Source organism: Streptomyces sp. LUP30, assembly GCF_001746365.1.
Taxonomy (GTDB): Bacteria; Actinomycetota; Actinomycetes; order Streptomycetales; family Streptomycetaceae; genus Streptomyces.
Genome location: NZ_MJAJ01000049.1, coordinates 1 through 56,167, shown reverse-complemented (window position 1 = coordinate 56,167; position 56,167 = coordinate 1). Strand labels below are relative to the sequence as shown.

52 protein-coding genes and 4 pseudogenes (1 of these 56 cut by a window edge) are annotated in these 56,167 nt (G+C 72.4%); 37 read left to right on the top strand and 19 right to left on the bottom strand.

The annotated features are described in order from the left end of the window. The 3 genes from ddaH to BG482_RS31295 form a co-directional block, all read right to left on the bottom strand. A protein-coding gene (gene ddaH / locus BG482_RS31305; protein ID WP_069772580.1) for a dimethylargininase crosses the window boundary here: on the bottom strand, window positions 1-564 show its 5' portion. The gene continues 213 nt to the left of window position 1, outside the view; 564 of the gene's 777 nt are visible here — the first part of the coding sequence; the start codon lies at window positions 562-564; its stop codon lies beyond the left edge, outside the window. A 161-nt stretch (window positions 565-725) separates the two neighbouring features. Continuing rightward, a complete protein-coding gene (locus BG482_RS31300; protein ID WP_069772559.1) occupies window positions 726-2,348 on the bottom strand; it encodes an ABC-F family ATP-binding cassette domain-containing protein in 1,623 nt (540 codons plus the stop codon). Window positions 2,349-2,623: 275 nt separating this feature from the next. After that, window positions 2,624-3,040: an SsgA family sporulation/cell division regulator gene (locus tag BG482_RS31295; RefSeq protein WP_069772558.1), complete on the bottom strand. Its 417-nt coding sequence runs from the start codon at window positions 3,038-3,040 to the stop codon at window positions 2,624-2,626. A gap of 222 nt (window positions 3,041-3,262) precedes the next feature. On the opposite strand from BG482_RS31295, the gene BG482_RS31290 reads away from it, so the two are divergent. The 3 genes from BG482_RS31290 to BG482_RS31280 are packed head-to-tail and all read left to right on the top strand — an operon-like array spanning window position 3,263 to window position 5,521. Then, the gene (locus tag BG482_RS31290) at window positions 3,263-4,372 is read left to right on the top strand and encodes an oxidoreductase (RefSeq protein ID WP_256096537.1); all 1,110 of its coding nucleotides are present in this window, start codon (window positions 3,263-3,265) and stop codon (window positions 4,370-4,372) included. Window positions 4,373-4,422: 50 nt separating this feature from the next. Then, window positions 4,423-4,752: a plasmid stabilization protein gene (locus tag BG482_RS31285; protein ID WP_069772557.1), complete on the top strand. Its 330-nt coding sequence runs from the start codon at window positions 4,423-4,425 to the stop codon at window positions 4,750-4,752. Window positions 4,753-4,810: 58 nt separating this feature from the next. Further along, window positions 4,811-5,521 (top strand): endonuclease V, encoded by a 711-nt coding sequence (locus BG482_RS31280; RefSeq protein WP_069772556.1) that lies wholly within the window; start codon window positions 4,811-4,813, stop codon window positions 5,519-5,521. Here BG482_RS31280 and BG482_RS31275 read toward each other — a convergent pair. Further along, window positions 5,482-5,670, bottom strand: a complete 189-nt coding sequence (locus BG482_RS31275; protein ID WP_069772555.1) for a hypothetical protein — start codon at window positions 5,668-5,670, stop codon at window positions 5,482-5,484. The two genes, BG482_RS31280 and BG482_RS31275, sit on opposite strands and share 40 nt — an antisense overlap. A 273-nt stretch (window positions 5,671-5,943) precedes the next feature. On the opposite strand from BG482_RS31275, the gene mmpA reads away from it, so the two are divergent. Then, window positions 5,944-6,090 (top strand): morphogenic membrane protein MmpA, encoded by a 147-nt coding sequence (gene mmpA / locus BG482_RS31270; RefSeq protein ID WP_176741516.1) that lies wholly within the window; start codon window positions 5,944-5,946, stop codon window positions 6,088-6,090. 40 nt (window positions 6,091-6,130) lie between these two features. Here mmpA and BG482_RS31265 read toward each other — a convergent pair whose 3' ends face one another. Next, entirely contained in the window at window positions 6,131-7,303 is a 1,173-nt protein-coding gene (locus tag BG482_RS31265; protein WP_069772553.1) for a trans-acting enoyl reductase family protein, read from the bottom strand. Between the two features lie 183 nt (window positions 7,304-7,486). On the opposite strand from BG482_RS31265, the gene BG482_RS31260 reads away from it, so the two are divergent. The 3 genes from BG482_RS31260 to BG482_RS31250 are packed head-to-tail and all read left to right on the top strand — an operon-like array spanning window position 7,487 to window position 12,129. Then, the gene (locus BG482_RS31260; protein WP_176741515.1) at window positions 7,487-8,656 is read left to right on the top strand and encodes a CaiB/BaiF CoA-transferase family protein; all 1,170 of its coding nucleotides are present in this window, start codon (window positions 7,487-7,489) and stop codon (window positions 8,654-8,656) included. A gap of 40 nt (window positions 8,657-8,696) precedes the next feature. Further along, on the top strand, window positions 8,697-9,911 hold the full coding sequence (locus BG482_RS31255) for an acetyl-CoA C-acetyltransferase (RefSeq protein ID WP_069772551.1): 1,215 nt from the start codon (window positions 8,697-8,699) through the stop codon (window positions 9,909-9,911). Window positions 9,912-9,951: 40 nt separating this feature from the next. Continuing rightward, window positions 9,952-12,129: a 3-hydroxyacyl-CoA dehydrogenase NAD-binding domain-containing protein gene (locus tag BG482_RS31250; protein WP_069772550.1), complete on the top strand. Its 2,178-nt coding sequence runs from the start codon at window positions 9,952-9,954 to the stop codon at window positions 12,127-12,129. A 13-nt stretch (window positions 12,130-12,142) separates the two neighbouring features. Here the strand turns inward: BG482_RS31250 and BG482_RS31245 are convergent, their stop codons facing one another. Further along, complete coding sequence (locus BG482_RS31245) at window positions 12,143-12,856, bottom strand: MerR family transcriptional regulator (RefSeq protein ID WP_069772578.1); 714 nt, start codon at window positions 12,854-12,856, stop codon at window positions 12,143-12,145. A gap of 232 nt (window positions 12,857-13,088) precedes the next feature. Here BG482_RS31245 and BG482_RS31240 point away from each other — a divergent pair, with 232 nt between their 5' ends. The 3 genes from BG482_RS31240 to BG482_RS31230 are packed head-to-tail and all read left to right on the top strand — an operon-like array spanning window position 13,089 to window position 16,078. Further along, the gene (locus tag BG482_RS31240) at window positions 13,089-14,552 is read left to right on the top strand and encodes an amino acid permease (protein WP_069772549.1); all 1,464 of its coding nucleotides are present in this window, start codon (window positions 13,089-13,091) and stop codon (window positions 14,550-14,552) included. 42 nt (window positions 14,553-14,594) lie between these two features. Next, entirely contained in the window at window positions 14,595-15,077 is a 483-nt protein-coding gene (locus BG482_RS31235) for a macro domain-containing protein (protein ID WP_069772548.1), read from the top strand. Further along, window positions 15,074-16,078 carry an adenosine kinase gene (locus BG482_RS31230; RefSeq protein WP_256096536.1) on the top strand — a complete coding sequence of 335 codons (1,005 nt, stop codon included), beginning with the start codon at window positions 15,074-15,076 and terminating at the stop codon, window positions 16,076-16,078. The genes BG482_RS31235 and BG482_RS31230 overlap by 4 nt, the downstream gene beginning before the upstream one ends. A gap of 107 nt (window positions 16,079-16,185) precedes the next feature. On the opposite strand, the gene BG482_RS31225 is transcribed toward BG482_RS31230, so the two are convergent. Next, the gene (locus BG482_RS31225; protein WP_069772547.1) at window positions 16,186-16,365 is read right to left on the bottom strand and encodes a hypothetical protein; all 180 of its coding nucleotides are present in this window, start codon (window positions 16,363-16,365) and stop codon (window positions 16,186-16,188) included. 114 nt (window positions 16,366-16,479) lie between these two features. Beyond that, the gene (locus BG482_RS31220; protein WP_069772546.1) at window positions 16,480-17,973 is read right to left on the bottom strand and encodes a M1 family metallopeptidase; all 1,494 of its coding nucleotides are present in this window, start codon (window positions 17,971-17,973) and stop codon (window positions 16,480-16,482) included. Window positions 17,974-18,190: 217 nt separating this feature from the next. Here BG482_RS31220 and BG482_RS31215 point away from each other — a divergent pair, with 217 nt between their 5' ends. Continuing rightward, window positions 18,191-20,122 carry a Xaa-Pro dipeptidyl-peptidase gene (locus BG482_RS31215; protein WP_069772545.1) on the top strand — a complete coding sequence of 644 codons (1,932 nt, stop codon included), beginning with the start codon at window positions 18,191-18,193 and terminating at the stop codon, window positions 20,120-20,122. Between the two features lie 63 nt (window positions 20,123-20,185). Here the strand turns inward: BG482_RS31215 and BG482_RS31210 are convergent, their stop codons facing one another. Next, window positions 20,186-21,142, bottom strand: coding sequence for an FAD-binding oxidoreductase (locus BG482_RS31210; RefSeq protein ID WP_069772544.1), 957 nt, complete (start codon window positions 21,140-21,142; stop codon window positions 20,186-20,188). An 86-nt stretch (window positions 21,143-21,228) separates the two neighbouring features. On the opposite strand from BG482_RS31210, the gene BG482_RS31205 reads away from it, so the two are divergent. After that, window positions 21,229-22,869 (top strand): ABC-F family ATP-binding cassette domain-containing protein, encoded by a 1,641-nt coding sequence (locus BG482_RS31205; RefSeq protein ID WP_069772543.1) that lies wholly within the window; start codon window positions 21,229-21,231, stop codon window positions 22,867-22,869. Here BG482_RS31205 and BG482_RS31200 read toward each other — a convergent pair. From BG482_RS31200 to BG482_RS31190, 3 genes are all read right to left on the bottom strand, one after another. After that, a complete protein-coding gene (locus BG482_RS31200; protein WP_069772542.1) occupies window positions 22,866-23,435 on the bottom strand; it encodes a putative glycolipid-binding domain-containing protein in 570 nt (189 codons plus the stop codon). The two genes, BG482_RS31205 and BG482_RS31200, sit on opposite strands and share 4 nt — an antisense overlap. Before the next feature lie 71 nt (window positions 23,436-23,506). Then, window positions 23,507-25,918: a Tex family protein gene (locus BG482_RS31195; RefSeq protein ID WP_069772541.1), complete on the bottom strand. Its 2,412-nt coding sequence runs from the start codon at window positions 25,916-25,918 to the stop codon at window positions 23,507-23,509. A gap of 129 nt (window positions 25,919-26,047) precedes the next feature. Beyond that, window positions 26,048-26,797 (bottom strand): enoyl-CoA hydratase/isomerase family protein, encoded by a 750-nt coding sequence (locus BG482_RS31190; RefSeq protein WP_069772540.1) that lies wholly within the window; start codon window positions 26,795-26,797, stop codon window positions 26,048-26,050. 308 nt (window positions 26,798-27,105) lie between these two features. Between BG482_RS31190 and BG482_RS31185 the strand changes: the two genes are divergently transcribed. Beyond that, window positions 27,106-27,624 (top strand): ATP-binding protein, encoded by a 519-nt coding sequence (locus BG482_RS31185; protein ID WP_069772577.1) that lies wholly within the window; start codon window positions 27,106-27,108, stop codon window positions 27,622-27,624. Between the two features lie 3 nt (window positions 27,625-27,627). On the opposite strand, the gene idi is transcribed toward BG482_RS31185, so the two are convergent. The 3 genes from idi to galE all read right to left on the bottom strand — a co-directional run bounded on the left by idi (window position 27,628) and on the right by galE (window position 30,474). Further along, window positions 27,628-28,221, bottom strand: coding sequence for an isopentenyl-diphosphate Delta-isomerase (gene idi / locus BG482_RS31180; protein ID WP_069772539.1), 594 nt, complete (start codon window positions 28,219-28,221; stop codon window positions 27,628-27,630). 189 nt (window positions 28,222-28,410) lie between these two features. After that, window positions 28,411-29,352, bottom strand: a complete 942-nt coding sequence (locus BG482_RS31175) for a cation diffusion facilitator family transporter (RefSeq protein ID WP_069772538.1) — start codon at window positions 29,350-29,352, stop codon at window positions 28,411-28,413. Between the two features lie 153 nt (window positions 29,353-29,505). Further along, window positions 29,506-30,474 carry a UDP-glucose 4-epimerase GalE gene (gene galE, locus BG482_RS31170; RefSeq protein ID WP_069772537.1) on the bottom strand — a complete coding sequence of 323 codons (969 nt, stop codon included), beginning with the start codon at window positions 30,472-30,474 and terminating at the stop codon, window positions 29,506-29,508. Window positions 30,475-30,853: 379 nt separating this feature from the next. Here galE and BG482_RS31165 point away from each other — a divergent pair, with 379 nt between their 5' ends. The 20 genes and pseudogenes from BG482_RS31165 (at window position 30,854) to BG482_RS31075 (ending at window position 51,242) form a co-directional block, all read left to right on the top strand. Further along, window positions 30,854-32,689, top strand: a complete 1,836-nt coding sequence (locus BG482_RS31165) for a DUF5941 domain-containing protein (RefSeq protein WP_069772536.1) — start codon at window positions 30,854-30,856, stop codon at window positions 32,687-32,689. After that, the gene (locus tag BG482_RS31160; protein ID WP_069772535.1) at window positions 32,686-33,438 is read left to right on the top strand and encodes a sugar phosphate nucleotidyltransferase; all 753 of its coding nucleotides are present in this window, start codon (window positions 32,686-32,688) and stop codon (window positions 33,436-33,438) included. Before BG482_RS31165 ends, BG482_RS31160 begins: the two co-directional genes overlap by 4 nt. Beyond that, window positions 33,426-34,487, top strand: a complete 1,062-nt coding sequence (locus BG482_RS31155) for an iron-containing alcohol dehydrogenase family protein (protein WP_069772534.1) — start codon at window positions 33,426-33,428, stop codon at window positions 34,485-34,487. Before BG482_RS31160 ends, BG482_RS31155 begins: the two co-directional genes overlap by 13 nt. Continuing rightward, window positions 34,465-35,244 (top strand): CDP-alcohol phosphatidyltransferase family protein, encoded by a 780-nt coding sequence (locus tag BG482_RS31150; RefSeq protein ID WP_079142382.1) that lies wholly within the window; start codon window positions 34,465-34,467, stop codon window positions 35,242-35,244. Before BG482_RS31155 ends, BG482_RS31150 begins: the two co-directional genes overlap by 23 nt. Before the next feature lie 35 nt (window positions 35,245-35,279). After that, window positions 35,280-36,125 (top strand): glycosyltransferase family 2 protein, encoded by an 846-nt coding sequence (locus BG482_RS31145; RefSeq protein ID WP_176741519.1) that lies wholly within the window; start codon window positions 35,280-35,282, stop codon window positions 36,123-36,125. 129 nt (window positions 36,126-36,254) lie between these two features. Continuing rightward, window positions 36,255-37,151, top strand: a complete 897-nt coding sequence (locus BG482_RS31140) for an ABC transporter permease (protein ID WP_069772531.1) — start codon at window positions 36,255-36,257, stop codon at window positions 37,149-37,151. Window positions 37,152-37,658: 507 nt separating this feature from the next. Continuing rightward, window positions 37,659-38,570 carry a squalene synthase HpnC gene (hpnC, locus tag BG482_RS31135; RefSeq protein ID WP_069772530.1) on the top strand — a complete coding sequence of 304 codons (912 nt, stop codon included), beginning with the start codon at window positions 37,659-37,661 and terminating at the stop codon, window positions 38,568-38,570. Then, window positions 38,567-39,517: a presqualene diphosphate synthase HpnD gene (gene hpnD, locus BG482_RS31130; RefSeq protein WP_069772529.1), complete on the top strand. Its 951-nt coding sequence runs from the start codon at window positions 38,567-38,569 to the stop codon at window positions 39,515-39,517. The genes hpnC and hpnD overlap by 4 nt, the downstream gene beginning before the upstream one ends. Next, window positions 39,517-39,669: a DUF6380 family protein gene (locus BG482_RS46260; RefSeq protein ID WP_370745928.1), complete on the top strand. Its 153-nt coding sequence runs from the start codon at window positions 39,517-39,519 to the stop codon at window positions 39,667-39,669. The genes hpnD and BG482_RS46260 overlap by 1 nt, the downstream gene beginning before the upstream one ends. Then, entirely contained in the window at window positions 39,666-41,171 is a 1,506-nt protein-coding gene (gene hpnE, locus BG482_RS31125; protein ID WP_069772528.1) for a hydroxysqualene dehydroxylase HpnE, read from the top strand. Before BG482_RS46260 ends, hpnE begins: the two co-directional genes overlap by 4 nt. Further along, window positions 41,168-42,310, top strand: a complete 1,143-nt coding sequence (locus BG482_RS31120; RefSeq protein WP_079142380.1) for a polyprenyl synthetase family protein — start codon at window positions 41,168-41,170, stop codon at window positions 42,308-42,310. Before hpnE ends, BG482_RS31120 begins: the two co-directional genes overlap by 4 nt. Before the next feature lie 117 nt (window positions 42,311-42,427). Next, entirely contained in the window at window positions 42,428-44,449 is a 2,022-nt protein-coding gene (shc, locus tag BG482_RS31115; RefSeq protein ID WP_069772526.1) for a squalene--hopene cyclase, read from the top strand. Beyond that, complete coding sequence (locus BG482_RS31110) at window positions 44,449-45,090, top strand: 1-hydroxy-2-methyl-2-butenyl 4-diphosphate reductase (protein ID WP_069772525.1); 642 nt, start codon at window positions 44,449-44,451, stop codon at window positions 45,088-45,090. Before shc ends, BG482_RS31110 begins: the two co-directional genes overlap by 1 nt. 5 nt (window positions 45,091-45,095) lie before the next feature. Then, the gene (gene hpnH, locus BG482_RS31105; RefSeq protein WP_069772524.1) at window positions 45,096-46,118 is read left to right on the top strand and encodes an adenosyl-hopene transferase HpnH; all 1,023 of its coding nucleotides are present in this window, start codon (window positions 45,096-45,098) and stop codon (window positions 46,116-46,118) included. 4 nt (window positions 46,119-46,122) lie between these two features. Continuing rightward, window positions 46,123-46,683, top strand: a pseudogene (locus BG482_RS41690) (flavodoxin-dependent (E)-4-hydroxy-3-methylbut-2-enyl-diphosphate synthase); the annotation flags it as partial. Window position 46,684: 1 nt separating this feature from the next. Then, window positions 46,685-47,475 (top strand): annotated as a pseudogene (ispG, locus tag BG482_RS31095) (flavodoxin-dependent (E)-4-hydroxy-3-methylbut-2-enyl-diphosphate synthase); the annotation flags it as partial. A 1-nt stretch (window position 47,476) separates the two neighbouring features. Then, on the top strand, window positions 47,477-47,783 hold a 307-nt coding region (locus BG482_RS31090), incomplete at its 5' end, for a flavodoxin-dependent (E)-4-hydroxy-3-methylbut-2-enyl-diphosphate synthase (protein WP_176741517.1). Window positions 47,784-48,024: 241 nt separating this feature from the next. Beyond that, window positions 48,025-48,873 carry a GNAT family N-acetyltransferase gene (locus BG482_RS31085; protein WP_069772521.1) on the top strand — a complete coding sequence of 283 codons (849 nt, stop codon included), beginning with the start codon at window positions 48,025-48,027 and terminating at the stop codon, window positions 48,871-48,873. A gap of 21 nt (window positions 48,874-48,894) precedes the next feature. Continuing rightward, entirely contained in the window at window positions 48,895-49,431 is a 537-nt protein-coding gene (locus tag BG482_RS31080) for a GNAT family N-acetyltransferase (RefSeq protein ID WP_069772520.1), read from the top strand. A 107-nt stretch (window positions 49,432-49,538) separates the two neighbouring features. After that, the gene (locus tag BG482_RS31075; RefSeq protein ID WP_069772519.1) at window positions 49,539-51,242 is read left to right on the top strand and encodes a proline--tRNA ligase; all 1,704 of its coding nucleotides are present in this window, start codon (window positions 49,539-49,541) and stop codon (window positions 51,240-51,242) included. Between the two features lie 252 nt (window positions 51,243-51,494). On the opposite strand, the gene BG482_RS31070 is transcribed toward BG482_RS31075, so the two are convergent. From BG482_RS31070 to BG482_RS31060, 3 genes are read right to left on the bottom strand one after another with little or no spacing between them, the layout of a single operon-like run. Further along, window positions 51,495-52,397: an aminoglycoside phosphotransferase family protein gene (locus tag BG482_RS31070; protein WP_069772518.1), complete on the bottom strand. Its 903-nt coding sequence runs from the start codon at window positions 52,395-52,397 to the stop codon at window positions 51,495-51,497. Between the two features lie 41 nt (window positions 52,398-52,438). Then, window positions 52,439-52,960: a ferritin-like domain-containing protein gene (locus BG482_RS31065; protein WP_069772517.1), complete on the bottom strand. Its 522-nt coding sequence runs from the start codon at window positions 52,958-52,960 to the stop codon at window positions 52,439-52,441. Further along, on the bottom strand, window positions 52,957-53,544 hold the full coding sequence (locus tag BG482_RS31060; protein WP_069772516.1) for a hypothetical protein: 588 nt from the start codon (window positions 53,542-53,544) through the stop codon (window positions 52,957-52,959). The genes BG482_RS31065 and BG482_RS31060 overlap by 4 nt, the downstream gene beginning before the upstream one ends. Before the next feature lie 224 nt (window positions 53,545-53,768). Here BG482_RS31060 and rimP point away from each other — a divergent pair, with 224 nt between their 5' ends. The 4 genes and pseudogenes from rimP to BG482_RS31040 form a co-directional block, all read left to right on the top strand. Next, window positions 53,769-54,272: a ribosome maturation factor RimP gene (gene rimP / locus BG482_RS31055; protein ID WP_069772515.1), complete on the top strand. Its 504-nt coding sequence runs from the start codon at window positions 53,769-53,771 to the stop codon at window positions 54,270-54,272. A 2-nt stretch (window positions 54,273-54,274) separates the two neighbouring features. After that, complete coding sequence (nusA, locus tag BG482_RS31050) at window positions 54,275-55,261, top strand: transcription termination factor NusA (protein ID WP_069772514.1); 987 nt, start codon at window positions 54,275-54,277, stop codon at window positions 55,259-55,261. Window positions 55,262-55,363: 102 nt separating this feature from the next. Then, window positions 55,364-55,660: a YlxR family protein gene (locus BG482_RS31045; protein WP_069772513.1), complete on the top strand. Its 297-nt coding sequence runs from the start codon at window positions 55,364-55,366 to the stop codon at window positions 55,658-55,660. A gap of 147 nt (window positions 55,661-55,807) precedes the next feature. Continuing rightward, a pseudogene (locus BG482_RS31040) lies at window positions 55,808-56,101 on the top strand (translation initiation factor IF-2 N-terminal domain-containing protein); the annotation flags it as partial. Here the strand turns inward: BG482_RS31040 and BG482_RS46255 are convergent. Beyond that, window positions 56,074-56,148, bottom strand: a pseudogene (locus BG482_RS46255) (DUF5941 domain-containing protein); the annotation flags it as partial. The pseudogenes BG482_RS31040 and BG482_RS46255 overlap by 28 nt on opposite strands. Window positions 56,149-56,167: the final 19 nt, after the last annotated feature.

The following is a 56,167-nucleotide window of genomic DNA, read 5'->3' as shown; positions in this document are numbered from 1 at the left end:
CAGCGACGGGCGGTCCACCTGGGGGATATGGCCGATCACCGTGCCGTCCGGCAGCGCCGTGACCGCCGACTTCAGATGGAGAACCTTGCTCACCGGCACCGCCACGACCTGCGCCCCCAGCGGTTCGAAGGCGGCCCGCACCTGCTGGACGCCGGCCGCGTTGGTCCGCCCGCCGCGGCCGACGTAGATCGTGTCGCCCACCTTGAGGACGTCGCCGCCGTCCAGCGTGCCCGGATCCCAGATCCAGTTCACCGAGCAGCCCAGGCGTGCCACGGCCTCCTCGACCCCGAGGGTCTCGTCGCGCCGGGACTCGGCCCCGGACCGCGCGATCAGGGCGACGTTCTTGTACATCACCACCGTGTCCTCGACGAACACAGAGTCGGGGCAGTCGTCCGCGGGGTCGACCTCGACGGTCTCCCAGCCGTGCGTGCGCAGCGCCTCGGCATAGGCCTCCCACTGCTCCCGGGCGAGCTCCACGTCGACCTTCTCCCGCTCGACGTGCGTGACCAGGCCTTCGGCGAGGCGCGGGCTGGGGCGGCGGATCAGGGCCTTCTTGCTGGGCACGTCCAGGTCTCCGAATCGGGTGGCACGACCGGCGCCTCGGGCGCGGCGCCGGTCAGCCATCATGCAGCGCGGGGCCACCAGGACAAAACCCCGCGGTAACAATGTGCCCCTCCTGAGACCCGCGCGGTGCGCGCGGTGCGCGGAGACCTGCACGCGCCCGTCTACACCGGGCCCGCCACCTCCTCGGCCGTCGTCTCCCGCAGCTCCCCGTCCAGCAGCAGCCACCGGGTGATGCCGACGGACTCCAGGAACGGCAGGTCGTGGCTGGCCACGATCAACGCCCCCTCATAGGACTCCAGGGCCGTGGTGAGCTGACGCACGCTGGCCATGTCGAGGTTGTTGGTCGGCTCGTCCAGCATCAGCAGCTGCGGCGCGGGCTCGGCCAGCATCAGCGCCGCCAGGGTCGCCCGGAAGCGCTCCCCGCCGGACAGCGTCGCCGCCTTCTGGTCGGCGCGGGCGCCCCGGAACAGGAAGCGGGCCAGCCGGGCCCGGACCCGGTTGTTGGTGGCTCCCGGCGCGAACCGGGCCACGTTCTCGGCGACGGTGAGGTCGCCGTCCAGGACGTCGAGACGCTGGGGCAGGAAACGCAACGGCACGCGCGCGTGCGCCTCGCCCGCCTCCGGCACCAGCTCTCCGGCGATCGTGCGCAGCAGTGTCGTCTTGCCGGCGCCGTTGCGCCCGACCAGCGCGACCCGCTCGGGGCCGCGCAGGTCGAAACCGCCCTCCACGCGCGCGCCGTACGCGAGCCGCAGGTCCATCAGCGTGAGGACCTCGCGCCCCGGCGGCACGGCCGTGTGGGGCAGGTCGACGCGGATCTCGTCGTCGTCGCGTACGGCCTCGGCCGCGTCGTCGAGCCGCTCCTTGGCCTCGGCGAGCTTCTCCTCGTGCATGATGCGGTGCTTGCCCGCGGATTCCTGGGCCGCGCGCTTGCGCGCCCCCATGACGATCTTCGGCTCGCGTTTCTGCTCGTACATCTTCTGCCCGTACCGCCTGCGGCGGGCCAGCTTGACCTGGGCGTCGGCCAGTTCGCGCTTCTGCTTGCGCAGGTCGGCCTCCGCGACGCGCACCATGCGCTCGGCGGCGTCCTGCTCGGTGGCCAGGGCCTCCTCGTACGCCGAGAAGTTGCCGCCGTACCAGGTGACCTCCCCCGAGCGCAGGTCGGCGATCTGGTCGACGAGGTCGAGCAGCTCCCGGTCGTGGCTGACCACGACCAGGACGCCCGGCCAGGCCGCGACGGCCGCGTACAGCCGCCTCCTCGCGTACAGGTCGAGGTTGTTGGTCGGCTCGTCCAGCAGGAGGACGTCCGGGCGACGCAGCAGCAGGGCGGCCAGCCGCAGCAGGACGGACTCGCCGCCGGACACCTCGCCGATGGTGCGGTCCAGGTCGACGTGGCCGAGTCCGAGCTCGCCGAGGGTGGCCAGAGCGCGCTCCTCGACGTCCCAGTCGTCGCCGACGGTCTCGAAGTGCGCCTCGGACACGTCACCGGATTCGATGGCGTGCAGCGCGGCGCGCTGCGCCGCGATGCCGAGCGCGGCGTCCACCCTCAGGGCGGTGTCCAGGGTGACGTTCTGCGGGAGATGCCCGATGTCGCCCGCGACCCGCACCGTGCCGTCGGCGGGGGTGAGCTCTCCGGCGATCAGCTTCAGCAGGGTCGACTTGCCGGAGCCGTTGACGCCGACCAGTCCGGTGCGGCCGGGGCCGAAGGCGACGTCGAGCCCTTCGAGGACGGGGGTGCCGTCGGGCCAGGAGAAGGCGAGGGAGGTACAGGTGATGGAATGATTCAAAGCGGGCCTCGCGGTTGCGTGTGCGGTCAGGGCAACACGTGTCGAGACACCGGAAAGCGGCGACCACCGCCGGGGCGGGGGAGCGCGGAGACAGCGGAAAGGTCCCGCTCCGCAGGGACGGCTCGCAGGCCGAGGTCGCACGCGGCGCACACACTCCAGAGGTGTGGCGCGGTGTCTCAGGACCTCAGACGAGCAACGTCCTTCTCCAATCGGCGGCAACAGAACCGTTTACACCGTAGGAGGGCTCGGGAGAGCTGTCAAAGGATTAAAAGCGGTCAGCAGGCGTCCCGCATCAGCTCCGCCAGGTCGTGGTCGAGGTCGAGCTGCCGGTGCTCGGTGCCGGCGGGCACCAGTTCGCCCGCGGCGTGGAGGAAGCGGCGGATGTCGGCCGAGTGGACGTGCACGACGGCGGTGCCCTCCGGGGCGTGGAACTCCAGCACCGTGCGGTCGTACCCATAGGGGCGCACCCGGACGTCGCCGTGGCCCTCGGCGTCGTGCAGACCCGCCGAGAGGAGTTCACGGGCGAAGGTCCAGCAGACCTCGACGCCCTCCAGGGTGGCCGGAGCGGGGAACGTCATCCGGACGGCGAAGGGATCCTGGCGGTCGTAGTGCAGGGTGGCGGGGATGCTCTGCATGCGTGGCGCGGCGGCGACCAGGCGGGCCTCGACGGGCTGCTCGATGACGGTGGACAACGCCTTGCTCCCTCGTGACGGCGGGACGAACTTCCGGGCGGTGCGTCCGGACACTGGAAGAGACGCCTGAACCGGCCGATCCGTGCACACGCATTCCTAGTGACCTCGGTCACCGCCTTCATGCACGGGAGTGACTCACCACTCCTCCCGTGCCCTGAGAGGCGGTTGAGGCGATCACGGCATCTGGACGCCGGTGAAAGCCGTGGGCTAGCTTCGCGCGCCATGAGGCGCTTGGGGAAGACGCGACGCACGATTCGAACGGTACGGACGAGCGGCCGGGTGCTGGCCGCGGCCGGCGGGGCGGTGCTCGCCGTCCTGACCGCGCTGCCGGCGCAGGCGCACACGAGGGCCCCCGCGCCGCCGCACTGGGCGCTCAAGGACACCGGTTCGCCCGCCGTGCGCTTTCGCGGACTCGCGGCGGTCGACCGCGACACCGCGTGGGTGGCCGGCACTCGGGGCACGGTGCTGCGGACCGTCGACGGCGGCGGGAGCTGGCGCGACGTCTCGCCCCCCGGCGCGGCCGACCTGCAGTTCCGCGACGTCGAGGCGTTCGACGCGCGCCATGCGGTGGTGCTGGCCATCGGCGAGGGCGAGGCGTCGCGCGTCTACCGCACCGAGGACGGCGGGACCACCTGGACGGAGTCCTTCCGTAACACCGACGCCCGCGCGTTCTACGACTGCATGACCTTCTTCGACCGCCGCCACGGTCTCGCCGTGAGCGACCCGGTGGACGGGAGGTTCCGCATCCTGTCGACGAGCGACGGCGGTCGTTCCTGGAAAGTGCTGCCCGACCACGGCATGCCGGCCGCCCAGGACGGTGAGGCCGGCTTCGCCGCGAGCGGTCAGTGCCTGGTCGCCTCCGGGCCGAAGGACGTCTGGCTGGCGACCGGCGGCGCCGCCCGCGCGCGGGTGCTGCGTTCCTCCGACCGCGGACTGACCTGGAAGGCCGCCGACGCGCCGATCCCGGCGGGCGACCCCGCGCGCGGAGTCTTCGCCGTCGCCTTCCGCGACCGTGTCCACGGCCTCGCCGTCGGCGGCGACTACCGTCCCGATCAGCAGTCCCCGCAGGCCGCCGCCACGACCGGGAACGGCGGCCGCGGCTGGCGGCCCGCCGTCTCGCCCCCGCCGGCCTACCGCTCCGGCGTCGCCTGGATCCCGCGCAGCCGCTCCGTGGCGCTCGCGGTCGGCCCGACCGGCACCGACCTGACCACCGACGCGGGCCGCACCTGGCGCACCGTCGACACCGGCTCGTACGACACCGTGGACTGCGTGTCCGACGGCGGCTGCTGGGCCGCGGGCGAACAGGGCCGCGTGGCGCGCCTGGAGAGGTGAGCCGTTTTCCGGGTACCCGGAGCGCACGAACGTGAGAGGAGTGAGCGTCCATGCCACGCGGTTCCAGCCCCAAGCGGGAGCGTCAGTACGAGCACATCAAGGAGAGCGCGCAGGACCGGGGCGAGAGCGCCGGCCGCGCCGAGGAGATCGCCGCCCGGACGGTCAACAAGGAGCGGGCCCGCTCCGGCGAGTCGAAGACGGCGAGCCGCACCTCCACGCAGGACATGTCGTCCGGCAAGCGCGGTGGTCAGCGCTCCGGCAAGGGCTCCCAGGGGCCCACGTACGACCAGCTGTACGAGGAGGCCAGGCGGCGAGGGGTCAAGGGCCGCTCGGACATGAACAAGGGTCAGTTGCAGCGCGCGCTCGACGGCAAGGGCTGACCACCACGGGAAACGTGATCGCGAGCCGGTCCGCGGGAGCCGTACGCTCGTCACCACCATGACGACCGTAAGCATTCCCGCGGGCTGGCCCGCGACCGAGGAGGAGGCCCGCGCCGTCCAGGACGAGCTGCGGGCCGAAGTGGTGCTCGACCAGCCGGGGCCGCCGCCCGGGACGGGATACGTGACGGGGGTCGACGTCGCCTACGACGACGAGCGGGACGTCGTCGCGGCGGCCGCGGTCGTGCTGGACGCGGCCGGCCTCGACGTCGTCGCCGAGGCGACCGCCGTAGGGCGGATCTCCTTCCCGTACGTCCCCGGACTGCTCGCGTTCCGCGAGATCCCCACCGTGCTCGCCGCGCTGGACGCCCTGCCCTGCCCGCCCGGACTGGTCGTCTGCGACGGCTACGGTCTCGCCCACCCGCGCCGTTTCGGACTCGCGAGCCACCTCGGGGTCCTCACCGGCCTGCCCACCGTGGGCGTGGCCAAGAACCCCTTCGTCTTCACCTACGACGACCCGGAGGCGGCGCGCGGATCGTCGTCCCCGCTGCTGGCCGGCGACGAGGAGGTGGGGCGGGCGTTGCGCACGCGGGCGGGCGTGAAACCGGTCTTCGTGTCCGTGGGCCATCGGATCGGCCTGGACGGCGCCTGCGCCCACACCCTCGCCCTCACCCCGCGGTTCCGTCTTCCGGAGACCACCCGCAGGGCGGACAGACTGTGCCGGGAGGCGCTTCAGGAGGCGACGATCCGCCAGCGGCCCACCTCGGCGTAGGCGGAGTCGTACACCGCCGAGCCGTCCCCGGCCTCCAGGGCGTAGTGCTTCAGGTTGCCGCCCCAGTACCGCAGGATGCGCCCCAGCTCGCCCACCGGGTCCTGGGCCAACGCACCCTCGTCGACGGTGACTTCGAGAACGAACTTCATACTGCTCTCCTTCTCGTGCGCTCGCTGCGATCAGTGGCTTCAATCGTTTCATTGAAGTGCTTGTTGGCAGTTGGCGGCGCAGTCGCCGGGCAGGAGGCGGGAGAAGTCTCAAACGGGAGACAAGGCGGCGCGGGAGCGGCCCGGGGTGTCCGTCCGGGCCGCGCGCCGTACGCGGGCACCGTCCGAACACGGCGTCCCGGTACGGCGTCTGAGTACGGCGTCTGAGTACGCGTACGGATGTGCGCACGCCCGTACGATCGGCAGGGTGGGCGCATGACCACCCACCGTGCTCCGAAGCCCCTCGCCGACCCGGACCGCCCCGTCGAGCGCGCCGTGAACGCCGCGCTGATCCTCGCCGTCCTGGCCGGCCTCGGCTGGATCGTCGGCATGGTCTACACGCTCGTGCAGTGGCCGCTCTGAGGCGGGAGCGCATCGGGCGACGAGGGGAGCGCGGTGCGGATCAGCGGCGCGCCGCGACGCGGAATCGGATGCCCGCCCGGGTGAGCCGCTCCGTCAGCGCGTCCCCCATGGCCACCGCGGTGGTGACCTGCCCGGCCGTCGGCGGCAGGGCGTCGCAGACGAGGGCCAGCGCCGCCTCGGCGAACATCTTCGCCGTCTCGTCGTAGCCGGGGTCGCCGCCCGAGACCTCGGTGTACACCCGGCGGCCGCCGCCCTCGCCGACGAACCGGACCGAGAACCAGCTGCGCGCCCGCTTCTGAGCGCTCGGCCCCTCGCCCGGCTTGAGCCGGTCCGACAGCCAGCGCCGGGCCGGCGGCAGCTGGGCCGCGGCGGCCAGTGCGCCGACCGCCGCGACGCCGCCCACGGCGACCGGCAGCCGCCGTACCGCCGCGTAGTGCCGGTAGCGGAAGTCCGGTCCGTAACGCTGCAGCGCCCGTGCCGACCGGAGCACGACCTGCGCGTCGACGGTCGGCAGCGGCAGGGCCCAGGCGCCGACCTCCGGGGCGAACCGGGGCGCGCCCACCGGTGCGGCGGCGCGCCGGCCCACCAGCCGCGGTTCGTGCCGTCCCCGCTCCCGCGCGGCGGCCACCATCTGCCGGCCGCGCGCGAACTGGCCGAGCGCGGAGGCGAAGGTGCCGCCCGAGAACGAGGCGTCGGCGGTCACGAACCCGTCCACGGTCAGCGGCACGCCCTCGGGGAGCTGCCGGACGGTGAAGTACGCGCCCAGGTCGTGCGGGACCGAGTCGAAGCCGCACGCGTGGAGCAGCCGGGCCCCGGTCTCCCGCGCGCGTGCGTCGTGCCGCACGTAGGTCAGGTCCACGAACTCCGGCTCGCCGGTGAGGTCCAGGTAGTCGGCGCCGGTGTCCGCGCAGGCGGCCACGAGCTCCTCGCCGTACCGCACGTAGGGACCCACCGTCGTGGCCACCACGCGCGCGTTTTCCGCGAGGGCGCGCAGCGACTCCGGGTCCGAGACGTCGGCCCGCAGCACCCCGACGTCCACGCCGAGCCGTTCGCGCAGCCGCCGCAGTCTCGTCTCGTCGCGTCCGGCGATCGCCCAGCGGACCTCGCCGGGCGCGTGCGCGGCGAGGTACTCCGCGGTGAGCGTCCCGACGAAGCCCGTGGCCCCGAAGAGCACGATGTCGTACGGACGGTCCGACCTTTTCAGCCTGCTCATGACACCCCTTTGCCGTGCAGCCCGCGCCGCTGTCGGTGGCTGAGGCTAGCGTGAAGGGTGCGGAGCCCGACGGCAGGTGTCCCTAAAGTGTCTAAGCGCTTGCTCGTCCAGCTCTTGTGTCCGCTCCACCGCGTTCATAGCATCACTGGTGTTACATCGGTTGTGTCACAGCAAGGGGGCTGGATGACGACGGGACGGACGGCCGGGCAGGGCCCGCTGACAGGCGTACGGGTGGTGGAGCTCGCCGGGATCGGCCCCGGACCCTTCGCCGGCATGCTCCTGGCCGACCTCGGCGCCGACGTCGTCCGGGTGGACCGCCCCGGCGGATCCTCCCTCGCCATCGACCCCTCCTGCGACGTCACCAACCGCAACAAACGCTCGGTGATCGTCGACCTGAAGGCGCCGGACGGCCCCGCGCGCGTCCTGGATCTCGCCTCCCGCGCCGACGTCCTCATCGAGGGCAACCGGCCGGGCGTGGCCGAGCGTCTCGGCGTCGGCCCCGCGGACTGCCACGCCCGCAACCCCCGGCTGGTCTACGGCCGGATGACCGGATGGGGCCAGCAGGGCCCTCTCGCCCAGCGCGCGGGCCATGACGTCGCCTACATCGCCCTCACCGGCGCCCTCGGCATGATCGGCGCCCCCGACCGGCCGCCGCCGGCCCCCGCCAATCTGCTCGGCGACTACGCGGGCGGCTCCCTGTACCTGGTGGTCGGTGTCCTCGCGGCGCTGCACCACGCGCGCGAGAGCGGCGTCGGCCAGGTCGTCGACGCGGCCATCGTCGACGGCGTCGCCCACCTCTCCGCGATGATCCACGGCATGCTCGCGGCCGGCGGCTGGCAGGACCGGCGCGGCGCCAACCTCCTCGACGGCGGCTGCCCGTACTACGGGACGTACGAGACCGCCGACGGCGGTCACATGGCGGTCGGTGCGCTGGAGCCGCAGTTCTACGACGAGTTCGTGGACCTGCTGGGTCTCGGGGAGTTCCGCGACGCCCGCCGGGACTGGACGCGCTGGGGAGAGCTGCGGGAGGCCGTCGCCGCCCGCTTCAAGGCCCGCACCCGGGCCGAGTGGGCGGCCGTCTTCGACGGCACCGACGCCTGCGTGGCGCCCGTGCTGTCGCTGCGCGAGGCCCCGCACCACCCGCACCTCGCGGCCCGGGGCACCTTCACCGATCACGGCGGCATCACCCAGCCGGCCCCCGCGCCCCGGTTCTCCGCGACGCCCACGGCCGTCCGCGCAGGGCCGGCCCTGCCCGGCGCCCACAGCCGCGAGGTGGCCCGTGACTGGGGCGTCCCCGAGCTCGTGGCGGATCCCGAGCAGCCCTCCCCGCACACCCCGTCCCGGGGCGACTGACCCCGCCCGGCCCGGCCCACCCTCCCGAAAGGCTTGACCAGTGAGCACCGAAGCGTATGTGTACGACGCGATCCGCACCCCGCGCGGACGCGGCAAGGCGGACGGCGCCCTGCACGGCACGAAGCCGATCGACCTCGTCGTCGGCCTCATCCACGAGCTCCGCGACCGCTTCCCCGGCCTCGACCCGGCCGCCGTCGACGACATCGTGCTCGGCGTGGTCGGCCCCGTGGGCGACCAGGGCTCCGACATCGCGCGCATCGCCGCCCTCGCGGCCGGGCTGCCCGACACCGTGGCGGGCGTGCAGGAGAACCGCTTCTGCGCCTCGGGTCTGGAAGCGGTCAACCTGGCCGCCATGAAGGTCCGTTCGGGCTGGGAGGACCTGGTCCTCGCGGGCGGCGTCGAGTCGATGTCCCGGGTGCCGATGGCCTCGGACGGCGGCGCCTGGTTCAACGACCCGATGACCAACCTGGCCGTGAACTTCGTGCCGCAGGGCATCGGCGCCGACCTCATCGCGACCATCGAGGGCTTCTCCCGGCGGGACGTCGACGAGTACGCCGCCCTGTCGCAGGAGCGGGCGGCGACGGCCTGGAAGGAAGGCCGCTTCGACCGCTCGGTCGTGCCGGTGAAGGACCGCGCCGGCCTGGTCGTCCTCGACCACGACGAGCACCCGCGCCCCGGCACCACCGCCGACTCCCTGGGCAGGCTGAAGCCCTCCTTCGCCGACATCGGCGAGCTGGGCGGCTTCGACGCGGTCGCCCTGCAGAAGTACCACTGGGTGGAGAAGATCGACCACGTCCACCACGCGGGCAACTCCTCCGGCATCGTCGACGGCGCCTCCCTGGTGGCGATCGGCACCAAGGAGGTCGGCGAGCGCCACGGACTCACCCCCCGCGCGCGGATCGTCTCCGCGGCCGTCTCCGGCTCCGAGCCGACGATCATGCTCACCGGTCCCGCGCCCGCCACCCGCAAGGCCCTCGCGAAGGCCGGCCTGACCATCGACGACATCGACCTGGTCGAGATCAACGAGGCGTTCGCGGCGGTCGTCCTGCGCTTCGTCAGGGACATGGGCCTGTCCCTGGACAAGGTGAACGTCAACGGCGGCGCGATCGCGCTGGGCCACCCCCTCGGCGCCACCGGCGCGATGATCCTCGGCACGCTCGTCGACGAGCTGGAACGCCAGGACAAGCGCTACGGCCTGGCCACGCTGTGCGTCGGCGGCGGCATGGGCATCGCCACGATCGTCGAGCGCGTCTGACCACCCCAGCGGAACCCAAGACTTCTACGGAGATCCCGTCATGACACAGAGCACCGCCATCCGCTGGGAACAGGACCGCACCGGCCTCGTCACCCTCGTCCTCGACGACCCCGAGCAGTCCGCGAACACCATGAACGCGGCCTTCCGCGCCTCGCTCGCCGCGGTCACCGACCGCCTGGAGGCCGAGAAGGACTCCATCCGGGGCATCGTCTTCACCTCCGCCAAGAAGACCTTCTTCGCCGGCGGCGACCTGCGCGACCTGATCCGGGTCACCCCCGACACCGCCCGCGAGCTCTTCGAGGGCGGACTGGAGATCAAGCGCAACCTCCGCCGCATCGAGACCCTCGGCAAGCCCGTCGTGGCCGCCCTGAACGGCGCGGCCCTCGGCGGCGGCTTCGAGCTCGCCCTCGCCTGTCACCACCGTGTCGCCCTCGACGCGCCCGGCTCCAAGATCGGCTGCCCCGAGGTCACCCTCGGCCTGCTCCCCGGAGGCGGCGGCGTCGTGCGCACCGTGCGCCTGCTCGGCATCACCGACGCCCTGCTCAAGGTCCTCCTCAAGGGCAACCAGTACGGCCCCCGCCAGGCCCTGGAGAACGGCCTCGTCCACGAGGTCGCCGCCACGCCGGACGAACTCCTCGCCAAGGCCCGCGCCTTCGTCGACGCGCACCCCGAGTCGCGCCAGCCCTGGGACGAGCCGGGCCACCGCATCCCCGGCGGCACCCCGTCGAACCCGCGGTTCGCCGCCAACCTGCCCGCCTTCCCGGCCAGCCTGCGCAAGGAGACCAACGGCGCCCCCTACCCGGCGCCGCGCGCGATCCTCGCCGCGGCCGTCGAGGGCGCCCAGGTCGACTTCGAGACCGCGCAGGTCATCGAGGCCCGCTACTTCGTCGAGCTGGCCGCCGGACAGACGTCGAAGAACATGATCCAGGCGTTCTTCTTCGACCTCCAGGCCGTCAACTCCGGCGTCAGCCGCCCCAAGGGCGTCGAGCCCCGCACGGTGCGCAGGGCCGCCGTCCTGGGTGCCGGGATGATGGGCGCGGGCATCGCCTACGCGTGCGCCCGCGCGGGCATCGACGTCGTCCTGAAGGACGTCTCCCTGGAGGCCGCCGTCAAGGGCAAGGGCTACTCCGAGAAGCTCTGCGCCAAGGCCGTCGCCCGGGGCCGCACCACCCAGGAGAAGGCGGACGCGCTGCTCGCCCGCATCACGCCCACCGCGGACCCCGCCGACCTGGCCGGCTGCGACGCCGTCATCGAGGCCGTCTTCGAGGACACCGCCCTCAAGCACAAGGTCTTCCAGGAGATCGAGCACATCGTGGCCCCCGACGCCCTGCTGTGCTCCAACACCTCCACCCTGCCCATCACCGCACTGGCCGAAGGCGTAGAGCGCCAGGGCGACTTCGTCGGCCTGCACTTCTTCTCGCCCGTCGACAAGATGCCCCTCGTCGAGATCATCAAGGGCGGGCGCACCGGCGACGAGGCGCTTGCGCGCGCCTTCGACCTGGTCCGGCAGATCAGGAAGACCCCGATCGTCGTCAACGACTCGCGCGGCTTCTTCACGTCCCGGGTGATCGGCCACTTCATCAACGAGGGCGTCGCCATGGTCGGCGAGGGCATCGAACCCGCCTCGGTGGAGCAGGCGGCCGCGCAGGCGGGCTACCCGGCCAAGGTGCTCTCGCTGATGGACGAGCTGACGCTCACCCTGCCGCAGAAGATCCGCCGTGAGTCGAGGCAAGCCGTCGAGGAGGCCGGCGGAACCTGGACCGCGCACCCCGCCGAAGCCGTCATCGACCGCATGGTCGACGAGTTCGGGCGCACCGGGCGCAGCGGGGGAGCGGGCTTCTACGACTACACCGAGGACGGCAAGCGGGCGGGGCTGTGGCCGGGGCTGCGCGAGCACTTCACGCGCGCCGAGGCCGGGATCCCGTTCGAGGACATGCAGGAACGCATGCTGTTCTCCGAGGCCCTCGACACCGTCAGGCTCCTCGAAGAGGGCGTCCTGACCTCGGTCGCCGACGCCAACATCGGCTCCCTCTTCGGCATCGGGTTCCCCGGCTGGACCGGCGGCGTGCTGCAGTACGTCAACGGCTACGAGGGCGGCCTCCCCGGCTTCGTGGCACGCGCGCGTGAACTCGCCGAGCGCTACGGCGACCGCTTCACCCCGCCCGCGCTGCTGGTGGCGAAGGCCGAGAACGGGGAGACCTTCACGGACGCGCGCTGAGTCACCGGGCGTCTCAGGGGGAGCCGTCGGACGGCGGCTCCCCGAGCCACTCCCGCAGCTCATCGGTGAGCGAGCGCTGGAAGGCCGTCAGCAGGGCCTGCACGACCAGGGGCTGCATGTGCGCCGACAGCGAGCGCACCGCCTGCGCGTCGCGCTCCGGAACCTCCTCGCGCAGCAGCCGGGACAGCTCGTGGGCCGCGGCGCGCGCGTGGTCGAGAAGGACGGCGCGCGCGGCGCGGATCGACTCCTGCGACAGAGGCACGTCCAGGAGCCGCACACCGAGGCGCAGCAGTCCGGGGTCGACCCCGTACCCGTCCCGCTCGCGCCGGACGACGTTCATCGCGACGAGCCGGTCCACGTCCTCCTCGCCGAGCGGCCGCCCGGCCCTGCGCTGCAACTCCTCCAGGGTCACCGTCTCCACCGCGTCCGGGGCCCAGGACGCCACCACGGCCCGGTGCACGGCGAGGTCATGGGCGTCGAGCCCGGGCGGCAGCCGGTCCAGGTACCGCTCGATCGCGGCCAGCGTCAGCCCCTGCTCGCGCAGCTCCTCGATCAGCGCGAGACGGGCGAGATGCCCGGGGCCGTAGTGGCCCACCCGGCGCGGACCGATGGCCGGCGGCGGCAGCAGCCCCTTGGTGGAGTAGAAGCGCACGGTGCGTACCGTGACCCCCGCCCGGGCCGCCAGCTCGTCGACCGTGAGGGCCGGCTCCTCGGTCTCGATCGTCATGTGCAGCAGTATCGCTGTGACACCGGTGCTGTGAAACCCGGAGCGGCAGAGTGCGGAGCCGCGGTGAGGGTCCTGTGCGAAGCGACGCCGTGTGACGTCGGCCACCGCATGGCCATCCCGAGCCCGGGAAGGTGCTGCCTTGGTCTGTGCCCCCTACCCGGGAGCCGCGGGCCACGACCGTACGGACACCCGGGCGCATCAGGCCCGGGCGCACCAGAGAGTGGAACCACCCGTGAGCAAGGACAGCGTGCGCACGGCCGAAGTCGCCGCCCCCCAGGCGGCCGCGTCACCCGCGGACGCGGGCGACGCCGGCTACAGCAAGGACCTCAAGCATCGCCACGTCAACATGATCGCCATCGGCGGCGCCATCGGCACCGGCCTCTTCCTGGGCGCGGGGGGACGCCTGCACAGCGCGGGCCCGGCTCTGGCGCTCGCCTACCTGGTCTGCGGCGTCTTCGCCTTCTTCGTGGTCCGCGCCCTCGGCGAGCTGGTCCTGTACCGGCCCTCCTCCGGCTCCTTCGTGTCGTACGCGCGCGAGTTCCTCGGCGAGAAGGGCGCCTATGTCGCCGGCTGGATGTACTTCCTGAACTGGTCCACGACCGGCATCGCCGACATCACCGCGATCGCGCTGTACACGCACTACTGGAGCCTGTTCACGAGCATCCCCCAGTGGGTGCTCGCGCTGGTCGCGCTCACGGTGGTGCTGGCGGTGAACCTGATCTCGGTGAAGATCTTCGGCGAGATGGAGTTCTGGTTCGCGATCGTCAAGGTCGCCACCCTCGTCGCCTTCATGTGCGTCGGCATCTTCCTGCTCGCCACCCGGCACCAGGTGGGCGGGCAGACGCCCGGCCCGGGCGTGATCACGGAGCACGGCGGACTCCTCCCGCACGGCGCCATGCCCGTGGTCCTCGTCATGCAGGGCGTGATCTTCGCCTACGCGGCGCTGGAGCTGGTCGGCGTCGCCGCGGGCGAGACGGCGGAGCCGGAGAAGATCGTCCCGCGCGCGGTGAACTCCATCATGTGGCGCGTCGGCCTGTTCTACGTCGGCTCGGTCGTCCTGCTCGCCGTGCTGCTGCCCGGCTCGCTGTACTCGGCCGACGAGAGCCCGTTCGTCACGGTCCTGTCGAAGATCGGCGTCTCGGGCGCCGGCGACGTGATGAACCTGGTGGTCCTGACGGCCGCCATGTCCTCCCTGAACTCCGGCCTGTACTCCACCGGCCGCATCCTGCGCTCCATGGCCATGGCGGGCTCGGCGCCGAGGTTCACCGCCCGCATGAACCGCAGCCAGGTCCCCTACGGCGGCATCCTGCTGACCTGCGCGGTGTGCGTCCTCGGCGTCGGCCTGAACTACCTCATGCCCGGCCAGGCCTTCGAGATCGTGCTGAACATCGCCTCCCTCGGCGTCATCAGCACCTGGGTGATCATCATGATCTGCCATCTGGTCTTCGTCCGCCGCGCGCGGGCGGGGCTCGTGCGGCGGCCCTCCTTCCGCCTCCCGGGCAGCCCGGCCACGGAGATCGTCACGATCGTCTTCCTGATCGCGGTCCTCGGCCTGATGTGGGACGACCCCGAGGTCGGCCGCAGGACGCTCCTGCTGATCCCGGTGGTGGCGGCCGCCCTCGTGGCAGGCTGGTTCGCGGTCCGCGACCGGGTGTCCGAGGCGACGGACCCGGAGCTCTCCCAGCTCACCGAATAGCACTCCGGAGCCGCTGTCAGCGGCACCGCCTACGGTGGCGTCATGTCGGAGATCGCATACGTCCGGGGTGACGCCACCGTTCCGTCGGTGAAGGGCGTCAAGGTGATCGCCCATGTCTGCAACGACGTCGGGGGCTGGGGGAAGGGGTTCGTCCTGGCGCTGTCGCGGCGTTGGCCCGAACCCGAGGCGGCCTACCGCGCCTGGCACAGGGAGCGCGCATCCAACGACTTCGCCCTGGGCGCGCTCCAGACGGTCCGGGTGGAGAGGGATGTGTGGGTGGCCGACATGATCGGCCAGCGCGGCGTGCGGACGGGCAGCAAGGGCGTCCCCGTGCGCTACGACGCCATCGACGCGGCGCCGGCCCGCCTCGCCGACCGTGCCCTGGAACTCGGCGCGTCGGTGCACATGCCCCGGATAGGCTGCGGGCTGGCCGGGGGCAAGTGGTCCCGTGTCGAGCCGCTCGTCGGTGAGCGGCTGGTGGCGCAGGGCGTCGCGGTGACGGTGTACGACCACGGGGAGGGGTGACGCGTGTGCGCGCGGAGAACGACGGGAACGCCGAAAGGGACGTCGACGTCCTGGTCCTGGGCGGGGCAGGCGTGGACACGATCGTGTACGTGCCCGAACTCCCGCTCCCGTACGCCGACAGCTACATGATCGACGGCGGCATCCGCGCCCGCGCCGGGCAGACCGGCGACTTCGTCGCCCTGGGCCTCGCCGCCCTCGGCCTGCGCACCCACCACCTGGACTTCCTCGGCGACGACCCCGAGGGCGACCTCGTGCGTGCCCTGCACCGGGACCGGGGCATCGCCCTGACCGAGATCCCGCAGCCCGCCGGCACCAAGCGCGCGGTCAACATGGTGAGCCCGGACGGGCGACGGCTCTCCCTGTACGACAACAGCCGCAGCCGCCCGGACGACCGCTTCCCCGAGGACACGCTGCGCGCCCTGGCCGCGGTGAGCCGCCACGCGCACGTGTCCATCACCCACCCCTGTGCCGAGGCCCTCCCCGTGCTCCGCGAGGCGGGCGTGGGCATCTCCACCGACCTGCACAACTGGGACGGCGAGAATCCCTACCACGAGGCCTTCGCCTACGAGGCGGACGTCGTGTTCGTCTCCGTCACCGCGCTGCGGGACCCGCAGGCGACCATGCGCCGGATCGCCGGGCGGGGCCGCGCCGAGGCGGTCGTCGCCACGGCCGGCGCCGAGGGGGCGTATCTGCTGGCGGACGGCGAGCTGACCCATGTGCCCGCCGTCGCACCGCCCGCGCCGGCGGTCGACTCCAACGGCGCGGGCGACGCCTTCGCGTCCGCCTTCCTCTTCGGCCGCCTCAGCGGCGAACCGCCCCGCCGGTGCGCCGAGTACGGTGCGCTGGCGGGGGCGTACGCCTGCACGGTCCCGGCCACCGAGAGCGCCGCCCTGTCGCGATCCGGACTGCTGGCCGCGGCGGCCGCCCCCGCCGCGGTTCCCACGGCCGGCACTCCCGAGAGCGGCGCCCGACCCGCGTCGGCGGGCCCGTCGGGCCGGTGACGGCGGGTCCGTGACGGCGGTAGTGCCGACGTCTGCCGCGAGCGGGCCGACACCCGCTCGCGGAGCCCGCCGACCTCGCAACGCCCCGACGCCCCGACGGCTGGACGTCAGTTCTGCTTGCGTCTCGCCACGGTGAGGCCGACCACCCCGACCAGAGCCACGACCGCGCCCAGCAGCGTCAGCAGCGGCATCCCGCCGATCAGGCCGATGGCCAGGACCACCGCCCCGACGAGCGGCAGCACCCGCCACACACCCAGACCCTCGTTGCCGTTCCGTGCAGTCGCCATGGGCTCTCCCCGTTCTCTCCGGTGTCCGTCTGCACGGCTTGTTACCCAGAACCACCGTGAATCAGACAGGAGTTCGCAGAGTTCCGGCCGTGCCATGGGCGGAGGGGGCAGGGCTCAGTGCTCATGGACGTCGTTCGTCGCGGCGATCTTCTTCCACGACCTCGGCGCCACGGGCGCGGCCGCCGGCTTCGCGATCGACGCGGTGCGCGCCGCGGGCGCCCCGGGCTTGGCCGGCTCGAAGAGCCATGTGTCGAACAACGCGTCCAGCCGCTTGCCGGAGACCTGCTCGGCGTACTGCCGGAAGTCGGCGATCGCCGCGTTGCCGTACGCGTGCTGCCGGGGCCAGCCCTTGAGGACGGTGAAGAACGCGTCGTCGCCGATCTCGTTGCGCAGCGCCTGCACGGCCAGCGCGCCCCGGTCGTAGACGGCGATGTCGAACTGGTTCTCCGGGCCAGGGTCGCCCGGCTTCACCGTCCAGAACGCGTCGTCGGCCGGATGCGCGGCGTACACGTAGTCCGCGAGCTCCTGCGCCGTGCCCTCGTCCTCGTGCTCGGACCACAGCCACTGCGCGTACCGGGCGAAGCCCTCGTTCAGCCAGATGTCCTTCCAGCCGGCCACGGACACGAAGTCGCCGTACCACTGGTGGGCCAGTTCATGCACCACCACGGAGGTGTTCGAGCCGCTCGCGAACTGCCGCGGGCTGTAGAACGGCCGGGTCTGCGTCTCCAGCGCGTACCCCGTGGTCGTGTTCGGCACGTACCCGCCGAGCGCGTCGAAGGGGTACGGCCCGAAGTAGCCGCTCAGCCAGTCGGCGATCTCCCCGGTCCGCTCGATGCTCGCCCGCGCCGCACCGGCGTTGTCGCCCAGGTCCTGGCTGTAGGCGTTGACGACCGGGATGCCGCTCTCGGTCGTGCCGGTCGTGATGTCGAACCTGCCGACCGCGAGGGTGGCGAGATAGGTGGCCTGCGGTTTGCCGGACCGCCAGTTGTAGCGGGTCCAGCCGGCCCGGGAACTCGTGGACTGCAGCGTGCCGTTGGAGAGGGCCTGGGTGCCGTCCGGCACCTGGACCGACACGTCGTAGGTGGCCTTGTCGAGCGGGTGGTCGTTGCTGGGGAACCACCACCAGGCCGACTCGGGCTCGTTCGCGCCGACCCCGCCGTCCGGGGTGCGGTGCCAACTGGTGAAGCCGTACGCCTGCTTCGACGACGGGACTCCGCTGTAGCGCACCACGACGGTGATCGCCGCGCCCTTGGGCAGGGCCTTCTTCGGCGTGATCTGGAGCTCGTGCTCGCCGGAGGCGGCGAACGCCGCCTTCACGCCGTCGACCCGCACCTCGCTGACGTCGAGCAGGAAGTCCAGGTCGAAGCGCGACAGATCCTGCGTGGTCGTCGCGAGGATGGTCGCCGTCCCCTCCAACTCGTCCGTGGCGGGCTGGTACTTCAGCCGCAGGTCGTAATGGGAGACGTCGTATCCGCCGTTGCCGTAGGCCGGGTAGTAGGGGTCGCCGATGCCCGGGGCGCCGGGGGAGAAGCTCGCGGCCGATGCCGGGATCGCCAGCAGGACGGACGCGGCGGCCAGTGCGCCCGGCGCGAGGATTCTGCGCTGCACGAAAGCTCCAAGTCGTAGAGGCAAGGGGTCTGTTGGGAGCCTATTGACTCCCTGTGCCCCAGGACCTGCCCAGCACCACCCCTGTCACACGATCGCCATTCGGCCGACACGTGCGAACCACCCACACGGTCGTGTTCCGGCCACCGGCCTTCCCGCGCCCCCCGGAGCATCATGTGCCCTCTTCTGCACGGGAGTTGACCGGAGTACCGTCCCGCGCATGCCGACACGCACGCGCTTCACGACCTGGAGACCGCTCGCGACCGCCGTCATCACCCTCCTGGTGGCCGCCTTCCTCACCCCGGCAGCGGCCCACGGCGCCCCACGCGAGAGCCGACCCGTGTACTCCTACACAGACGCCGTCCGCGAAGCCGTCTGGGTCGACACCGGGCTCGACGCCGACGGCGACGGCCGGACGGACCGGGTCGCCGCCGACGTCGTCCGCCCCCGCGAACCCGCCGCACAGGGCCGCAAGGTGCCCGTCATCATGGACGCGAGCCCCTACTACTCCTGCTGCGGACGCGGCAACGAGGGGCAGCTCAAGACGTACGACCCGGCCGGGAACGTCGTCCAGATGCCGCTGTTCTACGACAACTACTTCGTCCCGCGCGGCTATGCCTTCGTCGGCGTCGACCTGGCCGGCACCGGACGCTCCGACGGCTGCGAGGACGTGGGCGGCCGCTTCGAGGTGCAGTCCGCCAAGGCCGTCGTCGACTGGCTCAACGGCCGCGCCAAGGCCTACACCACCCGCACCGGCAGCACGACCACCAGGGCGAGCTGGACCAACGGCGCGACCGGCATGATCGGCAAGAGCTGGGACGGCACCATCGCCAACGCCGTCGCCGCCACCGGCGTCCGGGGCCTGAGGACGGTCGTGCCGATCAGCGCCATCTCCTCCTGGTACGACTACTACTTCGCCCAGGGCGCCCCGCTCTACGACTCGGGCCCCGACGCCCTCGCCGACTACGTCACCTCCCCCGACGCGCGCACCCGGTGCGCCGCCGTCCAGCGCCGACTCGTCGACGACGCCCCGCGCACCGGAGACCGGACGCCGCTGTGGACCGAGCGCGACTACGTCAAGGACGCGCGCAAGGTGAAGGCCAGCGTCTTCCTCGTCCACGGCCTGCAGGACCTCAACGTTCGCACCAAGCACCTCGGGCAGTGGTGGGACGCCCTCGCGAAGAACGGCGTCGAGCGCAAGATCTGGCTCTCCCAGACCGGCCACGTCGATCCCTTCGACTTCCGCCGCGCCGACTGGGTCGACACCCTGCACCGCTGGTTCGACCACGAACTCCTCGGTTACGACAACGGCATCGACCGCGAGCCGATGGCCGACATCGAACGCCACCCCGACCAGTGGGTCACTTCGAAGGTCTGGCCGCCGCACGGCACCCGGACCGCGATCCTGCGCCCGACCGCCGGCGCCCTCGGTCTGCGCAGGGGCACGGGCAGCGCGACCTTCACCGACGACCCGCGGCTCGACGAGACCGACTGGGCCGCGCGGATCGACACGCCGACGCCCGACAAGGCAGGCTTCGTCACCGGCGCCCTCACCCGTGACCTGCGCCTGTCCGGCTCCTCCCAGGTCACCGTCACCGCCACGCCCACCACGGCCACGGCTCACCTGAGCGCCGTCCTCGTCGACCTCGGCCCGGACACCGTCCGGGACTACGCGGCCGGCGGCGAGGGCATCACCACCCTCGACGAGCGCACCTGCTGGGGCGAGAGCACCGCGGGCGACAGCGCCTGCTTCAAGGAGACGAAGGCAAAGACCGTCGACGTGGGCGCCACCGTCGTCAGCCGGGGCTGGGCCGACCTCGGCACCTACGCCGACCCCGGCAAGGGCGTGCCGCTCACTCCGGGCAGGGCGTACACGATCACCCTCGGCCTCGCCGCCACCGACCACGTCGTCCCGGCCGGTCATCGCCTCGCGCTGATCGTGGCGGGCACCGACAGGGACCTCATCGACCCGCCCGCCGACACCCCGACGCTCGCCGTGGACCTGTCCCGCACGTCGGCCCGGGTCCCCTTCGTGGGCGGAGCCAAGGCGTTCGCCGCCGCGACGGCCGGGTCCCGCCCGGCCGCCGCCGCCTCCCACGCCGCCCCGCCGGCCGGCACGGGCGCGCCGCGGCGCGAGCTCCGGCTTCCCTGACGGGCCGGCCGGGGTCGGCCGGCCCCGGCCGGGGCCTGGAACGCGCGCCGGTTCCGTGACCGGTCAGGAGGAGACGGCCAGCGCGGCCGCCTCCTCCGCGCATCCCCAGGCCACGGTCACCCCGGCTCCGCCATGCCCGTAGTGGTGGACGACCGTGCGTCCGTCGGGCAGCTCCTGCCGCTCCAGCCGCACGGCCGGGCGGGCCGGCCGCAGCCCCACCCGGTGTTCCAGCACCCGCGCCCCGGCCACCTCCGGCCGCAGGGCGGCGCACCGGCGCACGATCGCCTCCGCCCGGGCGGGGTCCGGTTCCAGGGACCCGACGCCGTCCTCGGACGTGCCGCCCAGCAGCAACCGTCCCGGCTGCGGGAAGAAGTAGGTCAGCTCCCCGGCCGCGGTGGTGGAGACGAGCCAGGTGTCCACCCCGGGGTTCTCCACCACGACCAGCTGCCCGCGCACCGGCCGCACCGAGTCGTCGCCCATCAGGTCGCGGGCGCCCAGGCCGGTGCAGTTGACCACGACCGGCGCGTCCACCGCCGCCAGGTCGGACACGGTGCGCTCCTCGACCGTGCCGCCCGCCCGCAGCAGCCGCGCCCGCAACCACGGCAGATGCACCGACATGTCGATCAGCGGCAGCCGCGCCCAGACGGCGCTGCGCGCCGGGTGCTCCCGGGCGGTGGCCCGGCGCAGCCCGGGCAGCCGGCCCGCCGCCCAGCCCTCGACGTCCGCCGGGTCCATCTCGCCCATGGCCCCCTCGACCAGCCGCACCCCGGTCTCCTCGGGCCGCTCGGCCAGCCCCCGGTACACCTCCAGCGAACGCAGCGCCCACACGCGGGCCGACGCCTTCGGTTCGATGTGGTACGGCCACCACAGCGCGCCCGCGACGGCGGACGTGGTCCGCTCGGCGGCGTCCCGCGTCCACACCCGTACCCGCCGGCCGCGCTCGGCGAGGACGACGGCCGTGGTCAGCCCGACGACCCCGCTGCCGACCACGACGATCCCGCCGTCTCCCTGAATGTCCACGCAGGGACGGTAACGGACCCCGGCCGCCGTCGGAGCGAAACCCTGGCGACGAGGGGCGGCGCCCGCCCACTAGGATCTACCGTCTGATGACTGCCACCCTCGTCGCCAAGAACCTCGCCGCCGGGCACGGCGACCGCTCCCTCTTCTCCGGGCTCGACCTCGTCGTCGGCCCCGGGGACGTGATCGGGCTGGTCGGAGCCAACGGCGCGGGCAAGTCCACCCTGCTCACGCTGCTCGCCGGGCTCACCGCTCCCGAGCAGGGCGAGCTGCGGCTCTCCCCGCCGACCGCGACCGTCGGCCATCTGCCCCAGGAGCCGGAGCGCCGGCCCGGCGAGAGCGTGCGGGAGTTCCTGGCCCGTCGCACCGGCGTCGCCGAGGCGCAGCGCACGATGGACGAGGCCACCCAGGCTCTGGTCGACGGGGCGCCCGGCGCGGACGACGCGTACGCGACGAGCCTGGAGCGCTGGCTCGACCTCGGCGGCGCCGACCTCGACGAGCGCGCCGAGGAGGTCGCCGACTCGCTCGGGCTCGGCGTCGACCTCGACCAGCCGATGACCTCGCTGTCGGGCGGCCAGGCCGCGCGCGCGGGCCTCGCCTCCCTCCTGCTGTCCCGCTACGACGTCTTCCTGCTGGACGAGCCGACCAACGACCTCGATCTCGACGGCCTGGAGCGCCTCGAACGCTTCGTGACCGGCCTGCGCGCCGGCACGGTCGTCGTCAGCCACGACCGCGAGTTCCTCACCCGCACGGTCACCAAGGTCCTCGAACTCGACCTCGCCCAGCAGCAGATCAACCTCTACGGCGGCGGCTACGACGCCTACCTGGAGGAGCGGGACGTGGCCCGCCGGCACGCCCGCGAGGACTACGAGGAGTACGCCGACAAGAAGTCCGCCCTGCAGGACCGCGCGCAGACCCAGCGCTCCTGGATGGACAAGGGCGTCAAGAACGCGCGCCGCAAGGCGGCCAACGACAACGACAAGATCGGCCGCAAGTTCCGCAGCGAGGCCAGCGAGAAGCAGGCAGCGAAGGCCCGGCAGACGCAGCGCATGATCGAGCGTCTGGAGGTCGTCGACGAGCCGCGCAAGGAGTGGGAGCTGCGCATGGAGATCGCGGCCGCCCCGCGCTCGGGCGCGGTCGTGGCCACCCTGCGCGACGCCGAGGTGCGGCGCGGCGACTTCCGCCTCGGTCCGGTGACGCTGCAGATCGACTGGGCCGACCGGGTCGCGGTCACCGGTGCGAACGGCGCGGGCAAGTCCACCCTGCTCGGCGCGCTCCTCGGCCGGATCCCGCTGGACGCCGGACACGCGGCCGTGGGCTCGGGCGTCCTGGTCGGCGAGGTCGACCAGGCGCGGCAGCTGTTCCACGGGGCGGAGTCGCTGCTCGACGCGTTCCGGGCGGCCGTCCCCGACACCGAACCCGCCGAGGTGCGCACCCTGCTGGCCAAGTTCGGCCTGAAGTCGGAGCACGTCATGCGTCCGGCGGTCACGCTGTCACCCGGTGAGCGCACCCGCGCCGCCCTCGCCCTGTTGCAGGGCCGGGGCGTCAATCTCCTCGTCCTCGACGAGCCGACGAACCACCTCGACCTGCCGGCCATCGAACAGCTGGAGTCCGCCCTCGACGCCTACGAGGGCACGCTGCTGCTGGTCACCCACGACCGGCGGATGCTGGACGCCGTCCACGTCACGCGCCGGCTGGAGGTCGTGGACGGCAAGCTGACGGAGCGCTAGGGGACCAGCCGGGTGGCCAGTCCGGGATAGTCGAGGACGTAACCGTCCGGGTCGAAGGCGACGTCGCTGCGGAAGCCCCCCGAGGTGTAGCGGACCACCGCCCCGCCCTGCGGGTGCGCGCCGAGATGCGTGTACGTCTGCCAGGACGGTCGCACGGTCAGCGCCGGCACCGACACCCACGCCATCAGGAACCGGCGCTCGCCCGGCCGCCGGTGCAGTGCGTGCCGCAGCACCGGCATGGTGTTGGTGAGCGGGCACAGGCCGAGGTCGCAGTCGAGGGCCTCGTCGAAGCCGGGAAGGCGCTCCCCGTCGGCCGTCCAGCCGCCCCGTCCGTCGTGCCGCAGGTCCAGGGAGCGGGTGCGCTCGGCCGACTCGACGGTGACCCGCAGCCGGCGGGTCACGAATCCGTCGGCCGTGTCGAGTTCGTAGGACACCCAGTACGGCTGCGGCGTCGTGCCGACCGCCCGCCCCCGGGCGCGGAGCACGCCGTCTCCCGCCTCGGTCCACGCGGTCTCGTAACCGCCGCTCGCCGACACGCTCCAGCTGAGGACCCGCGAAGCACCCATACGGTCACTGTACGAGCGGCCCGGGCCACGGCGCGTGCGCCGCGGGCCCGGACGGTCTCGTCACCGGGTGCTCAGCCCCGGCCCTTCTTCGGGTCGAGCAGGCCCGCCTTGCGCAGCGCGTCGGCCATCGCGCTGTTCGCAGGCGGCGCCGCCGCCTGCCGCGAGCCGCCGCCGCGCTGTCCGCCGGCCTGCTGCTGTCGCTGGCGCTGCTGGGGCGGACGGCCCCCGCCGCCGTCCCGCTGCTGCCGTCCGCCGCCGGAGGGCCTGCCCTGCTCGCCCGGGGCGGCCGCCTCGTCGTCCAGCCGCAGCGTCAGGGAGATCCGCTTGCGCGGGATGTCCACGTCGAGGACCTTCACCTTGACGATGTCACCCGGTTTGACGACCTCCCGCGGGTCCTTGACGAACGTCTTCGACAGGGCGGAGACGTGCGCCAGACCGTCCTGATGGACGCCGACGTCGATGAACGCCCCGAAGGCCGCCACATTGGTCACGACGCCTTCCAGGACCATCCCGGCGGCCAGGTCGGAGATCTTCTCCACGCCGTCCTTGAAGACGGCCGTCTTGAACGCGGGCCGCGGGTCGCGCCCGGGCTTCTCCAGCTCCTTGAGGATGTCGGTGACGGTCGGCAGACCGAACGTCTCGTCCACGAAGTCCGTCGGCCGCAGCGAGCGCAGTACCGCCGTGTTGCCGACCAGCGACGCCACCTCCTGCCCCGAGGTCTTCACCATGCGCCGCACCACCGGGTAGGCCTCCGGGTGCACGCTGGAGGCGTCCAGCGGGTCGGATCCGCCGCGGATCCGCAGGAAGCCCGCGCACTGCTCGTAGGCCTTGGGGCCGAGCCGCGGCACCTTCTTCAGCTCCGTGCGGGAGGTGAACGGCCCGTTGGCGTCCCGGTGCGCCACGATGTTCTCCGCCAGGCCGGAGGTGATGCCGGAGACCCGGGCGAGCAGTGGCGCGGAGGCCGTGTTGACGTCGACGCCCACGCCGTTCACACAGTCCTCCACCACCGCGTCCAGCGAACGCGACAGCTTCACCTCGGACAGGTCGTGCTGGTACTGGCCGACGCCGATCGACTTCGGGTCGATCTTCACCAGCTCGGCGAGCGGGTCCTGCAGCCGGCGGGCGATCGAGACGGCGCCGCGGAGCGAGACGTCCATGTCCGGCAGTTCCTGCGAGGCGAAGGCGGAGGCCGAGTACACGGAGGCGCCGGCCTCGGACACCATCACCTTGGTGAGCTGCAGCTCCGGGTGTTTGGCGATCAGCTCAGCGGCCAGCCGGTCGGTCTCGCGGGACGCGGTGCCGTTGCCGATGGCGATCAGGTCGACCGCGTGCTCCGCGGACAGCCGCGCCAGCTTGGCGATGGCCTCGTCCCACCGGTTCGCCGGGACGTGCGGGTGGATCACGTCCGTGGCGACGACCTTGCCGGTCGCGTCGACGACGGCGACCTTCACGCCCGTGCGGAAGCCGGGATCGAGGCCCAGCGTCGCGCGCGTGCCGGCCGGGGCGGCGAGCAGCAGGTCGCGCAGGTTGGCGGCGAAGACGTTCACGGCCTCGTCCTCGGCGGCCGTCCGCAGACGCAGCCGCAGGTCGATGCCGAGGTGCACGAGGATGCGGGTGCGCCAGGCCCAGCGGACCGTGTCGGTCAGCCACTTGTCGGCCGGGCGGCCGCGGTCGGCGATGCCGAACCGGCTTGCGACGATGCCCTCGTACGAGGAGGGGCCGGGCTGCTCGGAGGGCTCTTCCGGCTCCAGGACGAGGTCGAGGACGTCCTCCTTCTCGCCGCGCAGCATGGCCAGGATGCGGTGCGAGGGCAGCGCGGTGAACGGCTCGGCGAAGTCGAAGTAGTCGGCGAACTTCGCGCCCGCCTCCTCCTTGCCGTCACGCACCTTCGCGACCAGCCGGCCACGCCCCCACATGCGCTCGCGCAGCTCGCCGATCAGGTCGGCGTCCTCCGAGAACCGCTCGGTCAGGATCGCCCGCGCGCCGTCCAGCGCCGCCTGTGCGTCGGCGACGCCCTTGCCGGCGTCGACGAAGGCTGCGGCCGCCGCGATCGGATCGACCGAGGGGTCGCCGAGCAGCCCCTGCGCGAGAGGTTCGAGGCCCGCCTCGCGCGCGATCTGCGCCTTGGTGCGCCGCTTGGGCTTGTACGGTAGGTAGACGTCCTCCAGGCGCGCCTTGGTCTCGGCGCCCCGGATCTGCGCCTCCAGCGCGTCGGTGAGCTTGCCCTGCTCGCGCACCGACTCCAGGATCGCGGCCCGCCGCTCCTCCAGCTCCCGCAGATAGCGCAGCCGCTCCTCGAGCGTGCGCAGCTGCGCGTCGTCGAGCATCTCGGTCGCTTCCTTGCGGTAACGAGCGATGAAGGGCACCGTCGAGCCGCCGTCGAGCAGCTCTACGGCCGCCTTGACCTGCCGTTCCCGTACGCCGAGTTCTTCGGCGATCCTGCCTTCGATGGATCCTGCTTCGATGGACCCGGGTGTCGTCACGATCCCGTACCGCCTTCTCCACTGAGGTTGCGCGGCAATTGTGGCAGGTGGCGCCGACACTCGGGGATCAGGACGCGGTCGTCGTGCCGGGGCCCCGCCGCGCGGCGGCCGTCCGCCGTCGTCGGCGCTTCACCCGGACGCGGTCCAGGCGAAGCGCGGCTCGCGGCGCTCCAGGAACGCGGCGACGCCCTCCGCCGTGTCGCCGTTGCCCCGGGCCTGCGCGCTCCAGTGGGCGTCCCGGTCCGTGCGTCCGTCGGCGAACTCCTTGGCCGCGGCCTGTGTCAGCTGGGAGCGGGACACCAGCAGGCGGGTGAACTCCCCGACGCGGTCGTCGAGTTCGTCGGCGGGCAGTACCTCGTCGATCAGTCCGGTGCGCAGCGCCCGGTCGGCGCCGATCAACTCGCCGGAGAACAAAAGGTACTTGGCGGTGGCCGGCCCCACCAGGGACACCAGCCGCCTGGTGGCGGAGGACGGGTAGACGATCCCGAGCTTCGCCGGCGTCACCCCGAACAGCGCGCCCTCCTCGGCGAACCGCAGGTCGCACGCGGCGGCGAGCTGGGCGCCGCCGCCCACGCAGTGCCCCCGGACCGCCGCCAGCGTCGGCTTGGGGAACGCGGCCAGGGCGTCCTCGGCGCGCACCGCCAGCGTCTGGGCCTCCTGCGGCGACCCCTGGAGCGTGGAGATGTCCGCCCCGGCGCAGAAGGTGCCGCCCGCGCCCGTCAGCACCAGCGCCCGTACGCCGGGGTCGGCGGCCAGGGTGTCCAGCAGCGGGGGCAGTGCCGCCCACATCGCGGCGGTCATGGCGTTGCGCTTCGCGGGATGGTGCAGGACGACGGTGGCGACCTGGTCGGTGACGCCGTGCAGCAGTTCGGGCTCCATGCCCGGATGCTAACCATCCGGCTTGCGGCGGCAGTGAGGCGGTCGGTGCGGGCGGGCGGCGCGAACCGGGCGGCGCGGGCGGCAAAGGGGTCAAATGGGAGGAGCCGCACCGTGGAACCCGTACAACCCGAAGAGTGCGCGAAGGCGGCGCAGACGCGACAGAAACGGTCCTGCGCTCGACGGTGTCCTTCTGATGGGGTCGGAAACGCTCATTAACCGCTGACTTCTGTTCAGTCATCCGGAGGGGAGCGTCTCGTTCCCACACTCGACGTGTGGTGACAATCGAGCGCGAGGGTGGCGACCGGACGATGGACGATCACGGGCGGGGGCCCGACCCGCGCCCAGCGGGCGGGCCGGCCGCACCTTCCGAACCCCTTGCGGAGGCCGAACCGCGACCGCTGCCCTACGAGGGCGTGTGGCGGTTCACCGCGGCCGCCGTGGACGCCTCGGTCCCGCAGGCGCGGCACGCCGTGCGGGACCTGCTGTACCGCCAGGGGGTGCCGATCCCGGACGACCTGGCGCAGGGGCTCCTGCTGATCGTCTCCGAGCTGGTGACCAACGCCGTCCGGCACGCGGCCGTGCTCTCGCCCACCCTCGCGGTGGAGATCGCCGTCGGCGCCGAGTGGGTGCGGGTCTCCGTCGAGGACAGCCACCCCTACCGGCCGACCGCCCTGGAGACCGACCACGGCCGCACGGGCGGCCGCGGACTGCTCCTGGTGCGGGAGATCACCAGGGAGGCGGGCGGGGTGTGCGACGTCGAGCACACGGGGAACGGCGGCAAGGTGATCTGGGCCGCCCTGCCGCTCAAGCCGGTCAGGCTGCCCTGAACGTCACCAGCCGGCCGAGGGGCCCGTCAGCTCCCTGACCGCCGGCCGAGCGGCGTCCAGCACCGTCATGAACCAGGAGGAGAACGGGGCCTCGGCATGCCGCTTCGCCAGCTCGGCCGACGTCACGTAGGCCGTGTCGCCGACCTCCTGCGCGTCCGGCCGCAGCGGCGCCTGCACCAGACCGACGAACAGGTGGTTGTACTCCTGCTCCACCAGCCCGGAGTCCGGGTCGGGGTGGTTGTAGCGGACCGTGCCGGCCTCGGCGAGCAGCGACGGGGAGACGCCCAGCTCCTCGAACGTGCGGCGCGCCGCCGCCGCGAACGGCGCCTCGCCCGGATAGGGGTGACCGCAGCAGGTGTTCGACCACACGCCGGGGGAGTGGTACTTGCCGAGCGCCCGCTGCTGCAGGAGCAGCCTGCCCCGCTCGTCGAAGAGGAACACGGAGAACGCGCGGTGCAGTTGCCCCGGCGGCTGATGGGCGGCGAGCTTCTCCGCGGTGCCGATCGTGACGCCGTTCTCGTCGACCAGCTCCAGCAAGATCGCGTCAGCGGTGCCGTTCGACGAGTTGTGTGTCGCGGTGGCAGGTGTGATCGGCATACCCATCCTTAAGCATCGGTCCTCGCGTCCCCAGTCTGCCGTACGCGTCCGGCACTCCCGGCACTTCGCGCGAATGCCCGCATGTCCCGCGCGCGGCAGGAGACCCGGTAGCTGATCTTGCCCGGCGCCGCGGGCGGGGAACCGCCCGGAACGTCTGTGCGGTTACGCCGTCGGGGACCGCGCGCACGCTCAGTGACAGAGCCGCGCCTCGTGTTCCGCGTGTCCGACGGGCTCCAGCTGGAAGGTGCAGTGCTCCACGTCGAAGTGGTCGCCCAGGCAGCCCTGGAGCTCGTGCAGCATCTTCTCGTGGCCGATGGCGTTGAGCGCGTCCGAGGCCACCACGACGTGCGCCGACAGCACCGGCATCCCCGAGGTGATCGTCCAGGCGTGCAGGTCGTGGACGTCCTGCACCCCGTCCAGGGCCAGGATGTGGGACCGCACCTCCGCCATGTCGACGTCCTTGGGAGCCGACTCCAGCAGCACGTCGAGCGTCTCGCGCAGCAGCTTCACGGTCCGCGGCACGATCATCAGGCCGATGGCGAGCGAGGCGACGGGGTCCGCGGTCTGCCAGCCGGTGGTCAGGATCACCACCGCCGAGACGATCACCGCCACCGAGCCCAGCGCGTCGGCGGCCACTTCCAGGAACGCCCCGCGCACGTTCAGGCTCTCCGCCTGGCCGCGCATCAGCAGGGTGAGCGAGATCATGTTCGCGACCAGACCGATCGCGCCGAACCAGATCATCAGCCCGGCCTCGGTCGGGGCCGGCGTGAGGAACCGCTGGACCGCCTCGTACAGCACGTAGCCGCCCACTCCGAGCAGCAGCAGACAGTTGGCGAGGGCGGCGAGGATCTCCGCGCGGGCCAGCCCGAAGGTGCGGTTCGCGCTCGGCGGCCGGTTGGCGAAGTGGATGGCGAGCAGCGCCATGCCCAGGCCCAGGGCGTCCGTCGCCATGTGCGCGGCGTCCGCGATCAGCGCGAGGGAGTCGGCGAGCAGCCCGCCGACGATCTCGACCACCATGACGCCGAGCGTGATCGACAGCGCGACCCGCAGCCTGCCGCGGTACGCCGCGGCGGCCGTGCCGGTGGTCGGCGCGTGTGCGTGGGTGTGGCCGTGGTCGTGCCCAGCCCCCATGGAAGCCGCCCCTTCGTGATCGGTCGTGTCCCGCCCGGGATCACAGTCAACTACGGGTGGGGGGTATCCGGCAACGCGGTACTGAACACCGTTGTCATATGCCCTGACCTGCGGAAACGAAGCGCAGGTCAGGACGCCGCCGCGCTCTCGGCGTCACGCGTGGTGCAGTTGCCAGCCCCGCCAGGCCGAGTCCACCATCTCGCGCACGCCCCGTCGAGCCGTCCACCCCAGTTCCCGGGCCGCCAGCTCCGCCGAGGCCACCGCGCGCGGCGCGTCCCCGGGCCGGCGGCCCTCGATCACCGCCGGCCGGGTGTCGCCGGTGACCTCCCCGATGAGCGAGACCAGTTCGCGCACGGACACGCCCTCGCCCCGCCCGATGTTCACCGTGAGATCCCCCACCGCGTCCGGCGCGGACAGCCGCCGGGCCGCCGCCAGGTGCGCCTCCGCCAGATCGGCGACGTGGATGTAGTCCCGGACGCAGGTGCCGTCCGGGGTCTCGTAGTCCGCGCCGAAGATCCGTGGGGCCTCGTCCCGGGTGAGCCGGTCGAAGACCATCGGGACGATGTTGAAGACGCCGGTGTCGGCGAGCTCGGGCGCCGTGGCCCCCGCCACGTTGAAGTAACGCAGGCACGTCGTCGCGATGCCGTGCGCCTGCCCGGCCGCCCGTACCAGCCACTCGCCGGCGAGCTTGGTCTCGCCGTACGGGTTCACCGGAGCGCACGGGGTGTCCTCCGTGATGAGGTCCACGTCCGGGGTGCCGTAGACGGCCGCGGAGGAGGAGAACAGGAAGCGCCGGACGCCGGCCCCGGCGACCGCGTCGAGCAGGGCTGCCAGACCGCCCACGTTGTCCCGGTAGTAGCGGGTGGGCCGCGCCACCGACTCGCCGACCTGCTTGTGCGCGGCCAGGTGCACCACGCCCGTCACGGAGTGCTCGGCGAGGACCCGCTCGACCAGCCCGGCGTCGAGGGCCGAGCCCTGCACGAGCGAGACGTCCGGCCCGAGCCGTGCGGCCGAGCCCGTGGAGAGATCGTCCAGTACGACGACGCGCTCTCCGGCTCCGGTCATGGCCCGTGCCACATGCGCCCCTATGTATCCGGCTCCGCCGGTGATCAGCCACGTCATGCCCGAGACCCTATGCCGACGTGCGGGGAAGCCGGCGCGGTGGGCGATGTCCGCGATAGCTGCGATGTCTGCCGGTGTCCGCGGAGTCCGCTATATCTGCGATGTCGGCTCTGTGTGGCACGGTTTGTCGGCCGGGTCGCCGATCACCGATGATGATCTCGGCAAAGGCCGGTTCAAGCCGGGTTCGGGCCGGGCGGCCCGGATCGCGTCGAGCGGGCCCGAACGGGTGGTGAACACGGCCTTGTCGGCATCCGATAGCCTCTGCCGACATGCCGCCCGCCTGGCGCGGTCACCGGTGAGACCTCCGGTGCGGCCAAGGGGCGCCCCCCCATTGTGTACATGACCGGCGCGCACGCGCCGGACCAGGGAGTGAGTTCGGTTGTCGACCGCCATCCTCACCGGCTCGCCGGTCCCCGGATCGTCGATCGAGGGCGATCTGCGGTCCCTCGGCTTCGACGTCCGGACCGCAGCGGACGCCGGTGACGCCGAGACCCTCCTCGCCGGCGTCCCCGGCGACGAGCGCGTCGCCGTCGTGGACGCCCGTTTCGTGGGCCACGAGCACGCGCTGCGCCTCGGCCTCACCGACCCCCGATTCGCGCTCTCCGCGATCCCGGGCGCGGTGACCGCGCAGCCGGCCGGCCGCCAGGCCCTGACCCGCGCCATGGCCCGGGAGAACTCCGCGTCCGGCGGCGGCGCCCCCGCCGGCGCCGCCACGCGAGCCGCGTCGAGCGTCGAGGACGTCGGCAGCCTCGCCGACCGCATCGTCGAATCCCTCGACGCCGACGGCGTCGACGTGCACCGCCCCGAGCTGGGCAGCCTGGTCGCCGAGGTCCCCGCCGACCCGCAGGCCCGCAACGAGGCACGCCAGGCCGTCGCCGCCGTGGACGACGAGGCCGTCCGCCTGAAGTCGGCCGTCAAGGCCCGCGACGGCTTCTTCACCACCCACTTCATCAGCCCGTACTCGCGCTACCTCGCCCGCTGGTGCGCCCGCCGCGGCCTCACCCCGAACCAGGTCACCACCGCCTCGCTGATCACCGCGCTGATCGCGGCGGCCTGCGCCGCCACCGGCACCCGGCCCGGGTTCGTCGCCGCCGGCGTCCTGCTCATCGCGTCCTTCGTGCTGGACTGCACCGACGGCCAGCTCGCCCGCTACTCCCTGCAGTACTCCACGCTCGGCGCCTGGCTCGACGCCACCTTCGACCGGGCCAAGGAGTACGCCTACTACGCGGGTCTCGCGCTCGGCGCGTCCCGCGGCGGCGGCAGCGACGACGTATGGGCGCTCGCGCTGGGCGCGATGATCCTGCAGACCTGCCGGCACGTCGTGGACTTCTCCTTCAACGAGGCCAACCACGACGCCACCGCCAACACCAGCCCCACCGCCGCCCTCTCCGACAAGCTCGACAGCGTCGGCTGGACGGTCTGGGTGCGGCGGATGATAGTGCTGCCCATCGGTGAACGATGGGCCATGATCGCCGTGCTCACCGCCGCGACGACTCCGCGCATCACCTTCTACGCGCTGCTGATCGGCTGCGCCTTCGCGGCGACGTACACCACGGCCGGGCGGGTGTTGCGCTCACTGACCCGCAAGGCCCGGCGTACCGACCGTGCGGCGCAGGCGCTGGCCGACCTCGCGGACACCGGACCGCTGGCCGGACCGCTGATCCGCCTCGCGCCGGGCAGGCCCCGTCGGACCGCTCCCCTCTCCGCCGCCGTCGGCGCAGTCCTGCTCACGGGCGGCGCCTGGGTGTGGGGAGCGAGCTGGTGGCTCGTCCTGGCGGCGCTGGTCTACGTCGCCCTGTCCGCCGAGGCCCTCTCCCACCCCCTCAAGGGCGCCCTCGACTGGCTGATCCCGCCGTTCTTCCGGGCCGCCGAATACTGCACGGTCCTCATCCTCGCGGCGAGGACCGGGGGCGGTGCGGCGCTTCCCGCGGCTTTCGGCCTGGTGGCCGCCGTCGCCTACCATCACTACGACACGGTGTACCGCATCCGCGGAGACGCCGGAGCGCCGCCGGCCTGGCTGGTGCGCGCCGTCGGGGGGCAGGAAGGGCGGACGCTGCTCGTGGCCGTGCTGGCCGCGCTGCTCACCGCTTCGCAGTTCGAGGTCGCGCTCACGGTGCTCGCCGTGGCCGTCGCCCTGGTGGTGCTCGTCGAGAGCATCCGCTTCTGGGTGTCCGCAGGGGCCCCCGCCGTACACGATGAAGGAGAACCCGCATGATCGGCCTCGTGCTGGCGGCCGGCGCCGGACGGCGTCTGCGCCCCTACACCGACAGCCTGCCCAAGGCGCTGGTGCCGGTCGGGCCTGCGGGCATAGAGGGCGAGCCCACGGTGCTGGACCTGACGCTCGGCAACTTCGCCGAGATCGGTCTGACCGAGGTCGCGGTGATCGTCGGCTACCGCAAGGAGGCCGTGTACGAGCGCAAGGCGGCGCTGGAGGCCAAGTACGGCCTCAAGCTCACCCTCATCGACAACGACAAGGCCGAGGAGTGGAACAACGCCTACTCCCTGTGGTGCGGCCGTGACGCACTCAAGGACGGCGTGATCCTCGCCAACGGCGACACCGTGCACCCCGTCTCCGTGGAGAAGACGCTGCTCGCCGCGCGCGGTGAGGGCAGGAGGATCATCCTCGCGCTGGACACCGTCAAGTCCCTCGCCGACGAGGAGATGAAGGTCGTCGTCGACCCCGGGAAGGGCATGACGAAGATCACCAAGCTGATGGACCCGGCCGAGGCCACCGGCGAATACATCGGCGTCACCCTCATCGAGGGCGACGCGGCCCCCGAACTGGCCGACGCGCTCAAGGCCGTCTGGGAGACCGACCCGCAGCAGTTCTACGAGCACGGGTACCAGGAGCTGGTGAACCGCGGCTTCCGTATCGACGTCGCGCCGATCGGCGACGTCAAGTGGGTCGAGATCGACAACCACGACGACCTCGCGCGCGGACGGGAGATCGCGTGCCAGTACTGACCCGGCTGATCCCCTCGCCCGTCGTCGTCGACATCCGCCCCGGCGCCCTCGACGACCTGGTGGGGGTCCTCGCCGACGAGCGCATCTCGCACTCGGGCAAGCTCGCGATCGCCGTCAGCGGCGGCTCGGGCGCCCGGCTGCGCGAGCGCCTCACCCCGGCCCTGCCCGGCGCCTGCTGGTACGAGGTCAGCGGCGGCACCCTCGACGACGCCGTCCGGCTGGCCGGCGACATAAAGGCCGGCCGCTACGACGCCGTGGTGGGTCTGGGCGGCGGCAAGATCATCGACTGCGCGAAGTTCGCCGCGGCACGGGTGGGCCTCCCGTTGGTCGCCGTGCCGACCAACCTCGCGCACGACGGCCTGTGCTCGCCGGTCGCGACCCTCGACAACGACGCGGGGCGCGGCTCCTACGGTGTGCCGAACCCGATCGCCGTCGTGATCGACCTGGACGTGATCCGCGAGGCCCCGGTGCGGTTCGTGCGCGCCGGCATCGGCGACGCGGTGTCGAACATCTCGGCCATCGCGGACTGGGAGCTGGCCAACCGGATCAAGGGCGAGAAGATCGACGGCCTGGCCGCCGCGATCGCCCGCCAGGCCGGCGAGGCGGTGCTCAGGCACCCGGGCGGCATCCAGGACACCGACTTCCTCCAGGTCCTGGCCGAGGCGCTGGTGCTCAGCGGCATCGCCATGTCGGTGTCGGGCGACTCCCGCCCGTCCTCCGGCGCCTGCCACGAGATCAACCACGCCTTCGACCTGCTCTTCCCCAAGCGGGCTGCCGCCCACGGCGAGCAGTGCGGCCTCGGAGCGGCCTTCGCGATGTACCTGCGCGGAGCCCACGAGGAGTCGGCCTACATGGCGCAGGTGCTGCGCCGCCACGGGCTGCCGGTCCTGCCCGAGGACATCGGCTTCACGGTGGACGAGTTCGTCCGGGCCGTGGAGTTCGCCCCCGAGACCCGGCCCGGCCGCTACACGATCCTCGAACACCTCGACCTCAAGACCGAACAGATCAAGGACGTCTACGCCGACTATGTCAAGGCCATCGGTAGCTGAACTCAGACCGGTCGTCCACCCTCCGGGGGTGAAGGACCGGCGCAGCGGTGAGCACTGGATGGGACGCCTCTACATGCGAGAGGTGTCCCTGCGGGTGGACCGCTATCTGGTCGACACCAGGGTCACGCCCAACCAGCTCACGTACCTGATGACCGTCTTCGGCGTGCTGGCGGCCCCGGCCCTGCTGGTGCCGGGGATCACGGGCGCCGTGCTCGGCGTGGTGTGCGTCCAGATGTACCTGCTGCTGGACTGCGTCGACGGCGAGATCGCGCGCTGGAAGAAGCAGTACTCCCTGGCGGGGGTCTACCTGGACCGGGTCGGCGCGTATCTCACCGACGCCGCCGTGCTCGTCGGATTCGGCCTGCGCGCCGCCGACCTGTGGGGCAGCGGGCGGATCGACTGGCTGTGGGCCTTCCTCGGCACGCTGGCCGCGCTGGGCGCGATCCTGATCAAGGCCGAGACCGACCTCGTCGGCGTCGCCCGCCACCAGGGCGGCATGCCCCCGGTCAAGGAGGCGGCGTCCGAGCCGCGCTCCTCCGGCATGGCGCTGGCCCGCCGGGCCGCCTCGGCGCTCAAGTTCCACCGCCTGATCCTCGGCATCGAGGCGTCCCTGCTCATCCTGGTGCTGGCCGTCCTCGACCAGCTGCACGGCGACCTGTTCTACTCCCGGCTCGGCGTCGCCGTGCTCGCCGGCATCGCGCTCGTGCAGACGCTGCTGCACCTGGTGTCCATCCTCGTGTCGAGCAGGCTGAAGTGAGCTCCCACCTCACGGTCGGCGCGGTCGTCATCACCATGGGCGACCGCCCCGACGAGCTGCGTGCCCTGCTCGACTCGGTGGCCGAGCAGGACGGCGACCGCGTCGAGGTGGTGGTCGTCGGCAACGGCTCGCCCGTCCCGGCCGTCCCCGAGGGCGTCCGCACCGTCGAACTCCCCGAGAACCTCGGCATCCCCGGCGGCCGCAACGTGGGCATCGAGGCCTTCGGCCCCAGCGGCCGCGACGTCGACGTCCTGCTGTTCCTCGACGACGACGGCCTCCTCGCCCACCACGACACGGCCGAGCTGTGCCGCCGGGCCTTCGCCGCCGATCCCCGGCTGGGCATCGTCAGCTTCCGCATCGCCGACCCGGACACCGGCGTCACGCAGCGCCGCCACGTGCCCCGGCTGCGCGCCTCCGACCCGATGCGCTCCTCCCGGGTCACCACCTTCCTCGGCGGCGCCAACGCCGTCCGCACGAAGGTCTTCGCGGAGGTCGGCGGGCTCCCGGACGAGTTCTTCTACGCCCACGAGGAAACGGACCTGGCCTGGCGGGCCCTCGACGCGGGCTGGATGATCGACTACCGGCCGGACATGGTCCTCCACCACCCGACGACCGCGCCCTCGCGGCACGCGGTGTACCACCGCATGGTGGCCCGCAACCGCGTCTGGCTGGCCCGCCGCAACCTTCCCGCCCCCCTGATCCCGGTCTATCTCGGGGTCTGGCTGCTCCTCACCCTCGTCCGCCGCCCCTCGGCGGCCGCGCTCAGGGCGTGGTTCGGCGGCTTCCAGGAGGGATGGACCACCGCGTGCGGGCCTCGCCGGCCCATGAAATGGCGCACGGTCTGGCGGCTCACGCGACTGGGCCGGCCTCCGGTGATCTGACAGGCTCGTCCCCGAGGGCACCCGGGCCGCGCCGCGGGACGCCCCCGCTCGTGCCGGTCCCGTCCAGGGCGCGCACGCCGAAGGCGAAGGTCTACCTGTGAGTGAGGCAACGCGTATGTCGGAGTCGCCGTGAACGCGCTCGCCTCGCCCGACGAGGGCCTCACGGCGGCGCAGCTGGCAGCCCGGTACGGGCTGGCCGTGAGCGGGGCCCGCCCCTCGCTGCCGGAGTACGTCCGCCGCCTCTGGGAGCGCCGGCACTTCATGCTGGCGTTCTCCCGGGCGAAGGTGGCCGCGCAGTACAGCCAGGCCAGGCTCGGCCAGGTGTGGCAGGTCGCCACACCGTTGCTCAACGCGGCCGTGTACTTCATGATCTTCGGCGTGCTCCTGGACGCCGGCAGGGGGATGTCCCAGGAGGTCTACGTTCCCTTCCTGGTCACCGGCGTCTTCGTGTTCACCTTCACGCAGACCTCCGCGCTCAGCGGCGTGCGCGCGATCTCCGGCAACCTCGGACTGGTGCGCGCCCTGCACTTCCCGCGCGCCTGTCTGCCCGTCGCTTTCGCCCTGCAGCAGCTCCAGCAACTGCTGTACTCCATGCTCGTGCTGTTCATGGTGGTGATCGGCGCGGGCAGCTACCCGGACCTGTCCTGGGCGCTGATCGTGCCGGTGCTCGCCCTGCAGTTCTGCTTCAACACCGGTCTGGCGCTGATCCTCGCCCGGGCCGGCGCCAGGACCCCGGACCTGGCGCAGCTGATGCCGTTCGTGATGCGGACGTGGATGTACGCGTCCGGTGTGATGTTCTCCATCCCGGTCTTCCTCGCGGACAAGCCGCAATGGGCGGCGAACGTTCTGCAGTGGAATCCGGCCGCCGTCTACATGGACCTGATGCGCTTCGCGCTGATCGAGGGGTACGGCGCAGAGAACCTCCCCGAGCACGTCTGGGCGGTCGCGGGCGGCTGGGCGGCGCTGATCGCCGTCGGCGGCTTCGTGTACTTCTGGAGGGCGGAGGAGAGATACGGCCGTGGCTGAGCCGCTCCCGTCGCAGCCCCCGGGTCCACGTCCGCCGACCGCCGTGGCCGACGGGGACCGCATCGTCTCGCGCGTCGACGACGCGGGGCCGGCACGCGCCTGGCACTGGACCGGCGTGCGGACGGTCCGACAAGTGCACGGGCGGGTACGGCGTTTCGAACCGGCCCGACGGAACTGCCCGGCCGGACTCCGCGTCTGCAAAGGAAGCGTCAACTCGGGTCCCGCTTAGGAATCTTGACGCCAATCGGTGTGTTGTTGTGATGTGCGGGACACCCCCGAGATCCTCGCCGCGTTGTACAACGTAAGCTGGACCGGTCCCGAATCGCGGCAAAGTGGGGCGATAACGCGCAGCGCCCCTGGTCGGGGCCGTCGTGCGGACGGCCGGGCGGCGTGTCCGAAATAGTGCGCATTGGGTCGGCAGTGTAGAACGGGAGATGTGACGGCAATGGCTACGGAAACTCCCCAGCTCGACGCAGGCCGCGCCGTCCCGGCCCCGGGCGGACGACGATGACGGCGTCCGCGGCGCCACGCCCCGGCGACCCCGAGCAGAACACCCTCGACAAAGCGGCGCACGAGAACTTCCCCGTCGCCCCCTTCTTCCTGCCCAGGGCCTGGCGCGAGGACCTCATGGCCGTCTACGGCTACGCCCGGCTGGTCGACGACATCGGCGACGGCGACCTGGCGCCGGGCGGCGCGGACGCCCGCCTGCTCGGCGTGTCGGCCGGCGAGGCCGAGGACCGCCTCGTGCTGCTGGACGCCTTCGAAGCCGACCTGCGCCGGATTTTCGACGGGTCCGACGGCCCGCCCCGCCACCCCCTGCTGCGCCGCCTCCAGGCGACCGTGCGCCGCCGCTCGCTCACCCCGGAGCCCTTCCTCGCCCTGATCGCGGCCAACCGCCAGGACCAGTTCGTCGCCCGCTACGAGACGTACGACGACCTCCTCGCCTACTGCGGGCTGTCCGCCAACCCCGTCGGCCGTCTGGTCCTCGCCGTCACCGGCGCCGCGACCCCCGAGCGGATCCGCCGGTCCGACGCCATCTGCACCGCACTGCAGATCGTCGAACACCTGCAGGACGTGGCCGAGGACCTCGGCCGCGACCGCGTCTACCTGCCCGTCGTGGACATGAAGCGCTTTCACGTCCAGGAGGCGGACCTCGCCGCACCGACCTCGGGCGCCTCGGTGCGCGCGCTGGTCGCGTTCGAAGCGCAACGCGCGCGCGATCTCCTGAATGAAGGCGCCCCCCTGGTGGGTAGCGTCCACGGCAGGCTGAGACTGCTGCTCGCGGGGTTCGTGGCGGGGGGAAGGGCGGCGATCCGAGCGATCGCCGCCGCCGAGTACGACGTCCTTCCCGGCCCGCCCAAGCCCGGCAAGCTCCAGTTGCTGCGCGAGGTGGGCGTGACCCTGCGAGGAGAGGGGTGATCCGGGCCGTGGAGTCGTCACCGCACGCGTCCGCACCGGTACTCGCCGCCTACAGCTACTGCGAGACCGTCACCGGGCAGCAGGCCCGGAACTTCGCGTACGGCATCAGGCTGCTGCCCACACCGAAGCGCCGCGCGATGTCCGCGCTGTACGCGTTCTCGCGCCGCGTCGACGACATCGGCGACGGCGCGCTGGACGACGGCGTCAAGACCGCCAGACTGGAGGACACCCGGACGCTGCTGACCCGGATCCGGGCCGGCGAGGTCGACGAGGACGACACCGATCCCGTCGCCGTCGCCCTCGCGCACACGGCCCGCACCTTCCCGGTCCCGCTGGGCGGCCTGGACGAGCTGATCGACGGCGTCCTGATGGACGTGCGCGGCGAGACCTACGAGACCTGGGACGACCTGAAGACGTACTGCCGCTGTGTGGCCGGCGCCATCGGGCGGCTCTCGCTCGGCGTGTTCGGCACCGAACCGGGGGCGCGCGGAGCCGAGCGCGCGCCGGAGTACGCGGACACGCTGGGGCTTGCGCTCCAGCTCACCAACATCCTCAGAGACGTCCGCGAGGACGCGGCGGGCGGCCGCACCTATCTGCCCGCCGACGACCTCGCCAAGTTCGGCTGCTCGGCCGGGTTCGACGGGCCGAAGCCGCCGGAGGGCTCCGACTTCGCGGGTCTCGTGCACTTCGAGGTGCGCCGGGCCCGCACCCTTTTCGCCGAGGGCTACCGGCTGCTCCCCCTGCTCGACCGGCGCAGCGGCGCCTGCGTCGCCGCCATGGCCGGCATCTACCGCCGGCTCCTGGACCGCATCGAACGCGACCCCGAGGCGGTGCTGCGCGGCCGCGTCTCGCTGCCCGGCCGGGAGAAGGCCTATGTCGCCGTGCGCGGACTGTCGGGCCTGGACGCCCGGCACGTGTCGCGGCGGACCGTCAGGAGGCACACCTGATGGACGCGGCGGGCGACGAGCTGGGCCAAGGCGGCGCCAGCGCTGAAAAGCGGCACGCAACCCTCCGACGCGGCGCGGCGTCCCTGACTGCGACGGCCTGCGGTGCAGAGTTCAAGCACCATGGCCGGCCCGCACGGGAGGGTGCACGATGAACGACGAGCAGCCGGCGGACGCCGGGGGAGCGGCCGCTTCCCCGGGGCGCACCGCCGTCGTCGTGGGGGGCGGGCTCGCCGGCGTCACCGCGGCGCTCGCGCTCGCCGACGCGGGCGTGCGCGTCACCCTGCTCGAAGGCCGGCCGCGGCTCGGCGGCCTCGCCTTCTCCTTCCGGCGCGGCGAGCTGACCGTCGACAACGGACAGCACGTGTATCTGCGCTGCTGCACCGCCTACCGCTGGTTCCTGGACCGCATCGGAGGCAGCGCGCTGGCGCCGCTGCAGGAACGTCTCGACGTGCCCGTCGTCGACGTCGCCAAGCCCGAGGGGCGGCGGCTCGGCCGACTGCGGCGCGACGCGCTGCCCGTCCCCCTGCATCTGGGGCGCAGCCTCTCCGCGTATCCGCATCTCTCCCTCGCCGAACGCCTGCGAGTGGGCCGCGCCGCGCTCGCCCTGAAAGGGCTCGACCTGGCCGATCCGGCCCTGGACGCACAGGACTTCGGCAACTGGCTGACCGCGCACGGCCAGTCGCCGCGCGCCGTCGAGGCCCTGTGGGACCTGGTCGGCGTCGCCACCCTGAACGCGGTCGCCGGCGACTGTTCGCTCGCGCTCGCCGCGATGGTGTTCAAGACCGGTCTGCTGTCCGACCCGGGCGCGGCCGACATCGGCTGGGCGCACGTCCCGCTGGGCGAACTGCACGACGGGCTCGCCCGCAGGGCGCTCGACTCCGCGGGGGTGCGTACCGAGGTCCGGGCGCGCGTCACCTCCGTCTCCCGGGAGGGGAACGGGACATGGAGCGTCCAGGTTCCGGGCGAGACGCTCCACGCGGACACGGTCGTCCTCGCCGTCCCCCAGCGCGAGGCGTACGACCTGCTGCCCGAGGGCGCGCTCGATGACGCGGGGCGGCTGCTGGAGATCGGCACCGCGCCGATTCTCAACGTCCACGTCGTCTACGACCGCAAGGTGCTCGACACGCCCTTCTTCGCGGCGCTCGGCACTCCCGTGCAGTGGGTCTTCGACCGCACCCACGCCTCAGGGCTGCGCAGCGGCCAGTACCTCGCCCTGTCCCAGTCCGCCGCGCAGGACGAGATCGACGAGCCCGTCGCCGCCCTGCGTGAGCGCTACCTGCCGGAACTGCGCAGGCTGCTGCCGGGCACGCGCCGCGCCGAGGTGCGGGACTTCTTCGTGACCCGGGAGCGCACGGCGACGTTCGCCCCCACCCCCGGCGTCGGCCGTCTGCGGCCCGGCGCCCGCACCGAAGCCCCCGGCCTGTACCTGGCCGGAGCGTGGACCGCCACCGGGTGGCCCGCGACCATGGAGAGTGCGGTCCGCAGCGGCGTGAACGCGGCGGACGCCGCGCTGAGCGCCCTGGGCCGGCCCCGACCCCGCCGTCGCTTCGAGTCCGAGGAGACGGCCTACTGCATCGTTCCGGGGGACACCCCCCGGACCCCCGGCCGAGAACCGGAGGGAACCGGCGTTCCCCTGCGAGGGGGAACCCGGTGAAGTTCGATCAGCACGGCTCGGCACACCCCCGCACCCCCTCCGGTACCGCGACAAGAGGAGAAAATGTGCCCACTGTGCCCCAGGCCTCACCGGCCGCTCGGCGGACCGCGGTGGACGTGACCGCGCTACTGGAGCGCGGCCGCACCCTGGCCACACCGGTGCTGCGGGCGGCCGTCGACCGACTCGCCCCGCCCATGGACACGGTCGCCGCCTACCACTTCGGCTGGATCGACGCGCAGGGCAACCCCACCGACGGCGACGGCGGCAAGGCCGTGCGCCCGGCACTCGCGGTGCTCTCCGCCGAGGTCGCGGGGGCCGACCCCGAGACCGGCGTCCCCGGCGCGGTCGCCGTGGAGCTGGTCCACAACTTCTCCCTCCTGCACGACGACCTGATGGACGGCGACGAGCAGCGCCGCCACCGCGACACCGTCTGGAAGGTGCACGGCCCCGCGCAGGCCATCCTGGTCGGCGACGCGCTGTTCGCCCTCGCCAACGAGGTCCTTCTCGAACTCGGCACGGTGGAGGCCGGACGCGCCACCCGTCGTCTGACGACGGCCACCCGCGCCCTCATCGACGGCCAGGCCCAGGACATCTCCTACGAGCACCGCGACCGCGTCAGCGTCGAGGAGTGCCTGGAGATGGAGGGCAACAAGACCGGGGCGCTGCTGGCCTGCGCCTCCTCCATCGGCGCGGTGCTCGGCGGCGCGGACGACCGCACCGCGGACACGCTGGAGAGGTACGGATACCACCTCGGCCTGGCCTTCCAGGCCGTCGACGACCTCCTCGGCATCTGGGGCGACCCGGAGGCCACCGGCAAGCAGACCTGGAGCGATCTGCGCCAGCGCAAGAAGTCCCTGCCGGTGGTGGCGGCGCTCGCGGCGGGCGGTCCCGCCTCCGAGCGGCTCGGCGAGATGCTCGCCGCCGACGCCAAGAGCAACGACTTCGAGAACTTCTCCGAGGAGGAGTTCGCGGCCCGCGCGGCTCTGATCGAGGAGGCGGGCGGCCGTGACTGGACCGCCGGAGAGGCACGTCGTCAGCACGCCGTCGCCATCGAGGCCCTGAACGCCGTCGACATGCCCGAGCAGGTGCGGGACCGGTTCACGGCGCTCGCGGACTTCGTCGTCGTACGAAAGAGATGATCACTATCGGTCGAATAGCCCTCGCGTAGTCGCCGGCCGGTGTGCGAGATGCGGACACCGGCCGACGGCGGACCCACAGCAGACGCAACGACATGCACACTGCACGAAGGGGAAGCCATGACAGCGACGACCGACGGAAGCACCGGGGCCCTGCCGCCCCGCGCTGCCGCGGCCAGCGAAACCGACATCACCGTCCCCGTGGCGGCCGGGGTACAAGAAGCCGCCGCACGCGCGATGCAGCGCGCCACCGACTTCCTGCTCGCCCGGCAGGACCCCGAGGGCTGGTGGAAGGGCGACCTGGAGACCAACGTCACCATGGACGCCGAGGACCTGCTGCTCCGCCAGTTCCTGGGCATCCGTGACGAGCCGACCACCCGTGCCGCCGCCCTCTTCGTGCGCGGCGAGCAGCGCGAGGACGGCACCTGGGCGACCTTCTACGGCGGCCCGCCCGACCTGTCCGCCACCGTCGAGGCGTACGTCGCGCTGCGCCTGGCCGGCGACGCCCCCGACGCCCCGCACATGGCGAGTGCCGCCGCCTGGGTCCGCGACCAGGGAGGCATCGCCGCCGCCCGGGTCTTCACCCGGATCTGGCTGGCCCTGTTCGGCTGGTGGAAATGGGAGGACCTGCCCGAACTCCCGCCCGAGCTCTTGTTCTTCCCTAAATGGTTCCCGCTGAGCATCTACAACTTCGGCTGCTGGGCCCGGCAGACGATCGTGCCCCTGACCGTCGTCTCGGCGAAGCGCCCCGTGCGCCCCGCGCCGTTCCCGCTCGACGAGCTGCACACCGACCCCGCGAACCCCAACCCCCCCAAGCCCCTCGCCCCCGTCAACAGTTGGGACGGACTCTTCCAGCGGCTCGACAAGGTGGTGCGCGGCTACCGGTCGGTGGCGGTGCGCAGGCTGCGCAGAGCCGCCCTGAACTCCGCCGCCCGCTGGATCGTCGAGCGCCAGGAGAACGACGGCTGCTGGGGCGGGATCCAGCCGCCCGCCGTGTACTCGGTCATCGCCCTGCACCTGCTCGGCTACGACCTCGAACACCCGGTGATGCGTGCCGGGTTGGAGTCCCTCGACCGGTACACCGTGTGGCGCGAGGACGGCGCACGGATGGTCGAGGCCTGCCAGTCGCCGGTATGGGACACCTGCCTCGCCACCATCGCCCTCGCCGACGCCGGACTGCCGCCCGACCACCCCCAACTGGTCAAGGCAGCCGACTGGATGCTCGGCGAGCAGGTGGTGCGCCCCGGCGACTGGTCGGTACGCCGACCGCAACTCCCGCCCGGCGGGTGGGCGTTCGAGTTCCACAACGACAACTACCCCGACATCGACGACACCGCCGAGGTCGTCCTCGCGCTGCGCCGGGTCCGCCACCACGACCCGGAGCGCATGGACCGGGCGATCGCGCGCGGGGTGCGCTGGAACCTCGGGATGCAGTCCCGCAACGGCGCATGGGGCGCCTTCGACGTCGACAACACCAGCCCGTTCCCCAACCGGCTGCCGTTCTGCGACTTCGGCGAGGTCATCGACCCGCCGTCCGCGGACGTCACGGCGCACGTCGTCGAGATGCTGGCGATCGAGGGCCTCTCGCACGATCCGCGCACCCGGCGCGGCATCGAGTGGCTGCTCGCCGAACAGGAGCCGGACGGCTCCTGGTTCGGACGCTGGGGCGTCAACTACGTCTACGGCACGGGGTCGGTGGTGCCTGCCCTCACCGCCGCCGGCCTGCCCGTCCAGCACCCGGCGATCCGGGCGGCGGTCGGCTGGCTGGAACGGGTGCAGAACGACGACGGCGGCTGGGGCGAGGACCTGCGCTCCTACCAGGACCCCGCCCGATGGAGCGCCCGCGGCGCCTCGACGGCCTCCCAGACGGCATGGGCGCTGATGGCCCTGCTGGCGGCGGGGGAGAAGGACTCCAAGGCCGTCGAGCGGGGCGTCGCGTGGCTGGCCCGGACCCAGCGGGAGGACGGTTCCTGGGACGAGCCCTACTTCACCGGCACCGGCTTCCCCTGGGACTTCTCGATCAACTACCACCTCTACCGGCAGGTCTTCCCGCTCACCGCGCTCGGCCGCTACGTCCATGGAGAGCCGTTCAGCACGCAGCCCGCCCCGCACGCGGCGTCCGCCGAGGGCAAGGGGGGCTGATGAGCGCACAGCCCGTCCCGGCACCGCTGCTGATCGCCTGCGCGCTCGGCATCGAGCACCTCGCCCTGCGCATGGGCGAGCGCGGCGGCGCCGACGGGCCGGTCACCGTCCTGCGGACGGGCATGGGCCCCAAGGCGGCCGAGCGTTCCGTCACCCGGGTCCTGTCCGACCCGGTGCTGGGCGGGGCGGCCGTGCTGGCCACGGGATTCTGCGCCGGACTCGCCCCCGGCATGCACCCCGGCGACCTGGTCGTCGCCGAGGAGACCCGCGACCCACGCGGCCGCGTCCCCTGCGTGGGCACCGAACTGCTCGTCAAGGAACTGGTGCGCACCCTGCCCGGGCGGACGGTCCACACCGGCCCGCTCACCGGCTCCGACCACGTGGTACGCGGCCACGAGCGGGCCGATCTGCTCGCGACCGGCGCGATCGCGGTCGACATGGAATCGGCGGCCACGCTCCTGAGCGCCGTGCGCGCCGAGCCGCGCCCGGTTGCGGCCGTCCGGGTGGTCGTGGACGCTCCAGAACATGAACTCGTCCGGATCGGCACGGTGCGCGGTGGAATATCGGCTTTCCGCGTTCTTCGCTGCGTCCTGCCTGCTTTTTTCGAATGGCACCGTAATGTTCTGCTCCCCCGGAGGTGAGCCACATGGCCATGCCGTTGCGTCAGTCCATCAAGGTCGCTACATACCTGGTTGAACAGAAGCTCCGCAAGCGGGACAAGTTCCCGCTCATCGTGGAGCTGGAGCCGCTCTTCGCCTGCAACCTCAAGTGCGAGGGCTGCGGCAAGATCCAGCATCCGGCGGGTGTGCTCAAGCAGCGCATGCCGGTCGCCCAGGCCGTGGGCGCGGTGCTGGAGTCCGGCGCGCCGATGGTGTCCATCGCCGGCGGCGAGCCCCTGATGCACCCTCAGATCGACGAGATCGTGCGCCAGTTGGTGGCGAAGCGGAAGTACGTCTTCCTCTGCACCAACGCCATGCTGCTGCGCAAGAAGATGGACAAGTTCACCCCCTCGCCCTACTTCGCCTTCGCCGTGCACATCGACGGGCTGCGCGAGCGCCACGACGAGTCCGTGGCGAAGGAGGGTGTGTTCGACGAGGCCGTGGCGGCCATGAAGGAGGCCAAGCGGCGCGGCTTCCGGGTCACCACCAACTCGACCTTCTTCAACACCGACACCCCGCAGACCGTCATCGAGGTGCTCAACTACCTCAACGACGACCTCAAGGTCGACGAGATGATGATCTCGCCCGCGTACGCCTACGAGAAGGCCCCCGACCAGGAGCACTTCCTGGGCGTCGAGCAGACCCGCGAGCTGTTCAAGAAGGCCTTCTCGGGCGGCAACCGGCGCCGCTGGCGGCTCAACCACTCGCCCCTCTTCCTGGATTTCCTGGAGGGCAAGGCCGACTTCCCGTGCACGGCGTGGGCCATCCCGAACTACTCCCTCTTCGGCTGGCAGCGCCCCTGCTACCTGATGAGCGACGGGTACGTGCCGACCTACCGCGAGCTGATCGAGGACACCGACTGGGACAAGTACGGCCGGGGCAAGGACCCGCGCTGCGCCAACTGCATGGCGCACTGCGGCTACGAGCCCACTGCCATCCTCGCCACGATGGGCTCGTTGAAGGAGTCCCTGCGCGCCGTGCGGGAGACCGTCAACGGAAACCGGGAGTGACGGCATGACCGCCGTGTCCCTGGGCGTCCCCGAGATGCCGGCCCGGCCGGTGACGCCGCGACGAGAGTCGCGGCGGATCCAGGTCGGCTCCGTGGCGGTCGGGGGCGGGGCCCCGGTGTCGGTGCAGTCGATGACGACGACGCGTACGTCGGACATCGGTGCGACGCTGCAGCAGATCGCGGAGCTGACGGCGTCGGGTTGTCAGATCGTGCGGGTGGCGTGTCCGACGCAGGACGACGCGGACGCGCTGGCGACGATCGCGCGCAAGTCGCAGATCCCGGTGATCGCGGACATCCACTTCCAGCCGAAGTACGTSTTCGCCGCGATCGAGGCGGGCTGTGCGGCGGTGCGGGTGAACCCGGGCAACATCAAGCAGTTCGACGACAAGGTCCGGGAGATCGCCAAGGCGGCGAAGGAGCACGGCACGCCGATCCGTATCGGTGTCAACGCCGGTTCGCTGGACCGCCGTCTGCTGCAGAAGTACGGCAGGGCGACCCCGGAGGCGCTGGTGGAGTCGGCGCTGTGGGAGGCGTCCCTCTTCGAGGAGCACGACTTCCGCGACATCNTTCGCCGCGATCGAGGCGGGCTGTGCGGCGGTGCGGGTGAACCCGGGCAACATCAAGCAGTTCGACGACAAGGTCCGGGAGATCGCCAAGGCGGCGAAGGAGCACGGCACGCCGATCCGTATCGGTGTCAACGCCGGTTCGCTGGACCGCCGTCTGCTGCAGAAGTACGGCAGGGCGACCCCGGAGGCGCTGGTGGAGTCGGCGCTGTGGGAGGCGTCCCTCTTCGAGGAGCACGACTTCCGCGACATCAAGATCTCGGTCAAGCACAACGACCCGGTGGTCATGATCGAGGCCTACCGGCAGCTGGCCGCGCAGTGCGACTATCCGCTGCACCTCGGTGTGACCGAGGCCGGTCCCGCGTTCCAGGGCACGATCAAGTCGGCCGTCGCCTTCGGTGCGCTGCTCTCCCAGGGCATCGGCGACACCATCCGTGTCTCCCTGTCGGCTCCTCCGGTCGAGGAGGTCAAGGTCGGCAACCAGATCCTGGAGTCGCTGAACCTCAAGCAGCGTGGTCTGGAGATCGTCTCCTGCCCGTCGTGCGGGCGGGCCCAGGTCGATGTGTACAAGCTCGCCGAGGAGGTCACGGCCGGGCTGACCGGCATGGAGGTGCCTCTCCGGGTCGCCGTCATGGGCTGTGTCGTCAACGGTCCCGGCGAGGCCCGTGAGGCCGACCTCGGGGTCGCCTCCGGCAACGGCAAGGGCCAGATCTTCGTGAAGGGCGAGGTCATCAAGACCGTCCCCGAGTCGAAGATCGTGGAGACCCTCATCGAGGAGGCCATGAAGCTGGCCGANGCGGGCCCAGGTCGATGTGTACAAGCTCGCCGAGGAGGTCACGGCCGGGCTGACCGGCATGGAGGTGCCTCTCCGGGTCGCCGTCATGGGCTGTGTCGTCAACGGTCCCGGCGAGGCCCGTGAGGCCGACCTCGGGGTCGCCTCCGGCAACGGCAAGGGCCAGATCTTCGTGAAGGGCGAGGTCATCAAGACCGTCCCCGAGTCGAAGATCGTGGAGACCCTCATCGAGGAGGCCATGAAGCTGGCCGAGCAGATGGAGGCCGCGGGAACCGCCTCCGGAGAGCCCTCGGTGTCGGTCGCCGGCTGACGCCCCTGCGGGAACGAAGGCAACTCTCGACGCCGGTTCGGGCGGGCATCCCAGCCCGTCCGGCGACCGAGGACGAGGCCCCTTCAGGGCCGGAGCAGGGGTCCGGGGCGGCAGCCCTCAGAGGACGGCAGTCCGGCCCCACGCCCACGGCGAACGAACGCCAACTGAACGCAGGGCGGCACCGCAAAGCTTCCGCAGGTACAGTGCGGAGATCAGCAGACCTGAGTGTGAGGCCCCGCGCGTGTTGACCCAGACCACCTCCCGGGTCCTCGAACCGAGCGACCTGGACGCCGCGCTCGCCGTCCTCGACCGCGAGCCGGTCGCCAACGCCTTCGTGACGTCCCGCGTACAGGTCGCCGGCCTCGACCCGTGGCGCCTCGGCGGCGAGATGTGGGGCTGGTACGAGGACGGCATGCTGACGTCCCTGTGCTACGCGGGCGCCAACCTCGTCCCGATCTGCGCCACCCCGCGCGCGGTGCGCGCCTTCGCCGACCGGGCCCGCCGAGCCGGCCGCCGCTGCTCCTCGATCGTCGGCCCCACCGAGCCGACGACCCGGCTGTGGCGCCTCCTCGAACCGCACTGGGGCCCGGCCCGGGAGGTCCGCGCCCGTCAGCCGCTCATGGTCACCGACCGCATGCCCGGCGACATCGCCCCCGACCCCTACGTCCGCCGCATCCGCAAGGACGAGATGGACACGATCATGCCGGCGTGCGTGGCGATGTTCACCGAGGAGGTCGGGATCTCCCCGATGGCCGGCGACGGCGGACTGCTGTACCAGGCCCGGGTCGCCGAACTCGTCGGCTCCGGCCGCTCGTTCGCCCGCCTCGACGACCGGGGCAGGGTCGCCTTCAAGGCGGAGATCGGCGCGGCGACGTCCCAGGCCTGCCAGATCCAGGGCGTGTGGGTGGCCCCCGAGTACCGCGGACAGGGCCTCGCCGCCCCCGGCATGGCGGCGGTCCTGCGCTACGCCCTGGCGGACGTGGCCCCCGTGGTGAGCCTCTACGTCAACGACTTCAACACCGCGGCCAGGCGAACGTACAGGAGGGTCGGCTTCCAGGAGGTCGGCGCCTTCACGAGCGTGCTCTTTTGACGCCCCTGTAGGCTCCCCGCCATGGACCTCGTCATCGGCCCCTTGGACCTTTCCGCGCACGTGGACGAGGCCCTGGCCGTCCAGGCCGTCGCCTTCGGTCTCGGCCCCGACGAGGTTGCCGTCAGACGCCAGATCGTCCTGCGCCACATGACGAACCCGGGCGCGCGCGCCTTCGGCGCGACGACCTCCGAGGGCCGTCTCGCCGGCTTCGTCTACGGCATGCCCAACGACCGCGCCCACTGGTGGTCCACCGTCGTCCAGCCCTATCTGGCGGCCCAGCACCACGAGCACTGGCTGGACGACTCCTTCGTCATCACCGAGCTCCACGTCCACCCCGCGTACCAGAACCGCGGCGCGGGCCGGGCCCTCATCACCAGGATCACCGACACCGCGACCGAGCCCCGTTCGATCCTCTCCGCGATCGACACGGAGAGCCCCGCCCGGGCCCTCTACCGCTCCCTCGGCTACCGGGACCTGGCCCGCCGCGTCCTCTTCCCCAGCGCCCCCCGCCCCTACGCGGTGATGGGCGCCCCGCTTCCGCTCCTGCGCCCGGAATAACGGATTTCCGGGCACGCCGCGCTCCCGGCTAACCTCCTAGCCATCACCTTCCCCCGCTCTCGGCCTCGTTCGAGCGGGGGTACCCCATCGGCAGGAGTACGACAACCATGGCCAACGCACCGGTCCAGCGCATGTCCCAGTTGATGGCGAAGACGCTGCGCGACGACCCGGCGGACGCCGAGGTCCTCAGCCACAAGCTCCTCGTCCGTGCCGGCTACGTCCGCCGCACCGCCGCCGGCATCTGGTCCTGGCTGCCCCTCGGCAAGAAGGTCCTCTCCAACGTCGAGCGCATCGTGCGCGAGGAGATGGACGCGATCGGCGCCCAGGAGGTGCTGCTCCCCGCCATCCTGCCCCGGGAGCCGTACGAGGCGACCGGTCGCTGGGAGGAGTACGGCGCCGAGCTCTTCCGCCTCCAGGACCGCAAGGGCGGCGACTACCTGCTCGGTCCCACCCACGAGGAGATCTTCACCCTGCTGGTGAAGGACCAGGCGTCCTCCTACAAGGACCTGCCGGTCATCCTCTACCAGATCCAGAACAAGTACCGCGACGAGGCCCGCCCCCGCGCCGGCATCCTGCGCGGCCGCGAGTTCCTCATGAAGGACTCCTACTCCTTCGACACGGAGGACGAGGGCCTCGCCCACTCCTACGCCCTGCACCGCCAGGCCTACCAGCGCGTCTTCGAGCGCCTCGGCCTCGACTACCGCATCTGCGCCGCCACCGCCGGCGCGATGGGCGGCTCGAAGTCGGAGGAGTTCCTCGCCCCGGCCGAGGCCGGCGAGGACACCTTCGCGGACTGCCCCCACTGCGACTTCGCGGCGAACACCGAGGCGATCGCGTACGAGCTCAAGCCGGTGGACGCCGACGGCGTCGCCGCGCTCGAGGAGATCCCCACCCCGGACACCCCGACCATCGAGACCCTCGCCGCCCATCTCGGCGTCCCCGCCTCCGCCACCCTGAAGAACCTGCTGGTGAAGGTCGACGGCGAGATCGTGGCCGTCGGCGTGCCCGGCGACCGCGAGGTGGACCTCGGCAAGGTCGAGGCGCACTTCGCCCCGGCCGCCGTCGAACTGGTCACCGCCGAGGACTTCGTCGGCCGCCCCGACCTGGTGCGCGGCTACGTCGGCCCGCAGGGCCTCGGGGACAAGGTCACGTACATCGCCGACCCGCGGGTGGCGCCCGGCACCTCCTGGATCACCGGCGCCAACAAGGAGGGCACGCACGCGAAGAACGTCGTCGCGGGCCGTGACTTCGAGGTCGGCGCGTACGTCGACGTCGTCGTCGTCCAGGAGGGCGACCCCTGCCCGAAGTGCGGCACCGGCCTGAAGCTGGACCGCGCCATCGAGATCGGCCACATCTTCCAGCTGGGCCGCAAGTACGCCGACGCCCTCAAGCTCGACGTCCTCGGCCGGCACGGCAAGCCGGTCCGCGTGACCATGGGCTCCTACGGCATCGGCGTCTCCCGCGCGGTCGCCGCCCTCGCCGAGCAGACCGCCGACGACAAGGGCCTGTGCTGGCCCGCCGAGGTCGCCCCGGCCGACGTGCACGTGGTCGCCGCCGGCAAGGCGCTGCAGACCGAGCTGGCGCTGGAGGTCTCCGAGAAGCTGCGCGCGGCCGGACTGCGCGTCCTGGTCGACGACCGGGCCGGCGTCTCCCCGGGCGTGAAGTTCACCGACTCCGAGCTGATCGGCGTGCCGCAGATCCTGGTGGCGGGCCGTCGCTCCGACGAAGGCGTCCTCGAGCTGAAGGACCGCAGGACCGGCGAGCGCGAGGAGCTCACGGTGGACGAGGCGATCGCGCGTCTCACCGCCTGACGCCAGAGCCGTCCGCGAGGGGCTGAGGGGGCGTGCGGCCCCCTCAGCGGACCTCTCGCGGGTCGGGGCGCCGCCCCGGCGCCGGCCGACGCAGCGGCGTCAGGCAGGCGGACGAGACCTCGACGGTGGCGTCCGCCAGGTCCGCAGCGCCCGTCGGCCTGCCCCGGCGGCCTGCCCCCGGCGACCTGCACCGACGGCCCGCGCCGACCGCACGGGCGCCCGCGCCCGGAGCCGGCGCGATGACCTGTCGGCTCAAAGCCACCCGGCGAACTCCAGCAGCAGCTCGGCGTCCCGGGGCCGTCCGACCCGCAGCGCCCGCACCCCCGACTCCACCGCCCGGAAGAGCGTCCACCCCCGCACCCGCTCGCCGTCCAGCTCCAGCGACTCCGCCAGCTTCCGCACCCGCCGCCGCGTGGTCGCCGCCCCCGAGGGCGAGCCGATCAGATCCTCCACCCGGTCACGCACCAGCCGTGCCAGGTCGAACGCGCACTCACCCACCACCGGGTCCGGGCCCACCGCGAGCCACGGCGACCGCTCCGCCGCCAGCACCTTGCTCTGCCGGAACGTGCCGTGCAGCAACCGCACCTCCGGCGCCGAGCCCACCAGCTCCTCCCGGGCGGCTAGCGCAGCGTCCACCAGAGCGGCCACCCCCGCCTCGGAGCCGAGCGCAGTGCTCCGCATCGCCGCGGCCTGCCGTCCGGTCCGCTCGGCCACCGTCTCGAAGACCTGACCGGCCGGCGGATCCACCCACAGCCGCCGCAGCGTCCCCGCCGCCTCCAGCAGCGCCTTCGCCTCCGGCAGCGACCGCACGGACACATCGGGATGCAGCCGTTCCAGGAGCAGGGTCCCCGCCGTCTCCGGCCCGTCCAGCGCCTGTACGGCGCCCAGACCGTCCCAGCACGTCAGCGCGGCCCGCTCGGCCTCGGGGCGGAACCGGGGCGGGGCCAGCTTGAGCACGGCCGGCGTCCCGTCCGCCCGGCGCACCAGCACGACCAGGCTGGACCGGCCGCCCGGCACCTGCACCCGGTCGACGGTCAACTCGCGCAGAGCGACGGCCTGCCGGACGGTCTCCGGCAGCTTCTCCAGCCAGCCGTCCCCGTCCGGCGCCGTCTCACCGAGCGCCCTGACCAGACGTGGCGGCGGTGCGAAAGCCATGCGCGAGTCGTCCCCTTCCGTGCTCCCGGCCGGACCGCCGCTCACCCCGTGGCCGTGGCCGATGCCGCTGCCGCCGGGGGCGTGGCGGGCGCCGCCGTCGTGGCGGGCGCCGAGCCCGTGGCCGGATCCGTACCGTCCCGCTCCGCGAGACCTGGGAAGGCTACGCTGCTGCCGCGCCAGCGCACCGCGCGCACCGCCGCCTCCCGCAGCGCCGTCGCGGCCTCCCGGCGTCGTGCGTCCCCGGCTGCCCGCACCAGGTCCGAATACACCCCGGCCACCCGTCCCTCCAGTTCGGCGGCGAGCCGCACCGCCGAGGCGGAGTCCTGCACCGCGAACGGCAGCGCGTACCCGGCGCTCGCCGGGACCGGTTCGGCGTCCATGCCCCGCACCTCGCGCATCAGCGCGTCACGGCGAGCCCGGTGCGTGTCGTAGGCCGCCCGCGCCTCGGCGCGCCGTTCCTCGCCGACCCGCCCGCCCACGACCCCGTAGCCGTAGACGGCGGCGTGCTCGGCGGCCAGCGCCGCCTGCAGCGCCGTCAGCTCCGCGCTCGTCTCCTCGCTCATCGCGTCCCCTCCGTCAGCAGATAGGCGTGGGCCGCGCCGGCCGCCGCCACCGAGGCCAGCAGCCGGGCCTGCTCGCCCGGCAGGCCCGCCAGCTCCGCGGCCCTGCGGTCGGCCAGCGTCCGCTCGGCGGCGGCCAGCTGCGCGAGGGCGTCCTTCTCGAGCACCGGAGCGGGGGACGGCACGGCCGAGGCAGGCGGCGCCGAGGCGGACCCGGTGGGCGATCCGGTGGGCGATCCGGGCGGTGACCCGGTGGGGGAGGCGGAGCGCGACGGGGACGTGCTGCGGACGCCGCCGAACGCGTCCACGTGCCGGACGACCTCCGCCCGCAGCGGTCCCAGCAGCCCCGTCAGCCCCGGATGGACGGCCAGGACGGCGTCGTACCGAGCCACCAGCCCCTCGCTGTCCGCGGCCGCACGCGCGCGTGCCCGCTCGGTGACCGCGGGGCTGACGCTCGCGTCCGCGGCGCCCTCCCCGCCGTCCTCGCCCGACGAGCAGCCGGCGAGGAGCGCCGCTCCCGCGGCGGCCGTGAGCAGGGATCTTCTGCGCGGTCCCGACGGGGCGCGCGAGGGAGGGGGGAACGGCACGGCAGACGTCCTCGGGAACTCGTACGAAAGAAACACCAAGAAGGGCGCAGGCCCGTGATCACCGTACCCGCGCGTTCCTCCCCCACCACTCAGCGGCACCGTGCGCGCGACGGTTCGCCACCCTCCGTGCACAGGTGGACGGCAACACACCCTGCGACCGGATACCCTTTGACCAGACACGCGCACCGTCCCACAACAGCACACGCGGCCGAGGAGTCACCCGGATGAGCACCACCCAGAGCGAGAGGCTGCGAGAGCTACTGGAACCGCTCGTCGCCTCCCAGGGACTGGATCTCGAAGAGATCACCGTGGACTCCGTCGGACGCAAGCGGGTGCTGAGCGTGGTCGTCGACTCCGACGACGGAGCGGATCTGGACCAGATCGCCGATGTGAGCCGCGCGCTCTCGGCGAAGCTCGACGAGACGGACGCGATGGGCGAGGGCGAGTACACCCTCGAGGTCGGCACCCCGGGCGCGGAGCGCGCCCTCACCGAGCACCGCCACTACGTGCGCGCCACGGAACGACTGGTGCGGTTCCAGCTGACCGAGGGCGGCGAGCTGGTCGCCCGGATCGTCGCGGTCGACGACGAAGGGCTCGACGTCGAGGTGCCGGGTGTGAAGGGCCGCAAGGCCACCGCCCGCAGAATCGCCTTCGGCGACGTCGACAAGGCGCGCGTGCAGGTCGAGTTCAACCGCAAGGACAAGAACGAGAAGGAAGAGGAGGCGTAGCCGTGGACATCGACATGAGCGCCCTGCGGGGCTTGGTACGGGAGAAGGAGATCTCCTTCGACCTGCTGGTCGAGGCGATCGAGTCGGCCCTCCTCATCGCCTACCACCGCACCGAGGGAAGCCGCCGTCACGCGCGCGTGGAGCTCGACCGGCAGACCGGGCATGTGACCGTGTGGGCGAAGGAGGACCCCGAGGACCTCGAGGAGGGGCAGGAGCCCCGCACGTTCGACGACACCCCGTCGGACTTCGGCCGTATCGCCGCCACCACGGCCAAGCAGGTCATCCTGCAGCGCCTGCGCGACGCCGAGGACGACGCGACGCTCGGCGAGTACGCCGGCCGTGAGGGCGACATCGTCACCGGCGTGGTCCAGCAGGGTCGCGACCCGAAGAACGTGCTCGTGGACATCGGCAAGCTGGAGGCCATCCTGCCGGTGCAGGAGCAGGTCCCCGGCGAGACGTACTCGCACGGTCTGCGTCTTCGGTCGTACGTCGTCCGGGTGGCGAAGGGTGTGCGCGGCCCGTCCGTGACGCTCTCGCGGACCCACCCCAACCTGGTGAAGAAGCTCTTCGCCCTCGAGGTGCCGGAGATCGCCGACGGCTCGGTCGAGATCGCCGCGATCGCCCGCGAGGCCGGTCACCGCACGAAGATCGCCGTCAGGTCCACCCGTTCGGGTCTGAACGCCAAGGGCGCCTGCATCGGCCCCATGGGCGGCCGGGTGCGCAACGTGATGGGCGAGCTCAACGGTGAGAAGATCGACATCGTCGACTGGTCCGACGACCCGGCCGAGATGGTGGCCAACGCGCTGTCCCCGGCCCGGGTCTCGAAGGTGGAGGTCGTCGACCTCGCGGCCCGCTCCGCGCGTGTGACCGTGCCGGACTACCAGCTGTCCCTGGCGATCGGCAAGGAAGGGCAGAACGCCCGGCTCGCCGCCCGTCTGACCGGCTGGCGGATCGACATCCGTCCGGACACCGAACAGCCGGAGGAATAGATCTCGGCCTGTGGTGGCTGAGATCACGTCAGAGTTCGTCACGGCACGTGTTCGATTCCTGTCCCATTGGGATGAGGTCGGCGCGGGGAGGTAGACTTGACTGTGTCTGGCCGGACGCACACCGGCGCATGCCCTGAGCGCACCTGTGTGGGGTGCCGGAAGCGAGCGGCCAAGACGGAGCTGCTGCGCATCGTGGCGATCAAGGACGCATGCGTCCCCGATCCACGCGGTACGCTGCCCGGCCGGGGTGCGTATCTGCACCCCGCCCCGTTCTGTCTCGACCAGGCGGCGCGCCGCCGGGCGTTCACGAGGGCGTTGCGAGCCCCGGGAGCGCTCGACATAAACGCGTTGCGCCAGTACGTCGAGCAGACGACCGTTGCCGAACAGGCGACACCGTAAGAAGGCGTCGCACGGAACCTCCGTGCGGCTCTGGTACCCCGCGAGTTGGAAGTAGGTCGAGATTGCGATGAGCACTCGATGAGCACGCGATGAGTACGCCCATGAAGTAGCGACGGTCCGGACACACCCGGACCTAAAAGGAGCGAAGTGGCTAAGGTCCGGGTATACGAACTCGCCAAGGAGTTCGGGGTGGAGAGCAAGGTCGTCATGGCCAAGCTCCAGGAACTCGGTGAATTCGTCCGTTCGGCGTCTTCGACCATCGAAGCGCCCGTTGTCCGCAAACTGACTGACGCCTTCCAGGGCGGCGGCAAGCCCGCCCCCCGCAAGGCAGCCCCCAGGCCCGGCGCGCCCTCCCCGGCCAGCACGGCCACGAGCAGCGTCCGCCCTTCCTGCCCCCCGACGGCGCGCACCAGCCAGGCCGGCGGCGCTCCGGCGTCTCCGCGGATGCGGTACACCGTGTCGTAGTGATGGTAGGCGACGGCGGCCACCAGGCCGAAAGCCGCGGGA

Bases quoted from the DNA above. Each gene is read 5' to 3' on its own strand.
- BG482_RS31205 (WP_069772543.1), top strand. From the start codon at position 21,229: ATGACTGCCACCCTCGTCGCCAAGAACCTCGCCGCCGGGCACGGCGAC.
- mmpA (WP_176741516.1), top strand. From the start codon at position 5,944: ATGACCACCCACCGTGCTCCGAAGCCCCTCGCCGACCCGGACCGCCCC.
- BG482_RS31065 (WP_069772517.1), bottom strand. From the start codon at position 52,960: ATGAGCGAGGAGACGAGCGCGGAGCTGACGGCGCTGCAGGCGGCGCTG.
- BG482_RS31070 (WP_069772518.1), bottom strand. From the start codon at position 52,397: ATGGCTTTCGCACCGCCGCCACGTCTGGTCAGGGCGCTCGGTGAGACG.
- rimP (WP_069772515.1), top strand. From the start codon at position 53,769: ATGAGCACCACCCAGAGCGAGAGGCTGCGAGAGCTACTGGAACCGCTC.
- BG482_RS31215 (WP_069772545.1), top strand. From the start codon at position 18,191: ATGCCGACACGCACGCGCTTCACGACCTGGAGACCGCTCGCGACCGCC.
- BG482_RS31150 (WP_079142382.1), top strand. From the start codon at position 34,465: ATGTCAAGGCCATCGGTAGCTGAACTCAGACCGGTCGTCCACCCTCCG.
- BG482_RS31265 (WP_069772553.1), bottom strand. From the start codon at position 7,303: ATGAGCAGGCTGAAAAGGTCGGACCGTCCGTACGACATCGTGCTCTTC.
- BG482_RS31160 (WP_069772535.1), top strand. From the start codon at position 32,686: ATGATCGGCCTCGTGCTGGCGGCCGGCGCCGGACGGCGTCTGCGCCCC.
- BG482_RS46260 (WP_370745928.1), top strand. From the start codon at position 39,517: ATGGACGCGGCGGGCGACGAGCTGGGCCAAGGCGGCGCCAGCGCTGAA.
- hpnH (WP_069772524.1), top strand. From the start codon at position 45,096: ATGGCCATGCCGTTGCGTCAGTCCATCAAGGTCGCTACATACCTGGTT.
- idi (WP_069772539.1), bottom strand. From the start codon at position 28,221: ATGCCGATCACACCTGCCACCGCGACACACAACTCGTCGAACGGCACC.
- BG482_RS31245 (WP_069772578.1), bottom strand. From the start codon at position 12,856: ATGACGATCGAGACCGAGGAGCCGGCCCTCACGGTCGACGAGCTGGCG.
- BG482_RS31290 (WP_256096537.1), top strand. From the start codon at position 3,263: ATGAGGCGCTTGGGGAAGACGCGACGCACGATTCGAACGGTACGGACG.
- BG482_RS31225 (WP_069772547.1), bottom strand. From the start codon at position 16,365: ATGGCGACTGCACGGAACGGCAACGAGGGTCTGGGTGTGTGGCGGGTG.
- BG482_RS31235 (WP_069772548.1), top strand. From the start codon at position 14,595: ATGTCGGAGATCGCATACGTCCGGGGTGACGCCACCGTTCCGTCGGTG.
- BG482_RS31145 (WP_176741519.1), top strand. From the start codon at position 35,280: ATGGGCGACCGCCCCGACGAGCTGCGTGCCCTGCTCGACTCGGTGGCC.
- BG482_RS31185 (WP_069772577.1), top strand. From the start codon at position 27,106: ATGGACGATCACGGGCGGGGGCCCGACCCGCGCCCAGCGGGCGGGCCG.
- BG482_RS31285 (WP_069772557.1), top strand. From the start codon at position 4,423: ATGCCACGCGGTTCCAGCCCCAAGCGGGAGCGTCAGTACGAGCACATC.
- BG482_RS31110 (WP_069772525.1), top strand. From the start codon at position 44,449: ATGAGCGCACAGCCCGTCCCGGCACCGCTGCTGATCGCCTGCGCGCTC.
- hpnC (WP_069772530.1), top strand. From the start codon at position 37,659: ATGACGGCGTCCGCGGCGCCACGCCCCGGCGACCCCGAGCAGAACACC.
- BG482_RS31175 (WP_069772538.1), bottom strand. From the start codon at position 29,352: ATGGGGGCTGGGCACGACCACGGCCACACCCACGCACACGCGCCGACC.
- hpnE (WP_069772528.1), top strand. From the start codon at position 39,666: ATGAACGACGAGCAGCCGGCGGACGCCGGGGGAGCGGCCGCTTCCCCG.
- BG482_RS31260 (WP_176741515.1), top strand. From the start codon at position 7,487: ATGACGACGGGACGGACGGCCGGGCAGGGCCCGCTGACAGGCGTACGG.
- BG482_RS31200 (WP_069772542.1), bottom strand. From the start codon at position 23,435: ATGGGTGCTTCGCGGGTCCTCAGCTGGAGCGTGTCGGCGAGCGGCGGT.
- shc (WP_069772526.1), top strand. From the start codon at position 42,428: ATGACAGCGACGACCGACGGAAGCACCGGGGCCCTGCCGCCCCGCGCT.
- BG482_RS31280 (WP_069772556.1), top strand. From the start codon at position 4,811: ATGACGACCGTAAGCATTCCCGCGGGCTGGCCCGCGACCGAGGAGGAG.
- BG482_RS31080 (WP_069772520.1), top strand. From the start codon at position 48,895: ATGGACCTCGTCATCGGCCCCTTGGACCTTTCCGCGCACGTGGACGAG.
- BG482_RS31075 (WP_069772519.1), top strand. From the start codon at position 49,539: ATGGCCAACGCACCGGTCCAGCGCATGTCCCAGTTGATGGCGAAGACG.
- BG482_RS31275 (WP_069772555.1), bottom strand. From the start codon at position 5,670: ATGAAGTTCGTTCTCGAAGTCACCGTCGACGAGGGTGCGTTGGCCCAG.
- BG482_RS31190 (WP_069772540.1), bottom strand. From the start codon at position 26,797: ATGGAGCCCGAACTGCTGCACGGCGTCACCGACCAGGTCGCCACCGTC.
- BG482_RS31250 (WP_069772550.1), top strand. From the start codon at position 9,952: ATGACACAGAGCACCGCCATCCGCTGGGAACAGGACCGCACCGGCCTC.
- galE (WP_069772537.1), bottom strand. From the start codon at position 30,474: ATGACGTGGCTGATCACCGGCGGAGCCGGATACATAGGGGCGCATGTG.